At 65.5% G+C, this 57,671-nt stretch carries 46 protein-coding genes and 2 tRNA genes (1 of these 48 running past the window's edge); 18 read left to right on the top strand and 30 right to left on the bottom strand.

Annotated features, from left to right (window positions below; genetic code table 11):
- A protein-coding gene (locus MJ602_RS04490) for a molybdopterin-containing oxidoreductase family protein (protein WP_243019603.1) crosses the window boundary here: on the top strand, nt 1-1,112 show its 3' portion. Its footprint begins 961 nt before the window's first position; only the last 1,112 of its 2,073 coding nucleotides appear in the window; its start codon lies beyond the left edge, outside the window; it ends in the stop codon at nt 1,110-1,112.
- Nucleotides 1,113-1,153: 41 nt separating this feature from the next.
- On the opposite strand, the gene ggpS is transcribed toward MJ602_RS04490, so the two are convergent.
- The 3 genes from ggpS to MJ602_RS04475 form a co-directional block, all read right to left on the bottom strand.
- On the bottom strand, nt 1,154-3,424 hold the full coding sequence (gene ggpS, locus MJ602_RS04485; protein WP_243019600.1) for a glucosylglycerol-phosphate synthase: 2,271 nt from the start codon (nt 3,422-3,424) through the stop codon (nt 1,154-1,156).
- A gap of 114 nt (nt 3,425-3,538) precedes the next feature.
- Nucleotides 3,539-4,630, bottom strand: a complete 1,092-nt coding sequence (locus MJ602_RS04480; protein WP_243019599.1) for a mechanosensitive ion channel family protein — start codon at nt 4,628-4,630, stop codon at nt 3,539-3,541.
- A 238-nt stretch (nt 4,631-4,868) separates the two neighbouring features.
- Entirely contained in the window at nt 4,869-5,882 is a 1,014-nt protein-coding gene (locus tag MJ602_RS04475) for a fumarylacetoacetate hydrolase family protein (RefSeq protein ID WP_243019598.1), read from the bottom strand.
- Nucleotides 5,883-5,966: 84 nt separating this feature from the next.
- Between MJ602_RS04475 and MJ602_RS04470 the strand changes: the two genes are divergently transcribed.
- Both MJ602_RS04470 and MJ602_RS04465 read left to right on the top strand, forming a co-directional pair.
- Nucleotides 5,967-7,121, top strand: coding sequence for a DUF3108 domain-containing protein (locus MJ602_RS04470; RefSeq protein ID WP_279235787.1), 1,155 nt, complete (start codon nt 5,967-5,969; stop codon nt 7,119-7,121).
- Between the two features lie 121 nt (nt 7,122-7,242).
- Nucleotides 7,243-7,536 carry a BTH_I0359 family protein gene (locus tag MJ602_RS04465; RefSeq protein WP_243019597.1) on the top strand — a complete coding sequence of 98 codons (294 nt, stop codon included), beginning with the start codon at nt 7,243-7,245 and terminating at the stop codon, nt 7,534-7,536.
- A 122-nt stretch (nt 7,537-7,658) separates the two neighbouring features.
- Here the strand turns inward: MJ602_RS04465 and MJ602_RS04460 are convergent, their stop codons facing one another.
- The 3 genes from MJ602_RS04460 to MJ602_RS04450 are packed head-to-tail and all read right to left on the bottom strand — an operon-like array spanning nt 7,659 to nt 12,037.
- Nucleotides 7,659-8,282: a nitroreductase family protein gene (locus tag MJ602_RS04460; RefSeq protein ID WP_243019595.1), complete on the bottom strand. Its 624-nt coding sequence runs from the start codon at nt 8,280-8,282 to the stop codon at nt 7,659-7,661.
- A 10-nt stretch (nt 8,283-8,292) separates the two neighbouring features.
- The gene (locus tag MJ602_RS04455; RefSeq protein ID WP_243019593.1) at nt 8,293-9,597 is read right to left on the bottom strand and encodes an NnrS family protein; all 1,305 of its coding nucleotides are present in this window, start codon (nt 9,595-9,597) and stop codon (nt 8,293-8,295) included.
- Nucleotides 9,590-12,037 (bottom strand): adenosylcobalamin-dependent ribonucleoside-diphosphate reductase, encoded by a 2,448-nt coding sequence (locus MJ602_RS04450; protein ID WP_243019591.1) that lies wholly within the window; start codon nt 12,035-12,037, stop codon nt 9,590-9,592. The genes MJ602_RS04455 and MJ602_RS04450 overlap by 8 nt, the downstream gene beginning before the upstream one ends.
- A 312-nt stretch (nt 12,038-12,349) precedes the next feature.
- On the opposite strand from MJ602_RS04450, the gene MJ602_RS04445 reads away from it, so the two are divergent.
- The 4 genes from MJ602_RS04445 (at nt 12,350) to MJ602_RS04430 (ending at nt 16,690) form a co-directional block, all read left to right on the top strand.
- The gene (locus tag MJ602_RS04445) at nt 12,350-13,189 is read left to right on the top strand and encodes a ChaN family lipoprotein (protein WP_243019589.1); all 840 of its coding nucleotides are present in this window, start codon (nt 12,350-12,352) and stop codon (nt 13,187-13,189) included.
- An 81-nt stretch (nt 13,190-13,270) separates the two neighbouring features.
- Nucleotides 13,271-14,122 carry a formyltetrahydrofolate deformylase gene (purU, locus tag MJ602_RS04440; protein ID WP_162017599.1) on the top strand — a complete coding sequence of 284 codons (852 nt, stop codon included), beginning with the start codon at nt 13,271-13,273 and terminating at the stop codon, nt 14,120-14,122.
- A gap of 23 nt (nt 14,123-14,145) precedes the next feature.
- On the top strand, nt 14,146-15,060 hold the full coding sequence (locus MJ602_RS04435; RefSeq protein WP_162017600.1) for a LysR substrate-binding domain-containing protein: 915 nt from the start codon (nt 14,146-14,148) through the stop codon (nt 15,058-15,060).
- A gap of 142 nt (nt 15,061-15,202) precedes the next feature.
- Entirely contained in the window at nt 15,203-16,690 is a 1,488-nt protein-coding gene (locus tag MJ602_RS04430; protein WP_243019587.1) for an FAD-linked oxidase C-terminal domain-containing protein, read from the top strand.
- Here MJ602_RS04430 and MJ602_RS04425 read toward each other — a convergent pair.
- Nucleotides 16,666-17,568: a LysR family transcriptional regulator gene (locus tag MJ602_RS04425; protein ID WP_243019586.1), complete on the bottom strand. Its 903-nt coding sequence runs from the start codon at nt 17,566-17,568 to the stop codon at nt 16,666-16,668. The two genes, MJ602_RS04430 and MJ602_RS04425, sit on opposite strands and share 25 nt — an antisense overlap.
- 155 nt (nt 17,569-17,723) lie before the next feature.
- On the opposite strand from MJ602_RS04425, the gene amaB reads away from it, so the two are divergent.
- The 3 genes from amaB to MJ602_RS04410 all read left to right on the top strand — a co-directional run bounded on the left by amaB (nt 17,724) and on the right by MJ602_RS04410 (nt 22,288).
- Entirely contained in the window at nt 17,724-19,256 is a 1,533-nt protein-coding gene (gene amaB, locus MJ602_RS04420) for an L-piperidine-6-carboxylate dehydrogenase (protein WP_243019584.1), read from the top strand.
- A gap of 175 nt (nt 19,257-19,431) precedes the next feature.
- Entirely contained in the window at nt 19,432-20,607 is a 1,176-nt protein-coding gene (locus MJ602_RS04415) for an NAD(P)/FAD-dependent oxidoreductase (protein ID WP_243019582.1), read from the top strand.
- Nucleotides 20,597-22,288: a thiamine pyrophosphate-binding protein gene (locus tag MJ602_RS04410; RefSeq protein ID WP_243019580.1), complete on the top strand. Its 1,692-nt coding sequence runs from the start codon at nt 20,597-20,599 to the stop codon at nt 22,286-22,288. The genes MJ602_RS04415 and MJ602_RS04410 overlap by 11 nt, the downstream gene beginning before the upstream one ends.
- Before the next feature lie 72 nt (nt 22,289-22,360).
- Here MJ602_RS04410 and MJ602_RS04405 read toward each other — a convergent pair whose 3' ends face one another.
- From MJ602_RS04405 to MJ602_RS04390, 4 genes are all read right to left on the bottom strand, one after another.
- Nucleotides 22,361-22,897 carry a methylated-DNA--[protein]-cysteine S-methyltransferase gene (locus tag MJ602_RS04405; protein WP_243019578.1) on the bottom strand — a complete coding sequence of 179 codons (537 nt, stop codon included), beginning with the start codon at nt 22,895-22,897 and terminating at the stop codon, nt 22,361-22,363.
- Between the two features lie 11 nt (nt 22,898-22,908).
- Nucleotides 22,909-24,039 (bottom strand): aminotransferase class V-fold PLP-dependent enzyme, encoded by a 1,131-nt coding sequence (locus MJ602_RS04400; protein WP_243019576.1) that lies wholly within the window; start codon nt 24,037-24,039, stop codon nt 22,909-22,911.
- 129 nt (nt 24,040-24,168) lie between these two features.
- Nucleotides 24,169-27,474: a carboxyl transferase domain-containing protein gene (locus MJ602_RS04395; RefSeq protein ID WP_243019574.1), complete on the bottom strand. Its 3,306-nt coding sequence runs from the start codon at nt 27,472-27,474 to the stop codon at nt 24,169-24,171.
- Nucleotides 27,475-27,718: 244 nt separating this feature from the next.
- Entirely contained in the window at nt 27,719-29,326 is a 1,608-nt protein-coding gene (locus tag MJ602_RS04390) for an AMP-binding protein (protein ID WP_243019572.1), read from the bottom strand.
- Nucleotides 29,327-29,445: 119 nt separating this feature from the next.
- Between MJ602_RS04390 and MJ602_RS04385 the strand changes: the two genes are divergently transcribed.
- The 3 genes from MJ602_RS04385 to ltaE are packed head-to-tail and all read left to right on the top strand — an operon-like array spanning nt 29,446 to nt 32,539.
- Nucleotides 29,446-30,174 (top strand): TetR/AcrR family transcriptional regulator, encoded by a 729-nt coding sequence (locus MJ602_RS04385; RefSeq protein ID WP_243019570.1) that lies wholly within the window; start codon nt 29,446-29,448, stop codon nt 30,172-30,174.
- Complete coding sequence (locus tag MJ602_RS04380; RefSeq protein ID WP_243019568.1) at nt 30,171-31,412, top strand: branched-chain amino acid ABC transporter substrate-binding protein; 1,242 nt, start codon at nt 30,171-30,173, stop codon at nt 31,410-31,412. Before MJ602_RS04385 ends, MJ602_RS04380 begins: the two co-directional genes overlap by 4 nt.
- A gap of 59 nt (nt 31,413-31,471) precedes the next feature.
- Nucleotides 31,472-32,539, top strand: a complete 1,068-nt coding sequence (ltaE, locus tag MJ602_RS04375) for a low-specificity L-threonine aldolase (RefSeq protein WP_243019567.1) — start codon at nt 31,472-31,474, stop codon at nt 32,537-32,539.
- Nucleotides 32,540-32,598: 59 nt separating this feature from the next.
- Here ltaE and MJ602_RS04370 read toward each other — a convergent pair whose 3' ends face one another.
- Entirely contained in the window at nt 32,599-33,330 is a 732-nt protein-coding gene (locus tag MJ602_RS04370; protein WP_243019566.1) for a YggS family pyridoxal phosphate-dependent enzyme, read from the bottom strand.
- 36 nt (nt 33,331-33,366) lie between these two features.
- On the opposite strand from MJ602_RS04370, the gene MJ602_RS04365 reads away from it, so the two are divergent.
- The 4 genes from MJ602_RS04365 to MJ602_RS04350 all read left to right on the top strand — a co-directional run bounded on the left by MJ602_RS04365 (nt 33,367) and on the right by MJ602_RS04350 (nt 37,351).
- Nucleotides 33,367-34,410 carry a PilT/PilU family type 4a pilus ATPase gene (locus MJ602_RS04365; RefSeq protein ID WP_162017611.1) on the top strand — a complete coding sequence of 348 codons (1,044 nt, stop codon included), beginning with the start codon at nt 33,367-33,369 and terminating at the stop codon, nt 34,408-34,410.
- Nucleotides 34,411-34,470: 60 nt separating this feature from the next.
- The gene (locus MJ602_RS04360; RefSeq protein WP_162017612.1) at nt 34,471-35,106 is read left to right on the top strand and encodes a cyclic nucleotide-binding domain-containing protein; all 636 of its coding nucleotides are present in this window, start codon (nt 34,471-34,473) and stop codon (nt 35,104-35,106) included.
- A 39-nt stretch (nt 35,107-35,145) separates the two neighbouring features.
- Nucleotides 35,146-36,282, top strand: coding sequence for a PilT/PilU family type 4a pilus ATPase (locus tag MJ602_RS04355; RefSeq protein WP_162017613.1), 1,137 nt, complete (start codon nt 35,146-35,148; stop codon nt 36,280-36,282).
- A gap of 154 nt (nt 36,283-36,436) precedes the next feature.
- Entirely contained in the window at nt 36,437-37,351 is a 915-nt protein-coding gene (locus MJ602_RS04350) for an NAD(P)-dependent oxidoreductase (RefSeq protein ID WP_243019564.1), read from the top strand.
- A gap of 36 nt (nt 37,352-37,387) precedes the next feature.
- On the opposite strand, the gene MJ602_RS04345 is transcribed toward MJ602_RS04350, so the two are convergent.
- The 3 genes from MJ602_RS04345 to MJ602_RS04335 all read right to left on the bottom strand — a co-directional run bounded on the left by MJ602_RS04345 (nt 37,388) and on the right by MJ602_RS04335 (nt 39,146).
- Nucleotides 37,388-38,062: a BON domain-containing protein gene (locus MJ602_RS04345; RefSeq protein ID WP_162017615.1), complete on the bottom strand. Its 675-nt coding sequence runs from the start codon at nt 38,060-38,062 to the stop codon at nt 37,388-37,390.
- Entirely contained in the window at nt 38,059-38,652 is a 594-nt protein-coding gene (locus MJ602_RS04340) for an SIS domain-containing protein (RefSeq protein ID WP_243019562.1), read from the bottom strand. The genes MJ602_RS04345 and MJ602_RS04340 overlap by 4 nt, the downstream gene beginning before the upstream one ends.
- Before the next feature lie 98 nt (nt 38,653-38,750).
- Nucleotides 38,751-39,146 carry a YraN family protein gene (locus MJ602_RS04335; RefSeq protein WP_243019560.1) on the bottom strand — a complete coding sequence of 132 codons (396 nt, stop codon included), beginning with the start codon at nt 39,144-39,146 and terminating at the stop codon, nt 38,751-38,753.
- Between MJ602_RS04335 and rsmI the strand changes: the two genes are divergently transcribed.
- Nucleotides 39,146-40,072: a 16S rRNA (cytidine(1402)-2'-O)-methyltransferase gene (gene rsmI, locus MJ602_RS04330; protein ID WP_243019558.1), complete on the top strand. Its 927-nt coding sequence runs from the start codon at nt 39,146-39,148 to the stop codon at nt 40,070-40,072. The genes MJ602_RS04335 and rsmI overlap by 1 nt on opposite strands.
- Nucleotides 40,073-40,124: 52 nt before the next feature.
- On the opposite strand, the gene MJ602_RS04325 is transcribed toward rsmI, so the two are convergent.
- The 15 genes from MJ602_RS04325 to MJ602_RS04255 all read right to left on the bottom strand — a co-directional run.
- Nucleotides 40,125-40,200, bottom strand: a tRNA-Phe gene (locus MJ602_RS04325).
- A 52-nt stretch (nt 40,201-40,252) separates the two neighbouring features.
- Entirely contained in the window at nt 40,253-40,924 is a 672-nt protein-coding gene (locus tag MJ602_RS04320) for a response regulator (protein ID WP_243019557.1), read from the bottom strand.
- 35 nt (nt 40,925-40,959) lie between these two features.
- Nucleotides 40,960-43,245 carry a sensor histidine kinase gene (locus MJ602_RS04315; protein ID WP_243019555.1) on the bottom strand — a complete coding sequence of 762 codons (2,286 nt, stop codon included), beginning with the start codon at nt 43,243-43,245 and terminating at the stop codon, nt 40,960-40,962.
- Nucleotides 43,242-43,916 carry a DUF4390 domain-containing protein gene (locus tag MJ602_RS04310; RefSeq protein WP_279235785.1) on the bottom strand — a complete coding sequence of 225 codons (675 nt, stop codon included), beginning with the start codon at nt 43,914-43,916 and terminating at the stop codon, nt 43,242-43,244. Before MJ602_RS04310 ends, MJ602_RS04315 begins: the two co-directional genes overlap by 4 nt.
- On the bottom strand, nt 43,873-45,282 hold the full coding sequence (gene rsmB, locus MJ602_RS04305) for a 16S rRNA (cytosine(967)-C(5))-methyltransferase RsmB (protein WP_243019553.1): 1,410 nt from the start codon (nt 45,280-45,282) through the stop codon (nt 43,873-43,875). Before rsmB ends, MJ602_RS04310 begins: the two co-directional genes overlap by 44 nt.
- 91 nt (nt 45,283-45,373) lie before the next feature.
- Nucleotides 45,374-49,618 (bottom strand): DNA-directed RNA polymerase subunit beta', encoded by a 4,245-nt coding sequence (gene rpoC / locus MJ602_RS04300; RefSeq protein ID WP_243019551.1) that lies wholly within the window; start codon nt 49,616-49,618, stop codon nt 45,374-45,376.
- 21 nt (nt 49,619-49,639) lie between these two features.
- Nucleotides 49,640-53,752, bottom strand: a complete 4,113-nt coding sequence (gene rpoB, locus MJ602_RS04295) for a DNA-directed RNA polymerase subunit beta (RefSeq protein ID WP_243019549.1) — start codon at nt 53,750-53,752, stop codon at nt 49,640-49,642.
- A 276-nt stretch (nt 53,753-54,028) separates the two neighbouring features.
- Nucleotides 54,029-54,406 (bottom strand): 50S ribosomal protein L7/L12, encoded by a 378-nt coding sequence (gene rplL / locus MJ602_RS04290; protein ID WP_005797571.1) that lies wholly within the window; start codon nt 54,404-54,406, stop codon nt 54,029-54,031.
- Between the two features lie 44 nt (nt 54,407-54,450).
- The gene (rplJ, locus tag MJ602_RS04285; protein WP_162017629.1) at nt 54,451-54,957 is read right to left on the bottom strand and encodes a 50S ribosomal protein L10; all 507 of its coding nucleotides are present in this window, start codon (nt 54,955-54,957) and stop codon (nt 54,451-54,453) included.
- A gap of 223 nt (nt 54,958-55,180) precedes the next feature.
- Entirely contained in the window at nt 55,181-55,876 is a 696-nt protein-coding gene (rplA, locus tag MJ602_RS04280; protein WP_162017630.1) for a 50S ribosomal protein L1, read from the bottom strand.
- Nucleotides 55,877-56,308, bottom strand: coding sequence for a 50S ribosomal protein L11 (gene rplK, locus MJ602_RS04275; RefSeq protein WP_162017631.1), 432 nt, complete (start codon nt 56,306-56,308; stop codon nt 55,877-55,879).
- Nucleotides 56,309-56,429: 121 nt separating this feature from the next.
- Nucleotides 56,430-57,017, bottom strand: a complete 588-nt coding sequence (gene nusG / locus MJ602_RS04270; RefSeq protein WP_162017632.1) for a transcription termination/antitermination protein NusG — start codon at nt 57,015-57,017, stop codon at nt 56,430-56,432.
- A complete protein-coding gene (gene secE, locus MJ602_RS04265) occupies nt 57,018-57,401 on the bottom strand; it encodes a preprotein translocase subunit SecE (protein ID WP_162017633.1) in 384 nt (127 codons plus the stop codon).
- Between the two features lie 83 nt (nt 57,402-57,484).
- Nucleotides 57,485-57,560, bottom strand: a tRNA-Trp gene (locus MJ602_RS04260).
- Between the two features lie 8 nt (nt 57,561-57,568).
- Nucleotides 57,569-57,671, bottom strand: a 103-nt coding sequence (locus MJ602_RS04255; RefSeq protein WP_479725626.1) for an EF-Tu C-terminal domain-related protein, incomplete at its 5' end; no start/stop codon positions are given.

The following is a 57,671-nucleotide window of genomic DNA, read 5'->3' as shown; positions in this document are numbered from 1 at the left end:
CCTGCCTGCCGGCGCTCACGGGCGCCTGGCGGCACCGCGCGGGTGGCGTGCTGCTGTCGAGCTCCGGCAGCTTCCCGGTGGACCGCGTCGCGCTACAGCGCCCCGACCTGCTCGCCGGCCGCAGCCCGCGCACCATCAACATGGTGACCATCGGCAACGACCTGCTGCGCGAGGCCTCACCCGCCTTCGGCCCCAAGATCGAGGCCCTGGTGGTTTACAACAGCAACCCCGTGGCCGTGGCGCCCGATTCAAGCAAGGTGGTGCAGGGCTTTGCGCGCGAGGACCTGTTCACTGTGGTGCTGGAGCACTTCCAGACCGACACCGCCGACTACGCCGACTACATCCTGCCCGCCACCACGCAGCTCGAGCACTGGGACGTGCATGTGGCCTACGGCCACACCGACGTGCTGCTGAACCAGCCCGCCATTGCGCCGCTGGGCCAGGCGCGCAGCAACACGCAAATCTTCCGCGAGCTGGCGGCGCGCATGGGCTTCACCGAGTCCTGCTTCCAGGACAGCGACGAGCAGCTCTGCCGCCAGGCCTATGGCGCCAAGGTGGATTTCAACCTCTTGCTGGAACAGGGCTTCGCCCCGCTGGGCGGGCCGGACGCGCCATTTGCCGAAGGGGGCTTTCCCACGCCTTCAGGGAAGTGCGAATTCTTCAGCGAGCGCCTGGCCGCGCAGGGCCTGGACGGCCTGCCCGACCATGTGCCCAACCACGAGGCGGCGGGCAGTTCGGCGCAGTACCCGCTGGCCATGATCTCGCCGCCGGCGCGCCACTTCCTCAACTCGACCTTCGTCAACGTCAAAAGCCTGCGCGACATCGAGGGCCGCCCGCTGCTGGAGATCCACCCGCAGGACGCGGCCGCGCGCAGCATCGAGGACGGCAGCGTGGTGCGCGTGTTCAACGACCGGGGCAGCTACCGCTGCCACGCCCATGTGAGCGAGCGCGCCAGGCCCGGCGTGGTCAACGGCCTGGGCATCTGGTGGCGCAAGCTCGGGCTAGACGGCAGCAACGTCAACCAGCTCACCAGCCAGGCGCTGACCGACCTGGGGCAAGGGCCGACGTTCTATGACTGCGCGGTGCAGGTTTCCTTGTGCCCCTCTCCGTAAAGGTAAAGGCGAAAAGCACATCTGCCAGAAATCACCCTTGCTCAACCATCCGGATGCCGGAGGTTCAGGAAATCGGCACCCCACACATTCACGTCATAGTCCAAGACGCGTTGTGCCAGCGCCTGCATTCGAAAAGCGGCCTCCTGCCCGTCCAGACTCAGTGCGTTGTGCAGGCTTTGAATCATGCTTGCCTCATCGTAGGGGTTCGTCAACACCGCGCCCTTGAGTTCCACGGCTGCACCCGCAAACTCGGACAACACCAGAACCCCCAGCGTATCTGAGGCTGATTTTGCCGAAATGTATTCTTTGCACACCAGGTTCAGTCCGTCGCGCAGGGGAGTGATCCAGGCGACATCTGCGGCCACATAGAACGAGACCAGTTCCTCAAAGGGGAAGGAGCGGTAGAAATACCGCACTGGCGTCCAGTCCATGCTGGAAAAGCGGCCATTGATTCTTCCTACCACTTGGTCCAGTTGCTCTCTGGTCTTTTCATAGATTTCCATGCCTGGCGCTGCCGGTGTAACGATATTGAGCATCACGACCTTGCCATGCCATTGAGGGTGCATGTCCAGCAATTTCTCGAAAGCCACCATTTTTTCAATAGGTCCCTTGACGTAGTCAAGGCGCTCTACCGAAAGAATCACCCGCCTGCCCTTTGTTTCGGCAAGCAAGTTGCCCACCAAGGCCTGACTCTCCGGTGATTTGACAATTTTCCTGACTTTCTCATTGTCGATACCTACCGGATGCGCCCCAACCCGCAGGATACCCTGTGGAGTTTGAATGGCGCGTGTGATTTCCTCGACCCCCAGCGCACATCCGTAGGAAAGATAGGTCGGTGCACAACACTCCCGCTCCAGTATCTGCGTAGGAACATTGGAGCGGACAACGTCGATGAAATTCTCCACATAGCGCGGTATATGGAAACCCACATAGTCACACTTCAGCAGGCTCGATACGATCTGCCCCTTCCATGGAAGAATATTAAAAATATCGGCACTGGGAAATGCCGTATGGTGGAAGAATGCAATTTTCAGATCCGGTCGGAGTTCCCTCAGATACGCAGGCATCATCCACAAGTTGTAATCGTGTACCCAGACCGTGGCGCCTTCGGCCGCAACCGCTGCCGTTCGTTCCGCAAAAAGCCTGTTTACCTCGCAAAACCGCACCCAGTGGGCTTCGATAAATGAGGCTCTCTCCGGAAAGGAAAATATGATCGGCCAGAAAGCTTCCTTGGAAAACTGCTTGTAAAAAATATTGATATCTTCCTCGGTAAGCGCAACCCGTGACGCCACCAAGTGGGGATATTTGAGCACGTCAACATAGACATCCAACTCAAAATTCTCAGGGGTTCTGCTGTCCTGCTGAGACCATGCGACCCACGCCCCTTTTTTACCCTCGGCAAAAAACCCCAACAACGTGGGCAGGATTCCATTCGGGCTGCGGGGAAGTCGGCGCAGGACATGCCCACCGTCTTGCCGGACTTCATCGAAGGGTTGGCGGTGGTAAACAATCACCAATTCCGCAGTACCCTCGGCCCTTGGGTTGCCTTCGAGAGGAGGGGCGGTTTCCAGTTTGAATCCATGGTGTCGAATGGCCTCCAGGATGCCACCCGGACCCGGCTGGCTGGCACGGAAAACCGGCAACGATGCATGGTGCGAAACCACAGCCTGGGTGAGCCCGGTTTCGGCATTACTCACAATCACGCCTTTGTAGCCCGTCTTCATGAGAGACAGGTCGTTGAGTGTGTCGCCCGCCACCAACACATTGTCCGGCGACAGGCCTTCGACCTCCAGCAATCGCCGCAGGCTGTCGCCTTTAGACACTCCTGGCGGCAGAAAATCGAGGTATTTTCCCGCCGACGTGAGTACATCCAGACCGATCGAGCGTCCAACTTCATGCACGGCAGGAAGAATCGAGGGGTCCTCATAGTAGAAAGAGCAGCGCCGCTCTTGCGGGACTTCCTGCCGCTGCAATCCCCCGATAGAAGCGACTCGACTCCAGATGACGTCATGGCCTGGCCACTTTTCAGCAATTTCCTGCTGCAGCGGCATCACTGGAGCATAAGTATCTCCCTGTCGCTTCAATATGGTGCCTCCCACATCCGCAATGATGTAATCCGGCACAGGAATCAGAGGATCGTCCAACAGGGACAAAATACTTTCATAGGCCCGTCCGGTCACAAAAATCAACAGTATCTTTTCGAAATTGTTGCGGATCAATTTGTAAAGTTCTGAAGCACCTCCACCACCTTCTGGCGGCAAAAAAGTGCCATCCAGATCCGTCGCCAATATCAATTCATGGGTAGAGCACATGTGATTCATCCTGACCTCCGCAAGAAATTCCAAAAAACGAGACACACTAGGCGATGTATTTCACACTCATGGATGGCACTGGTGGGCCCGCCTCCATGCCTTCGACGGTTGATTTCAGCCAACACTCGGAACGGTTTTTTGCAGCAAAGAAGGCACTGCTGTTGCCAGATGCAGTGTGTGTGTAGGAAATGCAAATTCGACGCCAGACTCCCGGAAGGAGCGCACCAGGGACAGATTGATTGCCTGCTGGATATCCATGTAAAGATTGAAGTCCGGATCCAGCACGTAGTAAACCGCTTCGTAATCCAGGGACGATGGCCCAAATCCCTTGAGATGCGCACGATCAAAACGGGTGGAACCCTGCGATCCGATGGCCTCTGCAATCATCCCGGGTATTTTTTCCAGACGGTCGTGGGGGGTGTCATACGTGACACCCACGGAAAACACAACACGCCGCTCCTGCATTCGCTTGTAGTTTCTGATTCGGCTTTTCAGCAGGTCATTGTTGGAAAAGATGATCTGCTCACCGCCCAGACTGCGCACACGGGTGGTTTTGAGCCCCACATGCTCAATCGTGCCCATCAAGTCGTCAACAATGACAAAATCACCAACCACAAATGGCTGATCGATAGCGATGGAGAGTGACGCAAACAGATCGCCAAGGATGTTCTGAACCGCCAAAGCCACCGCAATGCCACCAATACCCATGCTGGCCACCAATGCAGTGACGTTGAGCCCCATGTTGTCGAGCAGCAGCAGCCCGATCAATGCCCACAGAACCACTCGTCCAATGAATGCCACTATGGGGCGGGTGGTGGCTCTTGCAGCCCTGCTCGATACCTCATCGGTGGCAAGTCGCTGGCGCAAAAAGAAGTCCAGACCCCGGTTTGCCCAGAATCCAGACTGCAGGATCAACAACCCAATAAAGGCGCGATCGGCCAGTTCCTTGACGCTTTGAGGCAGCACCAAAAAGTGCACCGCGACGTAGATGGCAACACCCAGTGCCAGAAAAATCCGCGTGGAACGCAAGACCTCGACCAGAAAATCATCAATCTGGTTGTCTGTGGCCTTTGCAGCATGTTCGAGGCGATTCAAGGCAATGCTGCGAACCAGCATGACGGTTAACATGGCTGCGGTGGCAGCCAACAGGGCGAACACCACAACCTGCATGTTGTTGTCTGCAATAACCAGCTGAAGTGTGTTCATGGGATCCTCGTGTCGAGCAGACCCGCCGACAGTGGAAGTCGGTCGTTGCGCGATCCGGGATTCAGTCCGCATCAACGCATGCGATTGCTGCGACGCTCAGGTCGGCAGAGCCTGCGATGGGGAAATAGAAGAGACGCTGTCAGCATCTGCGGAAACCTCCGCGCAAGTACAGCTGACAGGCCTTGCGATGTGCAGAAAAGTGTACCGCAACAGACCGGCAGTCCCGTAGCGGCCTTGGCTACAACCCGTCAGGCACCACCGTTTGCTCGATCGCGCCGCACAGGCTCAGCCCGTCGCGGCCCTTCATGTCGATGCGCAGGGTGTCGCCCGATTGCAGCCAGGGGCTCAGGGTCTTGGCGCCCTGCAGGGTTTCGATCCAGCGCTTTTCTGCCAGACAGCCCACGCCGCGGGGCCAGTCGCGGCGGCCCTGGGCATCCTGCACGGGCGGGTTGCTGACAGGGCCTGCCAGCACGATGCTGCCCGCACGCAGTGCGCGTGTGCGGCAGGCCTGGGCGATGAGCTGGCCGAAGTGAAAGCCCATGTCCGGCCCGGCCTCGCACAGGCCCAGCTTGCGGCCATTGAGGGCGGTTTGCACCGTCAGGTGCACGCGGCCCTGCGCCCAGGCGGGGCCCAGCTCGTCCGGCGTCACGGCCACCGGGCTGAAGGCGGTGGTCGGGCGGCTGAGCAGCGGCCCCTGGCCGCGCTCGCGCTCCAGCGCCTGCGGGCCGCGCAGCACCACGGCGCTGGCCAGCATCAGCAGGCGCACGCCCTCCAGCGCCTGCTCGGCCGTGCTGGCGCGCGCCACGTCTCCAGTCACCACGGCCAGTGCGGCGGCGGCGTCGATGTCCATGGCGGCACTCTCGGCCACGATGTCCTCGCAAGGCCCTTGCAGCGCATCGCTGGCCAGTTGCTCCAGCAGCGGCTCTTGCGTGCTGGCGCCATGCACGCTGGCAGCGCCCGCCTCCTGCGCCAGCTGGGCATGGTGCGGGTAGGCCGATGCCTGCAGGCACTGGTAGGCGCGCGGCAGCGGGGCCAGGCAGTGCTGAGGGTCGAAAGGAAAGGCGTGGCGCGCCCGACCGGCGTTGAGGCTGTCGTACAGGTCCTGCAACTGGGGCGAGAGGTAGCCCCAGTCGTCCAGCACCTGCTGCAGGCGGTGGGCAATGCCGGTGGCGTAGTGGGCACTGGCCAGGTCGCGCGAAACAACCACCAACTGGCCGTCGCGGGAGCCGTCCTTGAGGGTGGCGAGTTTCATGGTGCGGTGTAGAGGGTGAAGCGCGGGCGATTCTATTGCAGCCGCACCGGGGAGATGGCCGCGTGAGGTACGCTTGGGGGTTCCATGATTCCGCGCCGTGCCCTGCTTTTGCTGACCGCTGCCGTACTGGGCCTGCACGCGCTGGTGCTGGGGCTCGCGGCGCATTCGGGGCTGCCTGCGGCGGTCAGTCCCGCGCCGGTGGTGTTCCATACGCGCACGGTGGTGCCTGCCGCGCCTGCGGCGGTGGCAGCCACGGCCGCCCCCCCTGCCGCCCCAGCCCCCGCCCAACCACGCCCTGCGGCGCAGCGCAAGCCACGCCCCAGCAAGACGGCACCCCCACCGACGGAAACAGGTCTGTCCGATCCTCCACCCGCGGTGGATGTGGCGACGGCACCCGCCCCCACGGCCAGTGCGCCGGACGACACCGCATCGAAGCCCTTGCCCCAGGCGGTGGAAACTGTGGCTTCTGCCCCCGAAGTGCCGCCTGCGCCCACCCCGCTGGCCGCGGCATCGGACAGCCACACACCCGCACCCCCACCCGGCATTGCCGTGTTGGCCCCTGGGGGAGCGCCCGACGGTGCAGGCGCGCCGCAGGTGCCGGTGCGCCTCCCGCCCCCGGCGCGGCTGGACTTTGAGGTGCGGGGCCAGGCCAAGCGCCTGCAGTACAGCGCCAGCGCCGAGCTGGTCTGGCAGCACGACGGCCAGCAGTACCAGGCGCGGCAGGAAATCCGCGTGCTGTTCCTGGGTTCGCGCGCGCAGACCAGTGTGGGTGAGATCACCCCGCTGGGCCTGCAGCCCCGGCGCTTTGGCGACCGCTCGCGCAGCGAAAAGGCGGCGCATTTCGACTTTGCCCAGGGCCAGGTAACCTTCAGCGCCAACAACCCGGCGGCACGCATTGCGCCGGGCGCGCAGGACCGGCTCAGCGTCTTCCTGCAACTCAGCGCCATGCTGGCCGCCGCGCCACAGGCCTACCCTGCGGGCACGCGCATCCAGGTGCCCACGGTGAGCTCGCGTGCCGCCGATCTGTGGACCTTCACCATTGGGGATACGGAAACGCTGGACCTGCCGCTGGGCCCGGTGCGTGCCGTGGCGCTGGAGCGCCTGCCGGTGCGCGACTACGACCAGAAGGCGCAAGTCTGGCTGGCCCCGGAGCTGGACTACCTGCCCGTGCGCATCCGCATCACCCAGACCAACGGCGACTTTGCCGAACTCAACCTGCGGGCGCGCCAGGCGCCATAGCCCCACCGGTGCCGGTGGCGTGCACGGGGACGCAGTTCGTGGAATACTGGCAGCGCAGCCTCTTGAACTTTGGGGGCTGCACAGCCATCTCATCCGGGAACGCCAATCAGGGAGAAATTACATGCACATGCTCTACGATTCGGATTCCTTCGTGGTGGTCCACATGCTGGCCGACGCGGGCCTGTCCGCCCCGGCGAGCGACGACACCACGCCCCCCGAGCCCCAGCTCGTGCGCCACGGCTTCGAGATCGTGGACAAGCGCAGCGGCAAGGAGGTTTATCTCGATGGGTCCTGGGCCGAGATGTTCCAGCAACAGATCCAGGCCTGGCAGCGCGAGGCGCCGACCCAGGAAGAGGTCGAAGACATCCTCGACCGCTACACCGGGCTGGCGCAGAACCCGGTGGTGGTGCATTGAGCTTTTTGAAGCCTCAGCGCCCATTCCACGGGCGCTGGCAGCTACTAATTTGATAGCAAAAAGCCTATCCATCCGCCTCCCCGCAAAGGATGCGCTGTGCGGCCATTGCGGGGTTCTTTCGGTCAGGTGTCGTGGCGCGGGCCGGGCTGGGGTGCCAGGTCTTGCCAATAGTCTGGGGGCTGCGGGCGCACCCGCGCGCCTTTGCGTGCCAGCACCGTGCCCAGGCTCACACAGCACAGCGCATGCTCTTGCGGCCCCAGGCCCAGCAGGGCGCGCAGGGCGGCCGATTGCAGTGCCTTGCCGCTGGTAAGCGCCGAGCCAAAACCCAGCGCCGTGGCCATGAGCAGCACATTCTGCACAGCGCAACCCGCGCTGAGGATGCGCTCGTGCAGGCCGATATCGGCATCGCCCTTGGCGCCATCGACCACCAGCACCCACAGCTCGGGCGCCCGGTAGGCCTTCTCGCGCGCCTGCTCCAGCAACTCGGCACCCGCCTGCGGGTCGCGCTCGTGCAGTGCGGCGGCAAAGGCATCGGCCAGCAGCGGGCGCTGCGCAGGCAGCACGCGCACCAGGCGCCAGGGCAGCAGTTGCCCGTGGTCCGGCGCATGCGCGGCCGCGCCCACGATGGCCAGCAACTGCGCTTCGTCCGGCCCCGGCGCACCCAGGCGCTTGGGCAACACCGTCTGGCGCGCCTGCATCAACGTTGCGGCCGCTGCGGCCATGTCGCAAGGGGAAGTGGAGTTCATGGGTGAATTGTCAGCCCGGTCGCCCATCGGGCCGCAAGCGCCCATACCAGGAACCCAGGCGCACGCCCCACACGGCCACCACCGCAGCCCACAGCAGCGCGGCGCCCAGCAGCAGCGCCGTGGACAGGCGCCCTGGCACGCTGGCCGCAATGCGCAGCAGCGTCGCCAGTTGCAGCAGCCAGAACAGCGACCAGGCCACGCTATCGGCCACTTGGGCGCGGCCGCTGTGCCCGCAGGACACGCGCGTGACCATGGCCAGCATCAACGAGCCCAGGCAACCCATGGTGAGCGCATGCAGCGCGCCCAGGCCCAGTGCGGGCATGCCTTCGATCAAAGCCAGGCCGCGTGCCAGTCCGGCCAGCACCAGGGCCACGCCCAGCCACAAAAAACCGATGTGCAGCATGGCCATCATGCGGTTGCGCAGGCTCTGGGTCAGGCTCCAGAGGCGCGCAATCCACAGCAGCGCGCCGCCTGCCCCGAGTTGCCACGCGGCGTGCCCCCAGGCGCCGAGCCCTTGCGGTGCCCACCACAGGGCCAGCACCTCGCACACGGCAGCGCCCCACATCAGCCACAGCAACCAGAAGGCGTAGCGGCCTTGGATGAAAGGCATGGCGTGCGAGGTGAAAAACGGAACCATGCGGTGCGCCGCCGTGACGAATACCACCACCATGCAGCCCCACAGCGCGGACAGCACGCAGGTGCGCGCCACATCCCAGGCCTGCCCCGTAGCCGCCGCCAGCAGCCCCAGCAGGCACAGCACGCCCCAGATCAGCGCCAAGCCCACGGCGCGTGGGTGCAGTTGGTCCGGCTCACGGCTGCACCGCACCATGCGCCAGAACCGAGCCGTCATCCAGGCCAAGCCCGCGGCCGCCAGCAGCACGCCACTCAGGGCCAGGGCAGAGCTGGCCAAGGCACCAGCGAGCCACAACAGCCAGCCCAGGGCCTGCCACAGCAGTGCGGGGCGCAACGCGGCCAGGGGCGGCGGCTCCACGCGCAGCCATTTGGGCGCGGCGGTGAACAGGAAGCCCGCAAAAAACAGGGGCATGAAGCCGTACACCATGACAGCCGCATGCACCAGCGAGGGCGGCAGCGCCGCAGGCAGGGGCGGCACCAGACCGGTCTGCGCGGCCTGCACCAGCGCCCACCAGGCGCTAGAGGCGATGAGCAACACCATGGCCAGGAAGAATCCCAGCCGGTGCGGTGCCAACATCAGGTAACGCGGGCGCCAGCGGCGGTCTTGCCGCGCCAGCGCCTCGGGGGTCGGTTTGCCGCCTACCGGCCGCAGGGGCTGGAGGAGGCGCTCCTTGTCACCCACAGCTTCCCATGTGCCCGCACTGGGTGCAGAGGTCGCAGCCGTCCTTGCGGATCATGGCGTGCGCACCGCACTCGGGGCATTTTTTGCCGGCGAGCACCGGCATCTGGCTGCCCTGGGCTGCCGTGGCGTTACCGCTGTCCTGCTCGATGGCACTGTGCTGCTGGCGCGCGCGGCGGGCCAGGATGTTCTGGATGGCGTAGGCGATGGCTGCGACTTCGGAGTCGTGCCACTTGGGCACATGGGTGCCGTCGCTCTTCTGGTAGGTACCCAGGCGCACCGGGCCACGGTCCCAGGCGACCTTGCGCATGTCCGACAGGGCGCGCTCCAGGAAGCCGCCACGTGCCGCCAGTGACAGCAGACGCATGCTGGAGGTGACCCACTGCTGCGACTCGCCGCTCTGGCCCACGGGCATGAAGAACTCGATGGCGCGGTCCACCGTGCCCGTGCCCTCGGCATTGGGCACCGGCAGGAAGGAGACGATGAGGTACAGGCGCTTCTGGCCTTCCTGCGTCCAGTACTCGACCTTCTCGGCCACAGCCGACAGGGCACCGCTGGGGCGGCTTTCGATCACGGTGCGCATGGGGTCCACCGGGGCGGACTCCGGCGCTGCCGCTTCGCTTTGGGCGGGCGCAGGCGCGGAGGCGTGGGTCTCCAGCACGGCGCCCAGGATGTTGTTGGGCCGGTAGGTGGCCAGGCCCTTGAGGCGCGCGCGCCAGGCCTGCAGGTACAGGCCCTTGAAGTCGTCGTAGGGGTAGTCGGCTGGGATGTTCACGGTCTTGGAGATGGCCGTGTCCACATAGGGTTGCACCACCTCCATCATGGCGATGTGGTCCTGGGCAGTCATTTCGAGCGCCGAGACAAAGTACTCGGGCAGCTTGTCCACGTCGCCGCCCAGCTCGCGGTACAGGCGCCAGGAATGGTCTTCCACGGCGTACTCGGCCATGCTGCCGTCGGCCTCGCGCTTGCGGCGCTTGTACATCCAGGAGAACGGCGGCTCGATGCCGTTGGAGGCGTTGTCGGCAAAGGCCAGGCTGACCGTGCCCGTGGGCGCGATGGACAGCAGGTGGCTGTTGCGGATGCCATGCGCGCGGATCTTCTTCTTGATGTCGGCAGGCAGTCGGCTGGCGAAAGTGCCTTCCTTGAGGTAGCCGTCGGCGTCGAACTTGGGGAACGGCCCCTTCTCGCGCGCCAGCTCGACCGATGCGGAGTACGCCGCATCGCGCATGCTCTCGGCAATCCGCTTGGCCATGGCGCGGCCGTCGGCGCTGTCGTAGCGCAGGCACATCATGGCCAGGGTGTTGCCCATGCCGGTGAAGCCCACACCGATGCGGCGCTTGGCCTTGGCCTCGGCGTCCTGCTGGGCCAGGGGCCAGAAGGTGACGTCGAGCACGTTGTCCAGTGCGCGCACCTGGATGGCCACCGACTTGGCGAAGGCCTCGAAATCAAACACCGGCACGCCATCAAAACCAAAGGGGTTGCGCACGAAACGCGTGAGGATGATGGGCCCCAGGTCGCAGCAGCCGTAGGACGGCAGCGGTTGCTCGCCACACGGGTTGGTGGCCGAAATGGTTTCGCAGTAGTTGAGGTTGTTGTCGCGGTTGATGTGGTCCAGGAACAGGATGCCCGGCTCGGCGAAGTCGTAGGTGGACTTCATGATGGTGTCCCACAGCTCGCGCGCGGGCAGGCACTGGTACACCCACAGGCCGTCGTCGCGCTGGTAGGCGCCCTGCTCCATCACGGTGGCACCCGGCTTGGCGCGGTGCACCAGTTCCCAGGGCTGGTCGTCCAGCACGGCCTGGATGAAGGCGTCGCTCACGCCCACCGACACGTTGAAGTTGTTCCAGCGGCCGGGCGTGCGCTTGGCGGTGATGAAGTCGTGCACGTCCGGGTGATCGATGCGCAGCACGCCCATCTGCGCACCCCGGCGGGCGCCGGCGCTCTCGACGGTGGAGCAGGATTGGTCAAACACGTTGATGTAGCTGCACGGGCCCGAGGCCATGGAGTGCGTGCCCTTGACCTCGGCGCCGCGCGGGCGGATGCGCGAGAAGTCATAGCCCACGCCACCGCCGCGGCGCATGGTTTCGGCGGCCTCGCGCAGGGCTTCGTAGATACCGGGGAAGCCCTCGTCGTCCACGCCCTGGATGCAGTCGCCCACGGGCTGGACGAAGCAGTTGATCAGCGTGGCCTGGATGTCGGTGCCTGCGGCACTCATGATGCGGCCCGCGCCGATGGCGCCAGCGTGCAGGTTGGCCAGGAACAGGGCTTCGTATTTCTCCTGGTCGGCCGGTTTTTCGACCGATGCCAGGGCGCGCGCCACGCGCCTGAACAGATCCTCGGCACTGGTTTCACCCGCCTTGAGGTATTTTTCCTTCAGCACATCAAGGCTGATGGGCTGCGTGGCCGTCACATCCTGTGCGCGGCCCAGGTTTTCTCGCTTCATGGTGTGGGTTCCGTTGGTGGTGCTTAGGAAGGGCATTCCCTGCGGCCACGCGGCCCGGGAAAGCGATGCCGCCCACAGATGCGGGCGGCGGCAGGGTGGCAGTTTAGCGAGTTGCGCTCGCCCCGTTTTGCGGGTTTTTCCGGCGCTGGCCCGGCAAGCCGCACCATGTCTGGATTTGGCCAATTGTAATATTTTGTTTCATTGGCATCGGCACGTGCGCGCGCCCTGGGACAAGCCCGTGCAGCCCTCCGGGCGGACCAGGAATGGGGACATTGCCGCTCGCCCGCCATGCGGCCGTCGTAGCATCACGGCATGTCGAAAGCATCTGGACTTCCACGGGCAGCGGCGCTGCTGACCACCCTGATGATCCTGGGCGGCTGCGCACTGACCCCACACCGCAGCGAGGTGCCGACCTGGCCCCAGGCCCTGGAGCGCCTGCTGCCCACCGAAATACTGCTGCTGGGCGAACGCCACGACGCCCCCCAGCACCAGGACATGCAGCGCCAGACGGTGCAATGGCTGGCCCAGCGCGGGCTGCTGGCGGCGCTGGTGATGGAGATGGCCGAAGCAGGCCGCAGCACCCAGGGCCTGGCGCCGCAGGCCAGCGAGGCCGAGGTGCAGACCGCACTGGGCTGGAGCGAGGCGCTCTGGCCGTGGCAAAACTACGGCCCCGTGGCCATGGCGGCGGTGCGCGCGGGCGTACCAGTGCTGGGCGGCAACCTGCCCCGGCCCCAGCTGCGCACCGCGCAGACCGACACCAGCCTCGAAGCGCTGCTGGGCCCCGCCGCCCTGGAGCGCCAGCGCCAGGCCGTGCGCGACGGGCACTGCGGCCTGCTGCCCGAGTCCCGCGTGCCCGGCATGGCCCGCATCCAGGTGGCACGCGACCAGTCCATGGCCCAGACCGCCAGCGCCGCACGGCGCACCGGCCAGGTGGTGCTGCTCGTGGCAGGGGCAGCGCATGTCAAACGCAGCCTGGGCGTGCCCGCACACCTGCCCCAAAGCCTCAACGTCAAAGTGGCCATAGCGCACTCCGGAAAAGCGGATTCAGCGATCAAATCAGAAGCAGACTGGTGGCATGCCACCCCGGCGCTCCCTCCCGATGACGCCTGCGACAAGCTGCGCCAGCGCTGGCAGGACAAGCCCGCCCGCTGAAGGAGTGCGAGCACACCTGTCGGCCGTGCCTGGACGGCCGGATTCCGGCATACCCGCCGGGCCTGCGAAAATGCACCCCCTATGAATGCTCCCGCCTACATCCTGACCCTCTCCTGCCCCGACCGCCTGGGGCTGGTGCACGCCGTTTCCGGTTTCTTGCTGGAGCATGGCGGCAACATCGAAGAAGCCGCACAGTTCAACGACCACGACACGGGTCTGTTCTTCATGCGCGTGCAGTTTGCCTGCAGCCAGCACGACCACGCCACGCTGCGCGAGCGGCTGGCGACATTCGCCGAGCCCTTCCAGATGCACTGGCGCCTGCACGCCACGGCAGAGCCCATGAAGACCGTCATCCTGGTCAGCAAGGAGGGCCACTGCCTCAACGACCTGCTGTTCCGCTGGAAGTCGGGCCTGCTGCCGGTGGACATCCGCGCCATCGTGAGCAACCACCGCGACTTCTACCAGCTGGCGGCCAGCTACAACGTGCCCTTCCACCATATCCCGGTCACGGCGGCCACCAAGGCCCAGGCCGAGGCGCGGCAGTTCGACATCATCCAGCAGGAGGGCGCCGAGCTAGTGGTGCTGGCGCGCTACATGCAGATCCTGTCGGACGACCTGTGCCGCAAGCTCTCCGGGCGCGCCATCAACATCCACCACAGCTTCCTGCCCAGCTTCAAGGGCGCCAAGCCCTACTACCAGGCGCACGATCGGGGCGTGAAGCTCATCGGCGCCACGGCGCACTACGTGACGGCGGACCTGGACGAAGGCCCCATCATCGAGCAGGACGTGGCCCGCGCCGACCACACCGACACGGTGGAAGACCTCACCGCCCGTGGCCGCGACACCGAGAGCCTGGTGCTGGCCCGCGCCGTCAAGTGGCACAGCGAGCACCGCGTGCTGCTCAACGGCCACCGCACGGTGGTGTTCCGCTGAGCAACCCCCGCCAAGGCACGCCCATGGCCACCGCAGCGCCCCCGCCCTCCCCGGCCCTTGGCAGCACGCTGGCGCGGCGCATCCCGCCCATCCAGTGCCTGCTGACCTTCGAGGCGCTGGCGCGGCTGCGCAGCGTGACGCTCACGGCCGATGAGCTGTGCGTCACGCCCAGCGCCGTGAGCCACCGCGTCAAGCAGCTGGAGCAGATGCTGGGCACGCAGCTCTTTGGCCGCGCCGACTTTTCGCTCACCACCGACGGCATCGCCTACCTGGCCCATGTGCGCGAAGGTTTGAGCGCGCTGCAGCGCTTTCCAGGCGTCTCCAGCACACCGGGCAAGCGGCGCCTGCGCATTGCCGTCACGCCCACCTTTGCGCGCGTGGTGCTCATTCCGCGCCTGCGCCAGTTCACCGAGGTGTACCCCGAGATCGACCTGACGCTGCAGATCTCCATCCCGCTGCTGGACGTGGTGGCCGAGGACGCCGACCTGATGGTGCGCTTTGGCACCGGGCGCTACGCCGATGTGGAGCACACCGAAATTGCGCGCGACGTGGTCACCCCCCTGGCCTCACCCGCCTGGCTGCGCGAGCACGGCCCTTTCGAGCGCCCCGAGGACCTGGACCCCGCCACCCTGCTGCGCAGCCCGCTGGAACCCTGGCGCACCTGGTTTGCCGCCGCCGGGCTGGACTGGCCCGAACCCAGCACCGGCTCGCAGTTCAACGACGTGGGCCTGATGTGCGACGCCGCCGCCGCCAGCATGGGCGTGGCGCTGGTGCGCCTGAAGCTGGGCGCCCCCTGGATCGAGAACGGCACCTTGGTGCGCCTGTACGACCTGGACGCCCCCAGCCCGCACGCCCACTACCTGTGCTGGCGCACCGGTGCCATGGACCGCTGGGAATGCGCCGCCTTTGCCGAATGGCTGCACAAGACGATTTTCTAAGCAAAATAAGCCTTCAGCGCTTATCCAGCAAGCGCTGACAGCTATTATTTTGATAGCAAACTACCGCTGCTTGCAGGCGTTTCACGGCGCCCTGCAAAAAGCATCCATGCAGCGGGATGCCGATGGGACTACAGTGGCGCCCATGAACGCCCCCCTTCCCACCGCTGCCCCCAGCCCCCAGGAGCGCGCCGCCCGCCAGGACCAGGTGGTGCAGGCCTTGCTGCAGGTGCTGCCCGCGCAGGCCCTGTTGTGGCACACCGAGGACACCACCCCCTACGAATGCGACGGCCTCACGGCCTACCGCCAGCGCCCATTGGCGGTGTGCCTGCCCGAGACCGAGGCCCAGGTGCAGGCCGTCTTGCGCACCTGCCACCGCCTGGGCGTGCCCGTGGTGGCACGCGGCACCGGCACAGGCCTGTCGGGTGGGGCCATGCCGCATGCCATGGGGGTGATCCTGTCGCTGGCGCGCTTCAACCGCATCCTGGCGATCGACCCCGCCAGCCGCACCGCGCGGGTGCAGTGCGGCGTGCGCAACCTGGCCATCAGCGAGGCCGCCGCGCCCTACGGCCTGTATTACGCGCCCGACCCCAGCAGCCAGATCGCCTGCACCATCGGCGGCAACATTGCCGAAAACTCGGGCGGCGTGCACTGCCTGAAATACGGCCTGACGGTGCACAACGTGATGCGCGTGCGTGGCTTCACCGCCGAGGGCGAGGAAGTCACCTTTGGCAGCGAAGCGCTCGACGCGCCCGGCTACGACCTGCTGGCCGCCGTGATCGGCAGCGAGGGCATGCTGGCCGTGGCCATCGAGGTCACCGTCAAGCTCGTGCCCAAGCCCCAACTGGCGCGCTGCATCATGGCCAGCTTCGACAGCGTGCGCAAGGCGGGCGACGCCGTGGCTGCGGTGATTGCCGCGGGCATCATCCCCGCCGGGCTGGAGATGATGGACAAGCCCATGACCGCCGCCGTGGAAGACTATGTGCACGCGGGCTACGACCTCACGGCCGAGGCCATCCTGCTGTGCGAAAGCGACGGCACACCCGAAGAGGTGGAAGAGGAAATCGGCCGCATGAGCGCCGTGCTGCAGAGCGCCGGCGCCACCGCCCTGGCCGTGAGCCAGAGCGAGGCCGAGCGCATGCGCTTCTGGAGCGGGCGCAAGAACGCTTTCCCCGCCAGCGGCCGCATCAGCCCTGACTACATGTGCATGGACTCGACCATCCCGCGCAAGCGCCTGGCCGACATCCTGCTGGCCATCCAGGACATGGAGAAGAACTACGGCCTGCGCTGCTGCAACGTGTTCCATGCGGGCGACGGCAACCTGCACCCGCTGATTTTGTTCGATGCCAACGACGCCGACCAGCTGCACCGCGCCGAGCAGTTCGGCGCCGACATCATGAAGACCAGCGTGGCCTTCGGCGGTGCCATCACCGGCGAGCACGGCGTGGGCGTGGAAAAGCTCGCCAGCATGCGCGAACAGTTCACCGACGCGGAGCTGGAGCAGATGGAGCGCCTCAAGCACGCCTTCGACCCCCAAGCCCTGCTCAACCCCGGCAAGGTCATCCCCGCGCCCAACCGCTGCGGCGACATGGGCATGATGAAGGCAGTTCAGGGCGCGCTCAGCCGGGCCTGAGTCTCCAGCCAGTCGCGCAACGCCTGCAGTGCATCCGACCCCGGCCGGTGCTGCGGCTGCACAAACCAGTAGCCCTGCGTGCCCGCAAGCTCCTGCGGGTGCGCCTGCACCAGCCGCCCGCCATCGATGACCTCCTGCGCCAGCAACAGCGGCACCAGGCCCACGCCCAGACCGGCGACTGCCGCTGCCATGACCATGGAAAACAGCTCGTGGCGCGGCCCGCGCGAGGCGTGCAGCGTGTAGTGCCAGCCGCGTGCGGCGTACCAGTCGCGCCAGGCGTTGGCGCGCGAGGCCAGGGTGAGGTGCGGGCAGTGCAGCCAGGCGGCTTCGTCGTGCAGCGCGTGGGCGGCGGCGTACTGCGGGCTGCACACGGGCACGCAAGGCCCCTCGGGCACCACCATGCAGCCCTGGGTATCGGGCCAGAGCCGGTCACCGTAGTAAATGGCGGCGTCGAAGCCGCTCTCGTCAAAGGCGAAAACCTCCGAGCGCACCGACAGGTTGAGCGTGATGCGGGGGTGCAGCGCCGCAAACTGCGGCAGGCGCGGAATGAGCCACTGCGTACAGAAGGTGGACACCACCGCCAGGTGCAGCACATAGCCTTCTTCGCGGCCCACGCGGATTTCCTGCGTGTCGCGCTCGATCTGCTCCAGGTGCAGGCGGATGCGCGCAGCGTAGCTGCGGCCGGTGTCGGTCAGCAGCAGGCGGCGGCGCGTGCGCAGGAACAGCGTCACGCCCAGGCGCGCTTCGAGCGCCGCCACATGGCGGCTCACCGCGCTGGGCGTGAGCGCCAGCTCCTCGGCCGCACGCGAAAAGCTCTGCAGCCGCGCCGATGCCTCGAAGGCCTGCAGCACCCCGAGGCTGGGGATGTCCTTGCGCATGGCTTTTTTAATATTCGTAAAACTCAACAACCCTGGAGGATAAAGCAGTTGTTGCGTGCACTGAACGCAATTACCATGAACGCCATGCCCTGCCTGCTCCCCCCTGCATGGGGTACCGCCGGGGCTCTTTCTTTGTTTCATCTTTCTGGCCGTCCATGACCGTTTCCTCCCGCACCCTTTTCGACACCGTTTTGCAGCAACTGGGCCTGGACCTGGCCCCCTGGCAAGGCCAGGGCCTGAGCGTGCGCGCACCGCGCGACGGCGCCGTGTACGCCCAGCTCGCCAGCCACACCAGCGCGCAGGCCCAGGCGCTCATCGAGGGCGCGCACGCCGCCTTCCTGCAGTGGCGCGCCGTGCCCGCCCCAGTGCGCGGCGAACTGGTGCGCCGCCTGGGCCAGAAGCTGCGCCAGCACAAGGAGGCCTTGGGCCTGCTGGTGTCGCTGGAGGCCGGCAAGGTGCGCTCCGAAGGGCTGGGCGAGGTGCAGGAGATGATCGACATCTGCGACTTCGCCGTGGGCCTGTCGCGCCAACTGCACGGCCTGACCATCGCCAGCGAGCGCCCCGGCCACCGCATGATGGAAACCTGGCACCCGATGGGCGTGGTGGGTGTGATCTCGGCCTTCAACTTCCCGGTGGCCGTGTGGGCCTGGAACACCGCGCTGGCCTTGGTGTGCGGCAACGCCGTGGCGTGGAAGCCATCCGAAAAAACCCCGCTGTGCGCCATTGCCTGCCACCACCTGCTGCAGCAGACGCTGGATGAGTTTGCCGCCGAACAAGGCGTGGCCGCCCCCGACGGCCTGGCCACGCTGCTGCTGGGCGGGCGCGAGATGGGCGAGCTGCTGGCACGCTCGCCGCGCGTGCCCGTGGTGAGCGCCACCGGCAGCACGCGCATGGGCCGCGCCGTGGCGGTGGACGTGGCACAGCGCTTTGGCCGCAGCATTCTGGAACTGGGCGGCAACAACGCCATGGTGGTGATGCCCAGCGCCGACCTGGAGCTGGCCGCGCGCGCCATCACCTTCGCCGCCGTGGGCACGGCGGGCCAGCGCTGCACCACGCTGCGCCGCCTCATCGTGCACCGCGACGTGGCCGCGCCGCTGCTGGCACGGCTGGAAAAAATCTACGCCAGCGTGCGCGTGGGCGACCCGCTGGAGGACGGCGTGCTCGTCGGCCCGCTGGTGGACCGCGCGTCTTTTGAGCAAATGCAGAGTGCCCTCGCCCAGGCGCGCGAACAGGGCGGCACCGTGCACGGCGGCGAGCGCGAATGCGCCGCGCTGGGCGAGGACGCCTGGTACGCCCGCCCGGCCCTGGTGCGCATACCCGCGCAAAGCGCCGTGGTGCAGCACGAGACCTTCGCGCCCATCCTCTATGTGCTGACCTGCACCAGCCTGGAAGAAGCCATCGCCTTGCAGAACGGCGTGCCGCAGGGCCTGTCGTCGGCCATCTTCACCACCGACCTGCGCGAGGCCGAGCGCTTCCTCTCCAGCACGGGCAGCGACTGCGGCATTGCCAACGTGAACATCGGCACCTCGGGCGCCGAGATCGGCGGGGCCTTCGGTGGCGAGAAGGAAACCGGTGGCGGCCGCGAATCGGGCTCCGACGCCTGGAAGGGCTACATGCGCCGCGCCACCAACACCATCAACTACAGCGATGCGCTGCCGCTCGCACAAGGCGTGCGCTTCGACGTCTAGGATGAAGTACATCCCCCTGAGTGGCTTCGCCACTTCCCCCTTCTCTCGCAGTGCTTCGCCCTGCGGGAAGGGGGACGCCGCCAGCGCGGCGGGACGGCCCTTGCGCGGCGGCCACTAGCCTGGGCCATGCGAGCAGCAAGGCCGCGCACAGTAAGCACACAAGGAAAACTCGAAGATGCACATCGCCATCATCGGCGGCGGCGCCATTGGCAGCGCTATTGCCTTTTTCCTGACGCAACAGCGCCCGGACTGCCAGGTCATCGTGGTCGAGCGCGACCCCAGCTACGCACGCGCCTCGTCGGCGTTGTCGGCCAGCTCGATCCGGCAGCAGTTCTCCAGCCCGATCAACATTGCCATCTCGCAGTTCGGCATCGAATTCCTGCGCGACATCGGCGCGCGTTTGCAGGTGCATGGGGAACAGCCCGACATCGGCCTGGTCGAAGCGGGCTACCTGTACCTGGCCAGCACCGCGGGCGAGGCCGTGCTGCGCGACAACCATGCGGTGCAGCGCGGCATGGGCGCCGACGTGGCCTTGCTCACACCCGGGCAGCTCCGCGAGCGCTTCCCCTGGCTCTCCACGGACGGCGTCTCGCTCGGTTCGCTGGGCCTGTCAGCCGAGGGCTGGTTCGACGGCTACTGCCTGCTGCAGGCCCTGCGGCGCAAGGCCCAGGCCCAGGGCGTGCGCTACGTGCAGGCCGAGGCGGTGGGCGTGGATACGCAGACCAGCGGCGGCGTGCAGCACATCCGTGCGCTGCGCCTGGCGGATGGCCAGCGGCTGGAATGCTGCGCCGTGGTCAACGCCGCAGGCGCCTGGGCGCGCCCGGTGGCGCAGTGGCTGGGCATTGACCTGCCGGTGTTTGGCAAACGGCGCACGGTGTTCCACTTCACCTGCCCCGAGGCGCTGCCCGGCTGCCCGCTGCTCATCGACCCCTCGGGCATCTGGCTGCGGCCCGAGGGCACCGGCTTCATCGCGGGCTACGCCCCACCCGAAGACGAAGACCCCGACGATGCACCGTTGGACCCGGACCACGCCGCTTTCGAGGACCATGTCTGGCCCACCTTGGCCGAGCGCATCCCAGCCTTCGAGGCGCTGCGCCTGCACAGCAGTTGGGCGGGCTACTACGAGATGAATGCGTTCGACCACAACGCCATCGTCGGCTGGCATCCGGCCTGCGACAACCTCTACTTTGCCAACGGCTTCTCGGGCCACGGCCTGCAGCAGTGCCCAGCCGTCGGGCGCGGGCTGGCCGAACTCATCCTCACCGGCCGCTGGCAAACGCTGGACCTGGAACCCCTGGCCTTCCAGCGCCTTCTCGACAACCGCCCCCTGCTCGAACGCAATGTCATCTGAACCCACCCCCACCCTGCTCCGCACCGGCGGCCAGATCCTGGTCGATCAGCTTGTGCTGCACGGCTTGCAGCACATCTTCTGCGTGCCCGGCGAAAGCTACCTGGCCGTGCTCGACGCGCTGCACGACGCGCCCATCACACTGACCGTCTGCCGCCAGGAAGGCGGCGCGGCCATGATGGCCGAGGCGCATGGCAAGCTCACCGGGCGGCCCGGCGTGTGCTTCGTCACGCGCGGCCCCGGCGCCACCAACGCGGCGGCGGGCGTGCACATCGCCATGCAGGACTCCACGCCCCTGGTGCTGTTCGTCGGCCAGATCGAGCGCGGCGCGCGCGGGCGCGAGGCTTTCCAGGAAGTGGACTACCGCGCCGCCTTCGGCCCGCTGGCCAAGTGGGCCACCGAGGTGGACGACGCACGCCGCCTGCCCGAGATCGTGGCGCGCGCCTTCAGCGTGGCCTGCAGCGGGCGCCCCGGCCCGGTGGTCGTGGCCCTGCCCGAGGACATGCTGGTCGAGCGCGCCGAGGTTTCCGACGCGCGCGCGCTCCAGCCCATAGCGACCGCGCCCGCACCGGCGCAAATGGAGCGCGTGCTGGAACTGCTGCAACAGGCACGCAACCCGGTCGCCATCGTCGGCGGCAGCCGCTGGGATGCCGAGGCCGTGGCGCGCTTCCAGGACTTCGCCGCCGCCCACGCCCTGCCCGTGGCCTGCTCTTTCCGGCGGCAGATGCTGTTCAACCACCAACACCCCTGCTACGCGGGCGACCTGGGCCTGGGCGTGAACCCCGCGCTGCTGGCGCGCATCCGCGCGGCCGACCTGCTGCTGCTCGTGGGCGGGCGCCTGTCGGAAGTGCCCTCGCAGGGCTACACCCTGCTCGACATCCCCACGCCGCAGATCCCGCTGGTGCACGTGCACCCCGACCCCGATGAACTCGGCCGTGTGTACCAGGCGCAGCTACCCATCAACGCTACGCCCACGGCCTTCTGCGCCGCGCTGCCCGCGCAACCCACGCAAGCGCCCAGCGCCGAGCGCCAGCAGGCCGTGCAGGCAGCGCACGCTGCCTACCAGGCCTGGAGCGATCCGGCCCCCATCCGCATCCCGGGCGACCTGCAAATGGGCGCGGTGATGCAGCACCTGCGCGCGGTGCTGCCGCAAGACACCATCTTCTGCAACGGCGCGGGTAACTTCGCCACCTGGGTGCACCGCTTCTGGCCGTTCCGCCAGTTCGGCACGCAGCTCGCGCCCACCAGCGGCAGCATGGGCTACGGCCTGCCGGCCGGCGTGGGCGCGCAGCGCCTGTGGCCCGAGCGCACGGTGGTGGTGTTCGCGGGGGACGGCGACTTCCTCATGCACGGCCAGGAATTCGCCACTGCCGTGCAGTACCGGTTACCGGTCATCGTGGTGCTGCTGGACAACGGCATGTACGGCACCATCCGCATGCACCAGGAGCGCGAGTACCCGCACCGCGTCAGCGGCACGGCCTTGCAGAACCCCGATTTCGCGGCCTACGCCCGCGCCTTCGGCGGCCACGGCGCGCGCGTGGAACGCACCGAGGACTTCGCCCCGGCGCTGGAGCGCCTGCGCGCACAGGCCCAGGCCACGCGCCTGCCGGTGTTGCTGCACTGCCTGATCGACCCCGAGGCGATCACGCCCACCAGGTCGTTGAGCCAGATACGGGGAAGCTGAAACCCAGCAAGCACAGATTGCTATTTATTTAATAGCTACTTGCGCTTATCAATTGAGCGCTGGAGGCCCATTTCATTCAAAACCCTCGGCCACCCAATCCCGCTGGGCCGCACCACCCTCCAGCGCCAGCAGCGCCCGCTTGCGCGGCAGGCCGCCGCCAAAGCCGGTGAGGCTGCCGTCGCTGCCGATCACACGATGGCAGGGCACGATGATGGAGACCTTGTTCTGCCCATTGGCCGCCGCCACGGCGCGCGCGGCGCTGGGGCGGCCGATGGCGCGGGCCTGTTCGGCGTAGCTGCGCGTCTGCCCGCAGGGGATAGCCAGCAGGGCCTGCCAGGCGCTGAGTTGGAAGGGCGTGCCCACCAGGTCCAGCGGCACGCCAAAGCACTGGCGCTGTCCGGCGAAATATTCGGCGAGTTCGAGGGCCGCCTGCGCCAGCACCGCGTTGCCGCCCGGTTGCACCGGGCCGCCGCGCGCGGCCTCGACCTGGGCCAGCTCGCGCTGCACGCCGCCCTGGCCCACGAATTCGAGCAAGCACAGGCCCTGGGGCGAGGCCACGGCCAGCATCTCACCCAAGGGGGTGGAGAGCTGGCGCGAGAGCAAGGCCATGGGCCGGGGGGTCAGGCGATACGGTCGAGCGCGGTGCGCAAATGCCCCACCGTGCGCTCCACGTTGTGCCACTTCTCCAGGCCGAACAGGCCGATGCGGAAGCTCTTGAAGTCCGGCCCCTCGTCGCACTGCAGCGGCACGCCCGAGGCCGTCTGCAGGCCCACGGCGGCGAACTTGCTGGCGTTCTGGATGCCGGGGTCCGTGGTGTAGCTGACCACCACGCCGGGCGCCTTCCAGCCCTCGGCCGCCACGCTGGGGAAGCCCTTGCTTTCCAGCAGCGCGCGCACCTGGGCGCCCAGTTCGATCTGCTCCTGGCGTACTTTCTCGAAGCCGTACTCCCGGGTCTCCAGCATCACGTCGCGCAGACGCACCAACGCGTCGGTGGGCATGGTGGTGTGGTAGGCGTGCTGGCCTTTTTCGTAGCCCTCGGCGATCTGCATCCACTTCTTCAGATCGCACGAGAAGCTGCTGCTCGTCGTGCCCTCGATGGCCTGGCGCGCGCGCTCGGACAGCATCACCATGGCGCAGCAGGGCGAGCCGCTCCAGCCCTTTTGCGGCGCACTGATGAGCACGTCCACGCCGGTGGCCTGCATGTCCACCCACATGGCACCGGAGGCGATGCAGTCGAGCACGAACAGCGCGCCCACGTCGTGCGCGGCGGCGCTCACGGTACGGATGTAGTCGTCGGAGAGGATGATGCCGCTGGCCGTCTCCACATGCGGCGCGAACACCACCTTGGGCCGCTCGGCGCGGATGGTAGCGGCCACTTCCTCGGCCGGGCACGGTGCCCAGGGCGCCTGCGGGCCTTCGCCCTGCTTGCGAGCCTTGCAGACCACGGCGCCGCCGCCCAGGCCGATGTCGGCATCAAAAATCTGGCTCCAGCGGAAGCTGAACCAGCCGTTGCGCACGATCAGCACTTTTTGCTTGTTGGCGAACTGGCGCGCCACGGCCTCCATGCCGAAGGTGCCGCTGCCCGGCACGAGCACGGCGGTGTGGGCGTGGTAGACCTCCTTGAGCGTGGCCAGGATGTCCTGCATGACGCCGGTGAAGCGCTTGGACATGTGGTTGAGCGCGCGGTCGGTGTAGACCACCGAGAATTCGAGCAAGCCGTCAGGATCGATGTCGGGCAGAAGGCCGGGCATGGGGGTACTCCGTTCTTGGGAAAGCGAAAGGCCGCGCCCGGCGGATGGCCCGGCGCGGCATCAAAGCATTTCAGCTTAGCACGGGCCACCGGCCCTGAAGGGCACCGCCCCACGGGCGGGCGGGCCTTCTCACCAGGTGTCGATGAAGCGCGGCCCCAATGCTCCCACGCGCGCCGAGGCCAGGCCGCGCGCCAGCCAGGCGCGCGTTTCCGCCGGGTCGATGACGGCGTCGATCTCCAGCGTGGCGGCCATGTGCATGGCCTCGCCATTGGAATACTGCTTGGCCACGAGCTTCTGGAACAGCGCGTCGCGCTCGGGGCCCTCGGGCAGGGCTTCGAGCTCCTTGCGGAAACCCAGGCGCACCGCCCCCTCCAGCCCCATGGCGCCGAACTCGCCCGTGGGCCAGGCGATGGTGAACACCGGCGCATGGAAGCCCCCGGCCGCCATGCCCATGGCGCCCAGGCCGTAGCCCTTGCGCAGCACCACGCTGAAGAACGGCACGCGCAGGTGCGCGGCGGTGACGAACAGGCGGCTCACATGGCGCACCTGGGCCGTCTGCTCGACCTCGGGGCCGACCATGAAGCCGGGCGTGTCCACCAGACTCACGAGCGGCAGGCCGTGCGCGTTGCACAACTGCATGAAGCGCGCGGCCTTGTCGGCGGCCGGCGCGTCGATGGCGCCGCCCAGGTGCAACGGGTTGTTGGCGATCAGGCCCACGGGGCGGCCCTCGATGCGCCCAAAAGCCGTGTGGATGCCGGCGCCAAAACCCGTGCGCAGCATCAGCAGGCTGCCCTCGTCCACCAGGCCTGCCATGGCGGCGCGCGTGTCGTACACGCGCAGGCGGTTCTCGGGCACCACTGTACGCAAGGCGCGCTGATCGGGAGCGGTCCATTGCGAGAAGCGCCCCTGGAAGAACGACAGGTAGTGGCGCGCGGCAGCCACGGCTTCCCGTTCGTCCTCGACCAGCACGTCGATCACGCCGTTGGCGTGCTGCACGTGGCTGGGACCGATCTGCTCGGGCTTGAACACGCCCAGGCCGCCGCCCTCGATCATGGCCGGGCCGCCCATGCCGATGTTGCTGGCGCGCGTGGCGATGATGGCGTCGCAGCAGCCCAGCAGCGCGGCGTTGCCGGCGAAGCAGCGCCCCGCCGCGATGCCGACCACGGGCACCTGGCCCGACAGCGCGGCGTGGCTGGCGAAGGTGTGCACATGCAGGCCCGCGACCACGGGGATGTCGGTGTCGCCCGGGCGCCCGCCGCCGCCCTCGGCGAACAGCACCACGGGCAGTTGCTGGTCGAGCGCAATGCCCAGCATGCGGTCGGTCTTGGCGTGGTTGCGCGCGCCCTGGGTGCCGGCGAGCACGGTGGCGTCGTAGGCCATGACCACGGTGCGCGCTTTCTCCTCGCCGCACTGCGCGCCGTTGACCGCGCCGATGCCCGTCACCATGCCATCGGCCGGGGTGTTGGCGATCAGGTCCTCCATGCTGCGGCGGCGCGCCTGCGCGGCCACGGCAAGCTGGCCGTATTCGATGAAGCTGCCCGCGTCGCACAGGTCGGCGATGTTCTCGCGCGCCGTGCGCTGGCCCTGCGCGTGGCGCTTGGCCACGGCGGCCGGGCGGTTCGCGTCGAGCGTGAAGGCGTGGCGGTCGATCACGCGCTGCAGGTCGGCGCGGATGTGGCTGGGGTCCTGCGTCGCCTCCGGCCCGGCGGCATCCAGCGCGGCATCGTGCACGGGTTCGAGCGCCAGCAGTTTGTGGCCCTGCGCCACGTAGGCACCGGGCGCGGCGGCGAGGTCCAGCACGCGGCCCGCGTGCGGCGCGAGCAGCACATGCTCCATCTTCATGGCTTCGAGCACGGCCAGCTCGGCGCCCGCCGCCACCACGTCGCCCTCGGCCACGGCGTACTGCACCAGGCGCGCGGGCATGGGGGCGCGCACGGCATGCGGGTCGGCGTCCTCGGAGGGCACTTCTAGTTTTGAATGATTTTGGCCTGCAGCGCTTATCTGTAAAGCGCCAGCAGCTATGGTTTTGGAAGCATCGAGCAACGCGGGCAGCACCTCTTCCACCCAGCGCGTATGCACCTGCTGGCGTTCCATCTCGGGCCTCTGGGCCAGGGCCTGGAGCAGCGCGACGTTGGTCGCCAGGCCGTCGATGCGGCACTCGGCCAGCGCGCGCTGCGAGCGGCGCAGCACGTCGGCAAAACTGCCGCTGCGCGTGGAGACGATGAGCTTGGCCAGCAGCGTGTCGTAGTGCGGCGAGGGCGCCCGGCCCGCCACTGCGTGCGTGTCCACGCGCACGCCCGGCCCCGTGGGCAGCGCCAGCCGCGCGATGGTGCCGCTACCCGGCTGGGCCTGGCCCTGGGCATCCAGCGTTTCGGCATTGATGCGCCACTGGATGGCATGGCCCTGCGCGCGCGGCGGCTGCGCCGGGTCCAGGCCCAGGCCCTGCAGGTGGCGGCCGGCCGCCAATGCAATCTGCGCCTGCACCAGGTCCACGCCCGTCACCTCCTCGGTGATGGTGTGCTCGACCTGCAGGCGCGGGTTGCATTCGATGAAGACGTAGGGCAGGTCGCTGGACGCCAGGTCCACCAGGAACTCGAAAGTGCCCAGACCCTCGTAGCGCACTTCGCGCGCCATGGCCAGGGCGTCCTGGATGATGCGTTGGCGCAAGGCCTCGGGCAGCGACGGGCTGGGCGCGATCTCCACCAGCTTCTGGAAGCGCCGCTGCAGCGTGCATTCGCGCTCGCCCAGCGCGACCACGTCCACGCCGTCGCCCAGCACCTGCACCTCGATATGGCGCGCGTTCACCATCAGGCGCTCGACGTACACGCCCGCCACGCCGAAGGCGGCCTGCGCCTCGCGGCGGCAGGTCTCATAGGCGGCGGGCAATTCGGCCGCCGACTGCAGGGCACGCATGCCGCGCCCGCCACCGCCGCCAATGGCCTTGATGACGATGCCTGCGCCCTGCCCATCCCCCTGCTGCGCGCGCCAGAAGGCCTGGGCCTCTTCGAGCGTGACCTCGTGCTGCGTGCCCGGCATCAGCGGCACGCCGCAGCGCGCCGCCAGCGCGCGCGCCTGGGCCTTGTCGCCGAACAGCGTGAGCTGCACCGGCGTGGGGCCGATGAAGCGCAGGCCCGCCGCCTGGCAGGCCTGGGCGAAGTCGGCGCGCTCGCTCAGGAAGCCGTAGCCAGGGTGCACGGCGTCCACGCCGCGCTCGCGCGCCAGGGCGATGAGCCGCGCACCGTCGAGGTAGGCCGCCGGGCCCGTGGCGCCGAGCGCAACGGCCTCGGTGGCCGCCTGCACATGCGGCGCACCGGCATCGTCGTCGGCGTACACCGCGACACTGGGAATGCCCAGGTCGTGCAGGGCGCGCGCGATGCGCAGCGCCACCTCGCCACGGTTGGCGATCAGGACTTTGGAAAAGACCGGCGTGTTCATGGTTCTGCTTCTGTTCTGATAGCTGCCAGCGCTTGATGCATAAGCGCTAGAAGCCGATTTCGCTTGTAGCTCATTGGTTCATGGCGCTGCGCATGAAGCAGGCGCTGCCCAGGCCAGGGCAGCCGCGCAAGGGCCGCCAAGCGGCCCAGGCGGCGCTTCGCTTGCGTGCGCCGGGAGCGCCCCCCTGCCCGCAGCGCGCAGCGCTGCGAGAGCGGGGGGAAGGCGCGCAGCGCCACAGGGGGTGTCACTCATCCTTCAACATGCGCCGCAGCACCTTGCCCGCCCCCGTGGCGGGGAGCTGGGCGATGAAGCGCACCTCGCGCGGTGCCTTGTAGGACGCCATGTTCTCGCGGCACCAGGCGACGAGCGCGGCGGCCTCCACCTCCTGCCCCGGCTTCTTCACGATGAAGGCGCGCACCACCTCGCCCTTCTCGGCGTCGGGCACGCCGATCACTGCGGCCTGGGCCACGGCGGGGTGCTTGATGAGGATGGTTTCGACCTCTTCGGGGAATACGCTGTAGCCCGAGACCTTGATCATTTCCTTGAAGCGGCCGATGAAGGTGAGGTAGCCGTCCGCATCGATCTGGCCCATGTCGCCCGTGTGCACCCAGCCATTGCGCAAGGTGGCCGCGGCGGCCTCGGGCTTGTTCCAGTAGCCCTTGAAGTTGCCGGGGCCCTGGATGGTGATCTCGCCCACGGTGCCGACCGGCAGCGGCGCGCCGGTGTCGGGGTCGACGATGCGGATCTGGTTGCCCGGCACGGGCTTGCCCTGCGTGCCCCAGCGGATGGCGTCCACCGGCATGGCGGTGTCCACCGTGTGCGTCTCGCTCAGGCCGTAGGCCGCCTCGTGCGAGACGCAGTTGGGCGCGAACTGGCGCCACTGCTGCGCCAACTGCTCGGTGAAGGTGATGCCGAAACTCGTCACCGGGTTGCGGCGCAGCGCGCTCCAGTCCATGTCGCGCGCGCCGGGCACCTGCATGAGCGCGCCGTTCATCGGCGCAATGCTGTACCACCAGGTGATGCGGTGGCGCTCCAGCGCCTGGGCCACGCCCAGGGGGTCGAAGCGATACAGCAGCACGCAGGTGGAGCCGGTGTAGACCGGCAGGTTCACGCCCATCACCATGCCGGCGATGTGGTACAGCGGCGCCACGGCCAGCAGCACCTCGCCGGCCGACATGCCGTTGCAGTCGGCCGAGGCCGCCGTCTTGTAGCGCGCGTTCTCGTAGCTCAGCATGGCGCCCTTGGGCAGCCCGGTGGTGCCCGAGGTGTAGGTCATGAGCGCCACGTCGTCCATGGACAGCTCCACGGGCGCCGGCTGGCCGCCCGCGCGCACGGTGGCGAGGAAGTCCTCGCAGCCCGCGGGCATCGGTGCCGCGCTGGCGCGCATGGCCAGCAGTTCGGCCGGCACGGTGATGCTGGGCTCGCCGCCCGGCAGCAGGTCGGCGTAGCGCACCACGAACACATGCTGCAGAGCCGTCTGCGCGCGCACCTGCTCCACCACGGGCAGCAGCACGTCGGCGGCGACGATCACGCGCGCCTTCAGGTCGTCGAGCTGGTACTGCAGCTCGTGCTCCTTGTTCAGCGGCCCGCAGGGGCAGACGATGGCGCCGATCTTCTGGATGCCGTAGTGCGCCATGAGGTACTGCGGGCAGTTGTTCATGAACAGCGCCACGGGCTCGCCCTTTTGCACGCCCAGCGCCTGCAGGCGCGCGGCGAAGGCGTCGCTGGCGGCGTCCAGCTCCGCCCAGGTGATGGCGCGGCCGTACCAGAGGTAGGCGGCGCGGTCCGGGGTGGCGCGCGCGTGGCGACGCAGGTGTTCGTGCAGGGGCAGCAGGGCGGCGTTGGGGGCCATGGGGTGTCTCCAGAGTGTCAAAAACCGCCGGTTCTCGGTGCCACGTCAGGGTTTGCCATAAGGCCAAGCACCGGCCAGCGTCTTGCCAATATATACCGCTCGGTAGAACAATGCTACCCATGGGTATAACCAAAGCGACACCAAGCACCGCGCCCGGCGCGCTGGGCACGCCGCCCGTGAAGGCGCGCGGCCGCCAGAAGGCGAGCACGCCCAGCACGGACGAGAAGCGCGAGCGCATCCTCCAGGCCGCCGAGGCGCTGTTTGACCGGCAGGGCTACGCCCACACCACGATGGAGCAGATCGTGCAGCAGCTCGGCGTGACCAAGCCCTACGTCTACTACTACTTCCACAACAAGCAGGAAATCTTCGAGACGCTGTGCTGGCGCCCCTCCGTGGCCTGCTTCACGGCCATGGATTTCCCCGAGGACGACCGCCGCCCCGCGCATGTCAAGGTCACCGAGGGCATGGAGCGGCTGATCCGCGCCACCATCGAGCACCACCCGGCGGCCTTCTTCCCGTACCGCGAGCCGCAGGTGTTCCGCCCCGAATACCTGGCCATGCAGAAGAAACTGGCCAACCACTTCTATGAACGCCTCTGCGCGCTGATGGAAGAGGCCCGCGCGGACGGCATGCTCGACTTCAAGGAAACGCGCCTGACCGCGCAAGCCGCCTGCAGCCTGCCGGGCTTCCTGTACCACTGGTACCGGCCCGACGGGCGCCTGTCGCCGGCCGAAGTGGTGCGCGAACTCTCGCAACTGGCCTGGCGCGTGCTGGGCCTGCGCACGGCGCGTCGGCGGCCCGCGCGCCCCGCCACCCACACCCAACCACCCACGGAGACAAACCCATGAAAGCCTTGTTCACCCCGCTCGCCGCCGCAGCCCTGCTGTGCGCCGGCGCCGCATCGGCCCAGGACACCTTCAAGATCGCCTACATCGATCCGCTCTCGGGCCCGTTCGCCAACGTGGGTGAGCTGATGCTCACGCACACACAGTACGCGGTGGAGGACATCAACGCCAAGGGCGGCGTGCTCAAGGGCACCAAGCTGCAGTTGCTGCAGTTCGACAGCAAGCTCTCGGCACAGGAAAGCCAGAGCGCGCTGCAGGCCGCCATCGACCAGGGCGCGCGCGCCATCGTCACGGGCGGCTCGGGCTCGTCGGTGGTCACGGCGCTGGTGCAGGCGGCCGCACGCCACAACCAGCGCAACCCGGGCAAGGAGATCCTGGTGCTCAACCACTCCTCCATCGACCCCGAGCTGACCGGCAAGGCCTGCAGCTTCTGGCACTTCCAGTTCGAGGCCAACACGGCCATGAAGATGAAGGCCATCGCCAACTACATCAAGAAGCAGCCGGACATCAAGAAGGTCTACCTGCTGAACCAGGACTACGCGCACGGCAAGCAGTGGGCGCACTACGGCCGCGAGCTGGTGGGCCTGGCGCGGCCCGACATCCAGTTCACCGGCGAGGCCCTGCACCCCATCGGCCGCGTGAAGGACTTTGCGCCCTATGTGGCCAAGATCAAGAGCACCGAGGCCGACTCGGTCATCACCGGCAACTGGGGCCAGGACATGGTGCTGCTGCTCAAGGCAGCGGGCGACGCAGGCTACAACCTGCGCTACTTCAACCACAGCGCGGGCTCGGTGCCCGGCACGGTGCTGGCAGTGTCGCAGGCCAAGCTGGGGCAACTCACCTGGGTGGCCGAGTGGCACCCCGGCCAGGCCGAAACGCCCAAGGTGGATGCGCTGGCCAAGGCCTACAAGGCCAAGACGGGCAAGGACTTCCTGGCGCCGCGCATCGAAATGACGCCGCGCTTCCTGGCCGCCGCGATCAACAAGGCCCAGTCCACCGACCCGGTGAAGATCGCGCGCGCCCTGGAAGACCTCACGCTCGACTCCGTGGTCGGCCCGGTGCGCATGCGCGGCGACGACCACCAGCTACTGCTGCCCCAGGTGGTCAACACCATCGCCCCGGTGGACGGCAAGGCGGTGAAAGTGGGCTGGGAAGGCACGAACTACGGCTTCCGCACCGACGCCGCCTACACCGGCAACGAACTGGCGCAGGGCACGGACTGCAAGATGGCAAGGCCCTGATCCTGCACTCCGGCACGCCGGCCGATACCATGGGCGGCTTCTTCACGAGAGAACCACCCATGCCCGACTTCCGCAGCGACACCGTCACCCAGCCCACACCCGCCATACGCGCGGCCATGCAGGCCGCGCCACTGGGCGACGACGTGTTCGGCGACGACCCCTCCGTCAACGCACTGCAGGAGCATGCGGCGCAACTGCTGGGCTTCGAGGCCGCGCTGTTCGCGCCCTCGGGCACGCAGACCAACCTGATCGCCCTCATGGGCCACTGCCAGCGCGGCGACGAGGCCATCGTGGGCCAGAGCTGGCACACCTACCGCTGGGAGGGTGGCGGCATGGCGGTGCTGGGCTCCATCCAGCCCCAGCCGGTGGAAACACAAGCCGACGGCACGCTGCGCCTGGCCGACATCGCCGCCGCCATCAAGCCCGACGACCCGCATTTCGCGCGCACCCGCCTGGTGGTGCTGGAGAACACCACCGGCGGTCAGGTGCTGCCCACGCCCTACATCGCCGAGGTGGCGCAACTGGCGCGCTCGCGCGGCCTGGCCCTGCACCTGGACGGCGCGCGCCTGTTCAACGCCGCCACGGCCAACGCCGAGGCGCATGGCACCGACGTGTACGACGAGGCACGTGCCATCTGCCAGCACTTCGACACGGTATCGCTGTGCCTGAGCAAGGGCCTGGGCGCGCCCGTGGGCTCGCTGCTGCTGGGCCGTGCCGATTTCATCCACCAGGCCAGGCGCACGCGCAAGATCCTGGGCGGCGCCATGCGCCAGTGCGGCCTGCTGGCCTCCGCCGGGCAGCATGCGCTGCAGCACCATGTGCGCCGCCTCGCCGACGACCACGCCCTGCTACGGCAGCTGGCCGCCGGCCTGGCCGAGGCCGGGCGCGGCCACCCGGTGCTGCAAGGGCGCCTGGCCGTGGCCTCGGCGCACACCAACATCCTGTTCACCGACGTGCACGCCGACGTGGCGCCTGCATTCACGGCCTGGCTGGCCCAGCATGGTGTGCGCGTGACCAGCAGCCTCTATGGCGGGCAGACGCGGCTGCGCTGGGTCACGCACCTGGATGTGGGGCCGCAGGATGTGGCGCAGACGCTGGAGTGCGTTCAGCGCTTTGGCACAGCCTGATTCTTGCGATGGATTCCGCTCGCATCACCTGCCGTGCGGACAGGCTCTGTGGCGCGGCCTCAAATAGGCGTGTCTGAGGCCTCCGGCCGCGCCCTGCGACCAAAGATGCCGGTGCCCACCCGCACCATAGTGCTGCCGGCCGCGATGGCGGCGTCCAGGTCGTCCGTCATGCCCATGGACAGGGTGTCAAAACCCGCCAGGCCCGGCAGACCGCTGGCGCGGATGGTGTCGAACACCTCGCGCGCGCGCAGATGCAGGGCGTATTGCGCATCAAAACCCGTGGCCGGTTCCGGGATGCTCATCAGCCCGCGCAGGCACAACTGTGGCAAGACCGCCACGCTTTGCGCCAAGGCCAGGGCCTCCTGCGGGGCCACGCCCGACTTGTTGGCGCCCCCGTCCACATTGATCTGGATGCAGACCTGCAGTGGCGGCAGATGGGCCGGACGCTGGTCCGACAGGCGCTGGGCGACCTTGAGCCGGTCCACGGTATGCATCCAATCAAAGTGCTCGGCCACCAGCCGGGTCTTGTTGCTTTGCACCGGCCCAATGCAGTGCCATTGCAGGGTGGGCGCGCCCATCTGGCGCAGTGCCGCCATTTTTTCTACGGCTTCCTGCAGGTAGTTTTCGCCAAAGGCGTGTTGCCCGGCGCGGGCGGCTTCGAGCACGGCATCGGGCCCGAAGGTTTTGGATACAGCCAGTAACAGAACGCTGGCCGGGTCGCGCCCGGCACGCTCGCAGGCCTGTGCCACCCGGTGCTGTACCTGTTGGAGCTTGTCGGCAATCGTGGTCATAATGGCTGTCGAGCGTACCAAACGTCAGAGGGAACCGTGGACATTACCCAACTGCTGGCCTTCAGCGTCAAGAACAAAGCATCGGACCTGCACCTCTCTGCGGGATTGCCACCCATGATCCGTGTGCACGGCGACGTGCGGCGCATCAATGTCGAAGCGCTGGACCACAAGACAGTGCACGCCATGGTGTACGACATCATGAGCGACTCGCAGCGCAAGACCTACGAAGAATTCCTGGAGGTGGACTTCTCGTTCGAGATCGAGGGCCTGGCGCGTTTCCGCGTGAACGCATTCAACCAGAACCGCGGCGCGGCTGCCGTGTTCCGGACGATTCCGAGCAAGATCCTCACGCTGGAGCAGCTCAACGCGCCCAAGATCTTCGCCGACCTGGCGCTCAAGCCGCGCGGGCTGGTGCTGGTGACCGGCCCCACGGGTTCGGGCAAGTCCACCACGCTGGCGGGCATGGTCAACCACCTCAACGAAACCGAGTACGGCCACATCCTCACCATCGAGGATCCGATCGAGTTCGTGCACGAGTCCAAGAAGTGCCTGGTCAACCAGCGCGAGGTGGGGCCGATGACGCTGTCGTTCGCCGCTGCCCTGCGCTCTGCGCTGCGCGAGGACCCGGACGCCATTCTGGTGGGCGAAATGCGCGACCTGGAAACCATCCGCCTGGCCATGACGGCCGCTGAAACGGGCCACTTGGTTTTCGGCACGCTGCACACGTCCAGCGCCGCCAAGACCATCGACCGGATCATCGACGTGTTCCCCGCCGAAGAAAAGGAAATGGTCCGGGCCATGTTGTCCGAATCGCTGCAGGCCGTGATCTCGCAAACGCTGTGCAAGCTCAAGGACGGCTCGGGCCGCGTGGCCGCGCACGAAATCATGCTGGGCACCAGCGCCATCCGCAACCTGATCCGTGAGGCCAAGGTGGCGCAGATGTACTCGACCATCCAGACCAGCAACAGCGTGGGTATGCAGACGCTGGACCAGAACCTCACCGATCTGGTGCGCCGCAACATCATCAGCCCGGCCGAAGCCCGCGCCAAGGCAAAGATGCCGGAAAACTTCCCTGGCTAAACGTCCCCCAGCCGTTCCGATCCACAGACACCGGCCGCGCGCGGCCCACTGGAGCACCCCATGAAAGGCATTCTTGGTCTGTTGCGCATGTCTTCGCGCAACAACAAGCCACAGCAAGACCACAGCGATTCCGTTTTCTTTTCCACGGCCTTTGCCAACCAGGGTGTCGATCCGGCGATGCTGGTGCCCTGGGAGGCTCGCGCCGTGGAGGTGGGCGCCAAGCGCCTGCCCGCCAGCAAGGGCGGCAAGCTGCTGCAGGCACTGTGGTCCAAGGACAAGTACATGGCGCACCTGGACCAGGACGCTGTGCGGCGCATGGAGAACTTCTTCGAGTTTGCCCAGGTGCCGCCCAACCGCGATCTGATCCGTCAGGACGAGTACGGCAATTTCATGATCGTGCTGCTGTCGGGCACCATCGCGGTGGATCGACTGCAGCCCTGGGGTGAGCAGTTGCGTCTGGCAGAAACCCGCCCTGGCGACATCCTCGGAGAGATGTCCTTGCTGGACAGCGGCATCCGCTTCTCTGCCTGCACCACGCTGACCGATTGCGAAGTCGCCGTGCTCAGTGCCGAGGGCATGGACGACATGATGGTCAAGGACCCGCAACTGGCCGCCAGTCTGGTGGCGCTGCTGGCACGCAAGCTGTCGCTGCGGCTGCGTGCCGTGAGCGCGCGGCTGAGCGAGAACCAAAAGTAAACCCCTGACCCGTTAGCACCCTCGGAGGGAGACACACAGATGGAACGCGATCAGGCGAGTAAGTTCATCAACGATCTGCTGAAGCTGCTGGTGAGCCGCAACGGCAGCGACCTGTTCATCACGGCTGAGTTTCCGCCTGCCATCAAGGTGGACGGAGCGATCACCAAGGTATCACCCCAGGCGCTCACGCCCAACCACACGCTGACGCTGGCCCGCTCCATCATGAGCGACAAGCAGGCAGCCGAGTTTGAGCGCACCAAGGAATGCAATTTCGCCATTTCGCCCTCGGGCATCGGTCGCTTCCGTGTCAATGCATTCATCCAGCAAGGGCGCGTGGGCATGGTGCTGCGGGTGATTCCGCTGACGCTGCCCACCATTGACGGTCTGGGTCTGCCCCAGGTGCTCAAGGAAGTGGCCATGACCAAGCGTGGGCTGTGCATCTTTGTGGGTGCCACGGGCTCGGGCAAATCGACCTCGCTGGCCGCCATGGTGGATTGGCGCAACGAAAACTCCTTCGGCCACATCATCACGGTGGAAGACCCGGTCGAATTTGTGCATCCACACAAAAACTGCGTGGTCACACAGCGCGAAGTGGGCCTGGACACCGACAGCTGGGAAGCCGCACTCAAGAACACGCTGCGCCAAGCACCCGACGTGATTCTGATGGGCGAAATCCGCGACCGCGAGACCATGGAACATGCCGTGGCCTTTGCCGAAACCGGCCACCTGTGCCTGGCCACCCTGCACGCCAACAGTGCCAACCAGGCCCTGGACCGGATCATCAACTTCTTCCCGGAAGAGCGCCGCGCGCAGTTGCTGATGGACCTGTCGCTCAACCTGCGCGGCATGATCTCCCAGCGCTTGATCCCCAAGCAGGATGGCAAGGGGCGCGCGGCTGCGGTGGAAGTGATGCTCAACACCCCGCTCATTGCCGACCTGATCTTCAAGGGCGAAGTGGCCGAGATCAAGGAAATCATGAAGAAGAGCCGCAACCTGGGCATGCAGACCTTCGACCAGTCGCTGTTCGATTTGTTCGAGTCCAACGTCATCAGCTACGAAGACGCGCTGCGCAACGCCGACTCCCTCAACGACCTGCGTCTGCAGATCAAGCTCTCCAGCCAGCGCGCCAAGAGTGCGGACCTGGCTTCGGGCACCGAACATTTCGCGATTGTCTGACACCCCCTGGGCGCTACGCGCCCTCCCCCCTTCCCTCGGCGATGGCCGGGAAAGGGGTTCCCGCCAGTAGCCTGGGGATGCCAGCTCCACAGTGTCCGCGGGCCTGGGCCACGCGCCTTTCTCCCGGTACCGTCTTTCTTGCAAGAGCCATCACATGCCAAGCACCAATCCTCGCAACTACGACGCCACCCCTTCGCGCAAGGTCGCCTTTGTGGGACTGGGCGTGATGGGCTACCCCATGGCCGGCCATTTGGCAATGGCCGGGCATTCGGTCACCGTGTTCAACCGCACCGCTTCCAAGGCCCAGGCCTGGTGCGTGGAGTTTGGCCAAACGGCGAACCCGCAACAGGCGGACACCCCCCGGCTGGCGGCGCAAGGGGCGGACATTGTGTTTTGCTGCGTGGGCAACGACGAGGACTTGCGCTCCGTGACGCTGGGGGCAGACGGAGCCTTTGCCGGCATGGCGCCGGGCAGTATTTTTGTGGACCACACCACGGCATCGGCCGAAGTGGCACGTGAGCTGTATGGTGCAGCCCGTGCCCTGGGTCTGCAGTTCATCGACGCACCAGTGTCCGGTGGTCAGGCAGGAGCACAGAATGGGCTGTTGACCGTGATGTGCGGTGGCGACCCCGAGGCCTTTGATTCCGTGCAACCCGTGGCCATGGCATTTTCGCGCGCCTTCACGCGCATGGGCACCTCGGGCGCCGGCCAACTCACCAAGATGGTCAACCAGATCTGCATTGCCGGGTTGGTGCAGGGCCTTTCAGAGGCCATTGCCTTTGGTCAGCGCGCTGGCCTGGACATGCCCCTGGTGCTGGACGTGATTGGCAAGGGTGCCGCCCAAAGCTGGCAGATGGACAACCGCGGAAATACCATGGTGGCCGACCAATTTGACTTTGGCTTTGCTGTGGACTGGATGCGCAAGGATCTGGGCCTGGTGCTGGCCGAAGCACAACGCAATGGTGCTCGGCTGCCCGTGACCGCGCTGGTGGACCAGTTCTATGGCGACGTGCAGCAAATGGGCGGCAAGCGCTGGGACACGTCCAGCCTGATCAAACGACTGCGCTAGGGAGTGGGATGCGCCGCCAGCGTCGGCGGCACGCTTTCACTGGGCCGGACGCGTTTCCGGCACCTCGCCATTCACCGCATTGGCCGGTTTTGCTTGCTTGCCGGCGTTCAGACTTGCGGCTTCTTCCTCGGTGAGGTACTCAAACACCCGCACCACCTTGCTGACGCCGGTGATGCCTCGGGCAATGGCCGTCGCACGTCCGGCTTCGCGCTGCGACACGCGGCCCATCAGGTACACCACGTTGCGTTCGGTCACCACCTTGAAGCTGTTGGCCGACAGGTCTTTGGCATCCACCAGACTGGCACGCACCTTGCCCGTGATGAAGGTATCGTTGGAGCGCTGTCCGATCGTGCTGTTGGGCATCACGGCCAGATCATTGACCACGCTGCGCACGTTCTGCTCGGCGGCAACGGTTTTTTCGACGGCATCCCGAACCTCGGCGCTGGGCACTTCGCCGGTCAGCAATACTTGGCGGTTGTAGCTGGTGACGTTGACATGGACCTTGTCGCCATAGATACCGTGGATACGGTTGCCAGCGCGCAACTCAATGCCTTCGTCCTCCACCTGCGTGCCTACGGTGCGGCGGTCCAGCGCCATCATGCCGCCCACAGCCGCCCCCCCGACCACCGCCGCAGCACATCCAGACAGACTGACGACCAACACGGCAGACGCCAGCGCGGCACAAGCCGCTCGATAGTTCTTGAACATCATGACAAAACCTCCTGTTCACCAAACAACTGTGCATCCATGCCATCAGACAGGCAATTGAGCACCAGGGTATGCACCTCGCGCACCCGTGCAGCACGGTCATGGGGCACAGAGATACAGACATCTGTTTCGCGCAAAAGGTTCGCCAAGCCTCCGCCCAGCCGCCCCGTCAAGGCCACCACCGACATGTCGCGTTCATGGGCTGCCTGTACTGCCCCCCGCACACTGGGGTCGTTGCCACTGGTGCTCAACACCACCAGCAGGTCCCCGGTTTGCCCCAGCGCACGCACCTGCCGGGCAAACTGCTGGGTGGCATCACCACCGCCGATCGTGAGCAGGGCACCGTCGGTGCACAAAGCCATGGCTGCCAGTTCCGGGCGCTCGCGCTCGAAGCCTGCGACACAGCACGCGGCAAACTGCTGCGCATCGGTGGCCGAAACGCCGCTGCCGCACACCAGGACCTTGCCACCACTCGTCACACAGGCGAGCAGCGCCTGGACCGCGTCGGCAATGGGCCGAGCCAAGGTCTGGGCGGCCTGGTATTTCAGGTCAGCGCTGTCGATGAATTGCTGCTGGATGCGTTGCTCGATCATGGGTTCTACGATGCATAAACCTTGCGCAAGGCAGTGATGATAACCGCTGCGTGTTATCAATTTTGTAGCATTCTGTGGCCGCCGCCTAAGCTGGCGCCTCACTGTGCGTCGAAGGCCCCCCGAATCCACGAGATATCGGGCTCCAACAACACGGCGTCAAACCGACACGGCGGCTGCGCCCCCAGTCGCAGCAAAAAATGCTGCGCAGCAAACACAATACGCCGCTGCTTGGTCGCGCCAATGCTTGCCCCTGCGCCGCCCCAGGCTTGACTGGAGCGGCTGCGCACCTCAACGAACACCACCGTGCCATCGGGCTCGCGCATCACCAGATCGATCTCGCCCCCACCGCGCCCTGGCGTCCGATAATTGCGTGCCAGCAAACGCAGGCCTGCAGACTGCAAATGGGCCAGCGCACGGTCTTCCGCCCACTGGCCCTGAGTCCGCGTGTTTGCCGCCGCTACCGTACCCGGTTTGTTCTTGCCAAGGAAACCCATTGAGCGCCTCTTTTGCCCCCGTTCTGGACGCTGCACGCCATGCAGCCGGTTCGCAGCATTATCCCCAGGGCGCCCTGTACGTGGTGGCCACCCCCATCGGCAACCTGGCAGACATCACGCTGCGCGCCCTGCATGTATTGCAGCTGGCCGACACCTTGGCCTGCGAGGACACGCGCCACAGCCACAGCCTGCTGCGCGCCTACGGCATCGACAAACCCCCCAGCCAGTGGCTCGCCGTGCACCAGCACAACGAGGCCCAGGCCGCGCAGGAGGTCCTGGCCCGTTTGCAGGCAGGTCAGCGCGTGGTGTACATGAGCGACGCAGGGACCCCCGGCATCAGCGATCCAGGCGCACGGCTTGCCGCCGCTGTGGCGGCAGCGGGTTTGCGTGTGCTGCCTTTGCCGGGTGCCAGCAGCATCACCACCGCGTTGAGCGTTGCGGGCGCTGTGGCGCAGGGTGGAGGTGACCAGGGTTTTGTGTTTGCTGGGTTTCTTCCCACCCGCAGTGCAGAACGCAAGGCCTCCGTGGAGATGCTGCGCACCGAACCCCGCTGCATCGTTGTGCTGGAGGCACCGCACCGCATTGCCGATCTGGCACAGGCCCTGGCCGTACTGGAGGAGCGCCCGGTCACCCTGGCGCGGGAATTGACCAAGCAGTTCGAACAAATCACCACCCTACCCGCCCACCAGGCTGCGGCTTGGCTGCAGGAAGACCTCCAGCGCTGCCGGGGTGAATTCGTGGTGGTGCTGCATCCGGTGGCCAGTTCCAACGATGCCGAGGCCGGACTGCGCGTGCTCGATCGCCTGCTTCAGGAGTTGCCGCTGAAGTCGGCAGTGCGCCTCGCGGCCGACATCACCGGCGTACCGCGCAACCAGCTGTACGAAGCTGCATTGCAGCGAAAGAACGCGCCAGAACAAGAAGGCTGAGACGCCCAAAGCAAAACGCCCAACCGAGAACGGTTGGGCGTTATTTTTTTGGTGGTGGCCTGGGACGGAATCGAACCGCCGACACAAGGATTTTCAATCCTCTGCTCTACCGACTGAGCTACCGGGCCAGAGACATAAATTATAACCTGAAAAAAGCACCTGTCGCAAAAGCTGCGCAAATCACGCGCGTTTGCCGCGCCCCAGGTCTACGCCCAGCTGACGCAACTTGCGGTAGAGGTGGGTACGCTCGAGGCCGGTCTTCTCGGCGACGCGCGTCATCGATCCGCCTTCACGCGCCAGATGGAATTCAAAGTAGGCCTTCTCGAAGCCATCACGGGCCTCGCGCAAAGGGCGGTCCAGATCAAAACCCTGGTGCGCCAAGGGACCGGGGTCTGCCTCCATGGTGACGGGCATGCTGCCCACACCTTGCGGCGTCATGTCTGACGATGACGACGTTGCGGTCGCCGACAGCGCCGCAGGGCGTGCAGCATTGCGCGCAAGTCCCTGCTCCACTGCCTTGAGCAGCTTCTGCATGGTGATGGGCTTTTCCAGAAACGCAAACGCACCGATGCGCGTGGCATCCACCGCCGTGTCGATGGTGGCGTGGCCGCTCATCATGATGACGGGCATGGTCAGGAGGCCGCTTCCGGCCCACTCCTTGAGCAACGTGACACCGTCGGTGTCCGGCATCCAGATGTCCAGCAGCACCAGATCGTACACATTGGCAACGCGCGCGCTGCGGGCCTGGGTCGCGTTTTCTGCGAGGTCCACGCTGTGCCCCTCGTCGTTCAGGATCTCCGACAGAAGGTCTCGAATGCCGAGCTCATCGTCGACCACAAGAATATTTGCCATGAATGATTGCCTTGCGTCTGCAGTGCTGGGTGTTGTCAGGAAGCAACTATTTGCTCAGGGGCGAATGATAGCGACACTTGCGCGCCCTGCACTACCCCTTCTTCCTGTCGATTGACAAGTTCTATGCGCGCGCCGTGTTCGTCCGCGATCTTCTTGACCACCGCCAGACCCAATCCGGTGCCACGCGCCTTGGTGGTCACATAGGGCTCGAATGCACGTTGCAGAATGTGCGCGGGGAATCCGCCCCCCTGGTCGCTGATGCGCAGGCGCACGCGCTTGGAGGCCTCGTTCCAGTGCGTGCTGATGCAAACCGGGGGGGGCCGGCTGTCTCCGCGCGCAGCACTCGCCTGCTCTGTGGCGTCCTGTGCGTTCTGCAGCAGGTTGTGCACGATCTGGCGCAGTTGCTGCGCGTCACCCATGATGCGTGGGCAGGCAGAATCAAGCTGCGCCTGCACTGCTACGGTGGCGCGCTCGGATTCATAGAGGTGCAGGATGTCCGCGATGAGCGCATTGAGGTCCACAGGCTTGAGCTCTGCAGCGGGCAGTCGCGCATAGTCGCGAAACTCGTTGACCAGACGCTTCATCGCATCGACCTGGTCCACGATGGTCTTGACCGACTTGGCAAGCACCGCCTGCTCAGGCGCCGGCAACTTGGCATGGAGTTTCATTTCCAGCCGTTCCGCAGACAGTTGGATGGGTGTGAGCGGGTTCTTGATCTCGTGCGCCAATCGCCGCGCCACCTCACCCCAGGCCTGGGCGCGCTGTGCGGAAACAATTTCGGTAATGTCGTCAAATACCAACAGACGGGCTGCGTCGGGCAGCTCTGCACCGCGGGCAACGATGCTGGTGGCATGTTGCGCCACCGCGCCTTCGGCGGAACCCGAGCCATGCAGATCAAAAGACTGCTGCCAATGGTCGAGTCCGTGCTGGTCGCGGTTGCTCAGGAAGGTTTCGAACTGCTGCTGCACCGATTGTGCAAAGGCCTGCAAGCCAGGCACATCGGCCAGGGGCTGCCCCTGGAATGCGGCCAAAGGTTCACGCAGGATGCGTGTGGCACCAGGGTTGGACGAACGGATGGTGCCCTGGGCATCAAGCACGATGACCCCGGCCGTGAGGTTGTCCAGAATGGTCTGCAGGCGCGCGCGGGCGCTGTCCACGGCCTCCATGCTGCGCTCCACCTGGCTGCGTGCATCGGCGAGTTGCTGGGTCATGGAAGCAAAGGAACGCGTCAACCCACCCAGCTCGTCCTTGCCTTGCAGCACGGCCTTGGGACTGAGGTTGCCCTGCGCCACCTCGCGCACCCCTTCGGCCAGGACCAACAATGGCCGCGCCAACTGATTGCCCAACAGCACCGCCAGGAGCACAGCGCCAAACACCGCGAGAAACAAGCTCAGCGTCAAGGTGCCGATGTACATGCGCCGCAAGCCACCGCGCGCCAGGGCACGCTCCTGGTATTCGCGGTGGGCTTCCTGCACGGCGACGGCGTTGTCCACGAGCACCGGCGGCAAGGGCACGACAGCTTGGAGATAGCGCGGCTCTGCCACCAGGCCCATGCCGGGGTTGGGCACCAACACCAAGGCGGAAACGCGCACATTGCGCAAGGCCTCCGGGCGGGTGACATCGGGAAGTTCGTCCAAACCCTCGAGTTGCCCTATCGCACGCTGCTGACGTACGGTGCGCAATTGCTGGGCGGTGGGGCGCTCCTGGTCAAGCCGGTAGCGCGATTGGCCCACACTCGCGACCAATTGACCCGCAGCGTTCCACAACAGCAGATCGCTGGCTCCGAGCTGGTCCCGAATGCGCTCCAACACCAGGCCCGCAGTGGCATCGGAAGTTTGCGACAGCTGCGCACTAAGGCTGCGCGCCCGCGCCGCCGTCTCGCTGACCTGCATCTCCAGCGTGGCACTGGCCAAACTGACCCCTGCGGCCAGCGCACCCTCGACCTTGACGTCGAACCAGCTTTCAATGGAGCGCGAGACAAACTGGTACGACACGTAATAGATCAGCAGGCCCGGCATCAGCCCCACCAGGGCAAAGATGGCCGCCAGCTTGACCAGCAAGCGGCTACCGAAACGCCCCCGCCGCAAGCGCAGCAGCAGACGCACAGCTACCCACAGCAACACGGCCAGCAAGAGCAGCGCCACCACCACGTTGACGCCAAACAGCCACCCGTAGTTGCGCTCGTACAGGACCCGGTTGTTGGTGGTGAGGGTCAGGAGAAAAAAGAGCACCAGGGCGATGGCCGCCATGATGGCCGCCCCCACCCCCAAGGCCCAGCGCACCGCCCGCGAGGGGCGTAGCGCGTTCTGCGTCTCGCTCATTGCGTGGGCTCCGGACTCCAGCGCAGGCTGCGCGCCAGAGAGAGATTCCAGCCCGAGCGTCCCAGCGCGCCGATCTGCAAGGGGCGTGGGAGCTGCGACAGATCCAGTCTGAAGCGCAGTTGCACCTGGTACTGTTCCTGGGGATCTATGGCGGCCGCAGGCGCAATCTTCCAGCGCACAATGCGCTGCATGGCGGCCCGCACGTCGGCCAGGTCGTCGAAGTTCTGCCCCAGGGCAACGCCCAGCCCGCTCGAGTCAAAAGGCTCGGAGGACACATTGAGGCGCCATCGGCGCGTCAATGGCTGGTAGCTCAGGCGCAGGTAGCGCACCTCGGTGGCAATGTGCTGGTCGTACCAGTACCAGCGCCGCCGGGTCAGTTCCGCCTCCGTGACGAAGTACATCGGGATGCCCTTGCGCAGCGCATCTTCGGCGAGCGTGGGCAGTTCGAACTCCAGCGCGGCCGTCAGGAAGAGGCCTTCGTCGGTCTGCTCCAGGCGCATGTCCGGTATGGCTGCCGGGTTCGCCGCCTGCGCTTGGCCGCACAGGGCCAGCAGGGCGAAGAGCACCCAGCGCAGCCCCCACAGGACCCAGCGTCGCCACAGCACCTCGGCCGCGCGGGAAACCGCATCAGCCGGGCTGTTTCTCGAGCAGCGCGTAGAAGAAGCCGTCATGTTCACCCGACAGATTGTCCGGGACACCCTCGGCCTTGTGGGGCACACCTGGCAACAAATGGCCCGGTGACGGCAGCAAGCGTGCGTCAGTGTTGTGTGCAAGAAACGCCTGGATCTGATCGCTCCCCTCGGCCCGGAACACCGAACAGGTGCAATACAGCAAGCGCGCCCCGGGTCGCACCAGGGGCCACAGTGCGCGCAGCAATTGCGCCTGGATGGCGGCCAGCTGCGCCACGTCGCTCTCGCGGCGCAACCAGGCCACGTCCGGGTGGCGGCGCACGATGCCCGATGCGGTGCAGGGGGCGTCCAGCAGGATGGCATCAAACAGCTCGCCGCCACAATGCGCCCGCCACCAGTCCTCGGGGCGTCCGGCATCGGCGACCAACACCTGGGCCTTCAACTGGCAGCGTTCCAGCGTAGCGCGGATGCGTTCGCAGCGCTGCGCATCCACATCCAGCGCCGTGAGCCGCAGGTCGGCCTGGGGCCCGGCGCATTCGAGCAAGTGCGCCGTCTTGCCACCGGGCGCAGCACAGGCATCCAGCACGCGCAAAGGCCGGCCCAGATCCAGTCCCTGGAGCAGCAGGGGCGCGGCCAGTTGCGCGCCCGCATCCTGCACCGACACGTCGCCCTGCGCAAACCCCGGCAAGGACTGCACGGCCACGGCCCGCTGCAACACCAGTCCGTCGGCCCCGATGTCAATTGCTCCTAAATTGATAGCTGCTAACGCTTTCTGGTATTGCCCTGGGGTCGTTTTTTGCTTGTTAACCCGCAACACCATGGGTGCCTGGTTGCGGGGGGCTTGCAGTACGGCCTGCCAATGCTGGGGGTGGTCCTTGCGCAGCCTTTGCACCCACCAGGCCGGGTGGTTCCAGCGCGCCAGATCGTCCCGTGCGGCGGCATCACACAGCGCCTGGCGCTCGCGCAGATAACGGCGCAGGCAGGCGTTGACAAACCCCGCCTGGGGCCGCGTACTGCGCTGGGCCTTGGCCGCTTCCACCGCCTGGTTGACCAGCGTGTGGGGCTCGTAGGCGGCACTGGCGCCCGGCGCCATCAGTGCCAGCGCGGTGCACAACAACGCATCGATAGCAGCAGCAGGCTTGCGCGGTGCCAATTGGCTGCGCAGGGCCTGCGCCATGCCCAGATGGCGCAGCGTCTCGAAAAACAAGGCCTGCACAGCGGGCCGCAGCGCGGCAGGGACCGTCTCCAGCGCTGCAGTCCCCGAGCGGCCGGCACGCACGGCCTGCAGGCAGGCGGCCACCGATTGGAGCACCACCGACAGCGCAGGCGCAGCACCCGCGCCGGGACTGGCCACGGGGGCCTGCGCATCGGCACCAGGCCGCTGAGGGATGCGGGTGTTTCCGGTCATGGATTCAAAGAGGTGAGAGACCCATAAAAAAACTCCCGGTCTGCCTGGAACCAGACAGGCCGGGAGCGCGCTAGGTCATGCTGCCTGCGGATCAGTCCGCAGAGGGCACTTCGGTACCGGTGGCGGCATTGGCCGCAGCATCGGCCTCGCCGTCCTGCGCCAGACCCGCCATTTCAGCGGCTTCGGCTTCGGCGATGGCGCGGCGCTCGGCGTCGTCCATGGCGTCCTTGGCCTTGCGTGCCTGGTGGTAGGCCAGACCCGTACCGGCAGGAATCAGACGACCGACGATGACGTTTTCCTTCAGGCCACGCAGCTCGTCGCGCTTGCCCATGATGGCAGCCTCGGTGAGCACGCGGGTGGTTTCCTGGAAGGAAGCGGCCGAGATGAACGAGTCGGTGGACAGCGACGCCTTGGTGATACCCAGCAACAGGTTGCTGTAGGTCGCGGGAATCTTGCCCTCGGCCTGCAGTGCCTCGTTGGTGTTGAGGATCTCGGAGCGCTCGACCTGCTCGCCAGCGATGTAGGCGGAATCGCCCGAGTTTTCGACCACGACGCGACGCAGCATCTGGCGCACGATCACTTCGATGTGCTTGTCGTTGATCTTCACACCCTGCAGACGGTACACGTCCTGCACTTCATCAACGATGTAACGCGAGAGTTCCTCGATACCCAGCAGGCGCAGGATGTCTTGCGGATCGGCCGGGCCGTCCACAACCAGCTCGCCCTTGTTGACCACCTGGCCTTCGTGCACCAGGATGTTCTTTTCCTTGGGGATGAGGTCTTCCCAGACCTTGCCATCGGGGTCGGTGATCTGCAGGCGGATCTTGCCCTTGGTCTCCTTGCCGAAGGACACGGTACCGGTGACTTCAGCCAGCGTGCCCTTGTCCTTGGGCGTACGCGCCTCGAACAGCTCGGCCACGCGCGGCAGACCGCCGGTAATGTCGCGGGTCTTCTGACCTTCGATCGGGATACGGGCCAGCACTTCACCGGGACCCACGCCCTGGTCGTCGCGCACCTGGATCAGAGCACCGACTTGGAAGCCGATGGTCACCGAATGGTCGGTGCCAGGGATCTTGACTTCGTGGCCGTTGGCATCGATCAGCTTGACCTGGGGTTTGACCACCTTGGCCGAACCACGGCGCTTGGGGTCGATCACCACCAGCGTGGACAGGCCGGTGACCTCGTCCACCTGCTTGGCCACGGTGAGGCCTTCTTCCACGTTCTCGAATTTCACCGTACCTGCGTACTCGGTGATGATCGGACGGGTCAGCGGGTCCCAGTTGGCCAGGATGGTGCCAGCCTTGATCTGCTGGTCTGCCTTCACGGTCAGCGTGGCGCCGTAGGGCACCTTGTGGCGCTCGCGCTCGCGGCCGTGCTCGTCCTGGATGACGATCTCGCCAGAGCGCGAGATGACCACCAACTCGCCCTTGGAGTTGGTCACATAGCGCATCGTGGCGTTGAAGCCGATGAAACCGTTGGACTTGGCTTCCACGCTGGAAGCAATGGCTGCACGCGACGCTGCACCACCAATGTGGAAGGTACGCATGGTCAGCTGGGTGCCGGGCTCGCCAATGGACTGGGCGGCGATCACACCCACGGCCTCGCCGAGGTTGATCAGGCCGCCACGACCCAGGTCGCGCCCGTAGCACTTGGCGCACAGGCCGAAGCGGGTTTCGCAGGTCAGCGCGGTGCGCACCTTCACTTCGTCCACACCAGCGGCTTCCAGCTCTTCGATCAGGTCTTCGTCGAGCATCTGGCCCGGCTGGGCCATGACCGCACGGGTTTCGGGGTGCAGCACTTCTTCAGCCGCGGTGCGGCCGAGGATACGGTCGCGCAGCGACTCGATCACCTCACCGCCCTCAACGATGGCGCGCATCAGCGTACCGTTGGACGTGCCGCAGTCCTCTTCGGTCACCACCAGATCCTGCGTTACATCGACCAGACGGCGGGTCAGGTAACCCGAGTTGGCCGTCTTCAGCGCCGTGTCCGCCAGACCCTTACGGGCACCGTGGGTGGAGATGAAGTACTGCAACACGTTCAGACCTTCACGGAAGTTGGCCGTGATGGGGGTCTCGATGATGGAGCCGTCGGGCTTGGCCATCAGGCCGCGCATACCGGCAAGCTGACGGATCTGGGCGGCAGAACCGCGGGCACCGGAGTCGGCCATCATGTAGATGGAGTTGAACGACTCCTGGTCCACTTCCTTGCCGTGGCGGTCGACGGTCTTTTCCTTCTTCAGGTGGTCCATCATGACCTTGGAGATGTCGTCACCGGCCTTGCCCCAGATGTCCACCACCTTGTTGTAGCGCTCGCCAGCGGTCACCAGACCGGAGGAATACTGCTGCGCGATTTCCTTCACCTCGGTTTCGGCGCGCTCGATGATGGTGTGCTTTTCGGCAGGCACCAGCATGTCGTCCACCGCGATGGAAATACCCGCGCGGGTGGCCAGACGGAAACCGTTCTGCAGCAACTTGTCGGCGAACACCACCGTTTCCTTCAGACCGCACTTGCGGAAGGACACGTTGATGAGCTTGGAGATTTCCTTCTTCTTGAGCGCCTTGTTGATGTTGGCAAAAGGCAGGCCCTTGGGCAGGATTTCCGACAGCAGCGCACGGCCCACGGTGGTGTCCACGAGCTTGGTCTCGGGCACGAACTCGCCCGTGGCCTTGTCCTTGGTCCACTCGGTCAGACGGACGCTGATCTTGGCGGTCAGTTCGACCACACCGGCATCCAGCGCACGCTGTACCTCGCAGGTATCGGCAAACACCAGGCCTTCGCCCTTGCCGTTGATGCGCTCGCGGGTGGCGTAGTACAGACCCAGCACCACGTCCTGCGAAGGAACGATGGAGGGTTCGCCGGAAGCGGGGAACAGCACGTTGTTGGAGGCCAGCATCAGCGTGCGGGCTTCCATCTGCGCTTCCACCGACAGCGGCACGTGAACGGCCATCTGGTCACCGTCGAAGTCGGCGTTGAAGGCCGCGCAGACGAGGGGGTGCAGCTGGATGGCCTTGCCTTCGATCAGGATGGGCTCAAAGGCCTGGATACCCAGACGGTGCAGCGTGGGCGCACGGTTCAGCAGAACCGGGTGCTCCTTGATGACCTCTTCCAGGATGTCCCACACCACCGGCGTGCCGGATTCGACTTCCTTCTTCGCCGCCTTGATGGTGGTGGCGATGCCCATGGCTTCCAGGCGCGAGAAGATGAAGGGCTTGAACAGCTCCAGGGCCATCAGCTTGGGCAGACCGCACTGGTGCAGCTTGAGCGTTGGGCCCACGGTAATCACGGAACGACCGGAGTAGTCCACGCGCTTGCCCAGCAAGTTCTGGCGGAAACGACCGGACTTGCCCTTGATCATGTCGGCCAGGGACTTCAGAGCACGCTTGTTGGCGCCCGTCATGGCCTTGCCGCGGCGGCCGTTGTCCAGCAAGCTGTCCACGGCTTCCTGCAGCATCCGCTTTTCGTTGCGCGCAATGATCTCGGGAGCCTTGAGCTCCAGCAGGCGACGCAGACGGCTGTTGCGGTTGATGACGCGGCGGTACAGGTCGTTCAGGTCCGACGTGGCGAAGCGGCCGCCGTCCAGCGGCACCAGCGGACGCAGGTCCGGCGGCAGCACGGGCAGCACTTCGAGCACCATCCACTCGGGCTTGATGCCGGACTTCTTGAAGGCTTCCAGCACCTTCAGGCGCTTGGCGTTCTTCTTGACCTTGACTTCGGAGCCCGTCAGGTCGCCACGCAGGCGCTCGATCTCGGTATCGATATCTATCGACTCCAGCAACTCGCGAATGCCTTCAGCGCCCATCTTGGCCTGGAACTCGTCGCCGTATTCCTTGAACTTCGCGTCGTAGTCATCCTCGGACATGATGCTGTACTTTTTCAGCGGGGTCATGCCGGGGTCGGTCACCACATAGGCTTCAAAGTACAGCACGCGCTCGATGTCGCGCAGCGTCATGTCCAGCACCAGGCCCAGGCGCGAAGGCAGGGACTTGAGGAACCAGATGTGGGCGCAAGGCGCAGCCAGATCGATGTGGCCCATGCGCTCGCGGCGCACCTTGGTCTGCGTGACTTCCACGCCGCACTTTTCGCAGATCACGCCACGGTGCTTGAGGCGCTTGTACTTGCCGCACAGGCACTCGTAGTCCTTGATCGGGCCAAAAATCTTGGCGCAGAACAGGCCATCGCGCTCGGGCTTGAACGTGCGGTAGTTGATGGTTTCGGGCTTCTTCACCTCACCGAAAGACCAGGAACGGATCTTCTCGGGCGACGCCAAGCCTATGCGGATGGCATCGAAATGCTCGTCGGGGGTGAACTGCTTGAACAGGTCGAGTAGCGATTTCATAAGACTCTTTCCCTTTCCGAATTAGGAGCGCTCAAGCTCGATGTCCAGGCCCAGGGAACGGATTTCCTTGACCAGAACGTTGAACGACTCGGGCATGCCTGCCTCGATGGTGTGCTCACCCTTGACGATGTTCTCGTACACCTTGGTACGGCCTTGCACGTCGTCGGATTTGACAGTGAGCATTTCCTGCAGCACGTAGGACGCGCCATAGGCCTCCAGCGCCCACACTTCCATCTCACCGAAGCGCTGGCCACCGAACTGTGCCTTGCCGCCCAGCGGCTGCTGCGTGACGAGCGAGTATGGGCCGGTCGAGCGGGCGTGCATCTTGTCGTCTACCAAGTGGTGCAGCTTGAGGTAGTGCATGTAGCCCACCGTGGTGGTGCGCTCGAAGGCGTCGCCGGTACGGCCGTCGTACAGCTGAGCCTGGGTGCGCGTTGGCGTCAGACCCTTGGCCTTGGCGATATCGTCCGGATAGGCCAGCTTGAGCATGTCGCGGATTTCCTGCTCCGTGGCTCCGTCGAACACGGGGGACGCAAAGGGCACACCCGTGGTCAACTCTTGCGCCATGGCGCGCAGCTCGCCGTCCGACAGCTTGGCAAGGTCTTCCTTGCGGCCAGCGGTGTTGTAGATCTGCTCCATGAAGGTGCGGATCTCGGCGGCGGCGGCCTCGCGCTGAAGCATGTCGCCTATGCGCTGGCCCAGGCCCTTGCCGGCCCAGCCCAGGTGGACTTCCAGCACCTGCCCGATGTTCATGCGCGAAGGCACGCCCAGCGGGTTGAGCACGATGTCCACAGGCGTACCGTCGGCCATGTAGGGCATGTCTTCCACCGGCGTGATCTTGGAGACCACGCCCTTGTTGCCGTGGCGGCCGGCCATCTTGTCGCCAGGCTGCAGGCGGCGCTTGACGGCCAGGTACACCTTGACCATCTTCAGCACGCCTGCGGGCAGCTCGTCGCCTTGCGTCAGCTTCTTGCGTTTTTCTTCGAAGGCCAGGTCGAAGCTGTGGCGGGTCTGCTCCAGCGAATTCTTGATCGACTCCAGTTGCGCGGCGACTTCGTCTTCGGCGGGGCGGATGTCGAACCAATGGAACTTGTCCACGCCGTCGAGGTAGGCCTTGTCGAGCTTGGTGCCCTTGGCCAGCTTCTGCGGACCACCATTGGCCACACGGCCGATCAGCAGCTTCTCGATACGGTCGAAGGCGTCGGCCTCGACGATGCGCAGCTGGTCGTTCAGGTCCAGGCGGAAGCGCTTGAGTTCATCGTCGATGATCTGCTGGGCGCGCTTGTCGCGCTGGATGCCTTCGCGGGTGAAGACTTGCACGTCGATCACCACACCCTGCGAGCCCTGGTCCACGCGCAGCGAGGTGTCCTTCACGTCAGACGCCTTCTCGCCGAAGATGGCGCGCAGCAGCTTTTCTTCGGGCGTGAGCGTGGTTTCGCCCTTGGGCGTGACCTTGCCGACCAGCACATCGCCGGGCTGCACTTCGGCACCCACGTAGATGATGCCGGACTCGTCCAGGCGGTTGAGCTGCTGCTCCGACAGGTTGGGGATGTCGCGCGTGATTTCCTCTGGCCCCAGCTTGGTGTCGCGGGCCATCACCACCAGCTCTTCGATGTGGATGCTGGTGTAGCGGTCATCGGCCACCACACGTTCGCTGATCAGGATCGAGTCTTCGAAGTTGTAGCCGTTCCAGGGCATGAAGGCGATCAGCATGTTCTGACCAATGGCGATCTCACCCAGGTCGGTGGAGGCACCGTCGGCAATCACATCACCCTTGGCCAGCTTGTCGCCCTTCTTGACGATGGGACGCTGGTGGATATTGGTGTTCTGGTTGGAGCGCTGGTATTTGATGAGGTTGTAGATGTCCACACCCACTTCACCGGCCACGGCTTCGTCGTCGTTCACCCGGATCACGATACGGGTGGCATCGACGTAGTCCACCACGCCGCCGCGCGTGGCCGTGACCACGGTGCCGGAGTCGACGGCGGCAACGCGCTCGATGCCCGTACCCACCATCGGTTTTTCCGGGCGCAGCACAGGCACGGCCTGGCGCGACATGTTGGCGCCCATCAGTGCGCGGTTGGCGTCGTCGTGCTCCAGGAAGGGCACCAGCGAAGCAGCCACCGACACGATCTGCGCAGGCGACACGTCCATGTACTGGATCTGGTCGGCGCTGACCAGCACCGATTCACCCTTTTCGCGCGCAGACACCAGTTCGTCGACGAGACGCCCTTCAGCGTCGAGACCGGCGTTGGCCTGGGCAATGACGTACTTGCCTTCTTCAATGGCCGAGAGGTAATCAATCTCGTTGGTCACCTTGCCATTCGCCACTCGGCGGTAGGGCGTTTCGATGAAGCCGTACTCGTTCAGGCGTGCGTACAGCGCCAGCGAGTTGATCAGGCCGATGTTCGGGCCTTCCGGCGTTTCGATAGGACAGACGCGGCCGTAGTGGGTCACGTGCACGTCGCGCACTTCAAAGCCTGCGCGCTCGCGGGTCAGACCGCCCGGGCCCAGGGCCGAGACGCGGCGCTTGTGCGTGATCTCGGCTAGCGGGTTGGTCTGGTCCATGAACTGCGACAGCTGCGAGGCACCGAAGAACTCCTTGAGCGCCGCGGAAATCGGCTTGGAGTTGATGAGGTCGTGGGGCATCAGCGGCTCTTGCTCGGCCTGGCCCAGACGCTCCTTCACAGCCTTTTCGATACGCGCCAGACCCGTGCGGTACTGGTTTTCCGCCAGTTCACCCACGCAGCGCACACGGCGATTACCCAGGTGGTCGATGTCATCGACTTCGCCGCGGCCATTGCGCAGATCGACCAGGATCTTGACCACAGAGAGGATGTCCTCGTTGGTCAACACCATGGGGCCTTCGGCGCTATCGCGGCCCACGCGGGCGTTGAACTTCATGCGCCCGACGCGCGACAGGTCGTAGGTGTCTGCGCTGTAGAAGAGACGCTGGAACAGCGCCTGCACGGCGTCCTCGGTGGGAGGTTCGCCAGGGCGCATCATGCGGTAGATGGCAACACGCGCGGCGAATTCGTCCGTGGTTTCGTCGATGCGCAGGGTCTGGGAAATGTAGGGACCCTGATCCAGTTCGTTGGTGTAGATGCACTGCAGCTCTTGCACCGACGCCGAACGCAGCTTCTTCAGCAGTGCCTCGGTCAGTTCTTCGTTGGCCTTGGCGAGGATTTCGCCGGTGTCGCCGTCAACGATGTTGCGCGCCACCACGCGGCCAATCAGGAAGTCTTCAGGGACGCTGATGTGCGTGGTGCCGGATTGTTCCAGCTCGCGGGTATGGCGCGCGGTGATGCGCTTGTCCTTGGCCACCACCACCTTGCCCGACTTGTCGGTGATGTCGAAACGGGCCACCTCGCCACGCAAGCGCTCGGGCACGAATTCCAACAGGGCGCCGCTGTCCATCAGGCGGAAGTTGTCATTGACGAAGAAGTTCGCCAGGATGGACTCGGGGTTCAGGCCGATGGCCTTGAGCAGGATGGAGACCGGCATCTTGCGACGGCGGTCCACGCGGAAATACAGAATGTCCTTGGGGTCGAATTCGAAGTCGAGCCAGGAGCCACGGTAGGGGATGATGCGCGCCGAGAACAACAGCTTGCCAGAGCTGTGCGTCTTGCCCTTGTCATGCTCGAAGAACACGCCTGGCGAACGGTGCAACTGCGAAACAATGACGCGCTCTGTGCCGTTGATGATGAAGGAGCCCTTGTCGGTCATCAGGGGCACTTCACCCATGTAGACCTCTTGCTCCTTCACTTCCTTGACCACCTTGGACTGCGCCGTGGACGATTCGCGGTCATAGATAATCAGCTGAACCTTGGCACGCACGGCCGACGCGAAGGTGAGTCCACGGGTCTGGCATTCGCGCACATCGAAGGCGGGCTTGGCCAGGTTGTACTCCAGGAATTTCATCTCGACAAAACCGTTGTGCGAGACGATGGGGAAAGCCGAATTGAATGCGGCCTGCAAGCCTTCAATGGTTCGTTTTTTCGGCGGTACGTTGGCCTGCAGAAACGCTGTGTAGGCGTCCTTTTGCATCTGCAGGAGGTAAGGTACCTTCAGCACGCTGTCGCGGCTGCCGAAACTTTTGCGGATACGCTTGCGTTCGGTATAAGAGTAGGCCATGAGATCTCCGGGCTAAGACTGGGGTCCTGGGTCTTCGACGACGGAACTGCGGAAGGAAATGCCGCAGGCTTGGCGGTTGGCCACTACCAACCATGGCGGACGGCGATGCCTTGCACATCGCCCGGACCAAGGCGCCTTCTGCTGTCGGGTTCGTCAGAAGACACTTGAAAACTGGTGGGAAGCATCCGTCTGCTCCAGCCAGTTTTCAAGTGCGCTCTGGAAGCGCCAAAGGCTGGAGGCCCTGTGAGGACGCTCCAGCCCTTGAAAGAGACCGAGTTACTTGAGTTCGGCCTTGGCGCCGGCTTCCACCAGCTTCTTGACGGCAGCTTCGGCGTCGGCCTTGGCAATGCCTTCCTTGACGTTCTTGGGAGCGCCGTCCACCAGATCCTTGGCTTCCTTGAGGCCCAGGCCGGTGATTTCGCGCACTGCCTTGATGACGGACACCTTGTTGGCGCCAGCGTCGGTCAGCACCACGTTGAATTCCGTCTTTTCTTCGGCAGCAGCAGCGCCAGCGCCACCGCCAGCAGCAGCGGGGGCGGCCATGGCGGCAGCGCTCACGCCAAACTTCTCTTCAATGGCCTTGACCAGGTCATTGAGTTCCAGGACCGTCATGCTGTCGAGAGCGGTCAGAAATGCGTCTTTATCGAATGCCATTTTGATTTCCTAACAATTAGTTAACAGGTCGGTCAGCACATTGCTCAGGCAGCAACGGCTTCGCCTTCGCCTTTTTTGGCCGCCAGGGCACCCAGCACCACGGCGGTGCGGGACATCGGCGACATCAGCAAGCCACACAGCTGGGCCAGCAGCACTTCCTTCGTAGGAATGTTGGCCAGTTGCTTAACGCCGTTGACGTCCAGGGCCTTGCCACCGAAAGCACCGCCACGAATCACCAGCTTGTCGTTGGTTTTCGCGAAATCGGCCACCACCTTAGCGGCGGCCACGGCGTCTTCGGAGAAGCCATAGATCAGCGGACCAGTCATCTGGTCTGCCACCACGTCAAACTGGCTGCCTGCCACAGCACGGCGTGCCAGGGTGTTCTTCAGAACACTCAGGCTCACACCCTTGCTGCGTGCATCAACGCGCAGTTTGGTCATGTCGGCGACCGTGATGCCACGGTATTCCGCAATCACAAGCGTTTGAGCTTTAGCGGCGAGGCTGGTCACTTCACTGATGACCGCTTCTTTCTCACTGCGATTAAGACTCAAGGTCTACTCCTTTAAATGCACTTCGGGACAAGTCCCTTCATGCGCTCTTGTTGCAGCGACCAACTGTGGAGGAAAAATCATTCCATCTGCAGCGGGATCGCCATCTGCGCTGGCCTTGAAGGATTAAGCGCCTGTCGGCACACCAGCGGTCTTGGATGGCCCACCACACGGGTGCGGTAGCCCACCACCGAGGCACCTTTCGGCGCCTCAAGATTTCGCGCAATTACGCTGCGATGGTTTGCGTGTCGATGCGAACACCCACACCCATGGTCGAGGACAGGGCAACCTTGCGAAGGTACAGACCCTTGCTCGTAGCAGGCTTGGCCTTGTTCAGGGCTTCGATCAGCGCAGACAGGTTGGCCTGGAGCTTGTCGTTGTCGAACGAGCGACGACCAATGGTGCTGTGCACGATACCGGCCTTGTCCACACGGAACTGGACCTGGCCAGCCTTGGCGTTCTTCACGGCAGTGGCCACATCCGGCGTCACCGTGCCGACCTTGGGGTTAGGCATCAGGCCGCGGGGGCCCAGGATCTGACCCAGGGTACCAACCACACGCATTGCGTCCGGTGCAGCAATCACGACGTCGAAAGGCATGTCACCCGCCTTGACCATGGCGGCAAGATCGTCCATACCCACGATGTCAGCGCCCGCTGCCTTGGCCTCTTCAGCCTTGGCGCCTTGCGCGAACACTGCGACACGGGTGGTCTTGCCGGTACCGGCAGGCAGCACCACGGCGCCGCGCACGACTTGATCCGACTTCTTGGCATCCACGCCCAGTTGCACGGCCACATCGATCGACTCGTCGAACTTGGCAGTGGCGGCATCCTTGACGATGGCCAATGCCTCGGTCAATGGGTACAGACGGGTGGATTCCACCTTGCCCTGCAGGGCTTTTTGCTTCTTGGTCAGCTTGGCCATTTACACACCCTCCACCGTCACGCCCATGGAGCGCGCAGAACCTGCAATGGTACGAACAGCGGCATCCAAAGATGCAGCGTTCATGTCCTTCATCTTGGTCTTGGCGATTTCTTCCAGCTGAGCGCGGGTGATCTTGCCGACCTTGGTCTTCAATGCATTGGCGGAACCCTTTTCCAGCTTGATCGCCTTCTTGATCAGCGTGGTCGCCGGAGGGGTCTTGATGATGAAAGTAAAGCTCTTGTCTGCGAATGCCGTGATCACGACGGGCAGAGGAAGGCCGGGCTCCACACCTTGGGTCTGCGCGTTGAACGCCTTGCAGAACTCCATGATGTTGAGACCGCGCTGGCCCAGAGCGGGACCAATCGGGGGAGAGGGATTGGCCTTACCAGCTGGCACTTGCAGCTTGATGAAGCCGACGATTTTCTTCGCCATTTTTAAGACTCCTTACGGGTACTAGCGCCTGCCGCAAAACTGCATACAGGCTCCCCGGGGGTTGTCGACTCGTTCATACACAGGGCGTTGAGTCGTAGAAACGCCAATGGACCTGCTGTGTTCAGGTTTTTTCTATCTGGCTGAATTCCAACTCGACTGGCGTGGAGCGTCCGAAAATCATCACGGACACGCGCACACGGCTCTTTTCGTAGTTGACATCTTCCACAGTGCCGTTGAAGTCTGTGAACGGACCTTCCTTGACGCGCACCATTTCACCCACCATGAACTCGATCTTGTGGCGCGGCTTGTCGGTGCCTTCCTGCATCTGACTGACGATCTTTTGCACTTCGTCTTCAGAAATTGGAGCGGGGCGATTTTTGGCGCCCCCCACAAATCCGGTCACCTTGCTGGTGTGCTTGATCAGATGCCAGGTGTCATCGTCCATGACCATCTCGACAAAGACGTAGCCAGGGAAGAGGCGCCGCTCGGTCGTCTTGCGCTGGCCATTCTTCATCTCGACCACCTCTTCGGTGGGCACCAGAATGCGACCGAACTTATCCTGCATTCCAGAACGTGCGATACGTTCAGCGATGTTGCGCTCTACCGCCTTCTCCATGCCGGAGTAGGCATGAACGATGTACCAGCGCAAATCGGGATTGGCAGCAGAAGCGCCCTGCGCAGCACCACCCAGTTCAACATCAGCGCTCATTTATTTTCTCCAGCCCAGGATCAGATCGTAGAGCACCCACTCGAGGGTTTTGTCCGTGAACCAAAGGAACAGAGCCATCACGACAGCAAACGCAAATACGTAGCCCGTCATCTGGACCGCTTCTTTGCGGCTGGGCCAGACCACCTTTTTGGCTTCGCGCCAGGCGTCTTTGGAGAAAGCAACAAGCTGGCGACCAGATTCCGACACCAAAAAGACTGCCGCAGCCAGAGCCAGCCCCACAATCAAAGCACCCCATTGAATCATGGGGCCCTGCTTGCTCAGCAGGTAAAAGCCAGCCACCGAGCCCAAAACCAGCAGCACTACCGCCGCCAACTTTGCTTTGTCCTGCCCTGTACTGACTGTCTCAACTTGCGAAGTGGCCATCACTGCCTATCCTCAATAATTCGGTGCCGCTCAAGACACTGAAGCCCGCCAGAGACTGGCGGGCCTTGGTTGCCACTATCAGATGGCAGGGGCAGTAGGAATCGAACCTACAACCTTCGGTTTTGGAGACCGACGCTCTGCCAATTGAGCTATACCCCTAGACCTTATTACTCGATGATCTTGGCCACGACGCCGGCGCCGACGGTGCGACCGCCTTCACGGATGGCGAAGCGCAGACCTTCTTCCATGGCGATGGGGTTGATCAGCTTG

The sequence above is a fragment of the Simplicispira sedimenti genome (assembly GCF_022760965.1).
In the GTDB taxonomy this organism is placed as follows: domain Bacteria; phylum Pseudomonadota; class Gammaproteobacteria; order Burkholderiales; family Burkholderiaceae_C; genus Simplicispira; species Simplicispira sedimenti.
Note: the sequence above shows the minus strand (reverse complement) of the source record. Positions and strands in the feature narration are given on the sequence as shown.

Bases quoted from the DNA above. Each gene is read 5' to 3' on its own strand.
- ltaE (WP_243019567.1), top strand. From the start codon at position 31,472: ATGCCCGACTTCCGCAGCGACACCGTCACCCAGCCCACACCCGCCATA.
- MJ602_RS04355 (WP_162017613.1), top strand. From the start codon at position 35,146: ATGGAACGCGATCAGGCGAGTAAGTTCATCAACGATCTGCTGAAGCTG.
- purU (WP_162017599.1), top strand. From the start codon at position 13,271: ATGAATGCTCCCGCCTACATCCTGACCCTCTCCTGCCCCGACCGCCTG.
- secE (WP_162017633.1), bottom strand. From the start codon at position 57,401: ATGGCCACTTCGCAAGTTGAGACAGTCAGTACAGGGCAGGACAAAGCA.
- MJ602_RS04435 (WP_162017600.1), top strand. From the start codon at position 14,146: ATGGCCACCGCAGCGCCCCCGCCCTCCCCGGCCCTTGGCAGCACGCTG.
- MJ602_RS04345 (WP_162017615.1), bottom strand. From the start codon at position 38,062: ATGATGTTCAAGAACTATCGAGCGGCTTGTGCCGCGCTGGCGTCTGCC.
- MJ602_RS04360 (WP_162017612.1), top strand. From the start codon at position 34,471: ATGAAAGGCATTCTTGGTCTGTTGCGCATGTCTTCGCGCAACAACAAG.
- MJ602_RS04390 (WP_243019572.1), bottom strand. From the start codon at position 29,326: ATGGCCCCCAACGCCGCCCTGCTGCCCCTGCACGAACACCTGCGTCGC.
- MJ602_RS04340 (WP_243019562.1), bottom strand. From the start codon at position 38,652: ATGATCGAGCAACGCATCCAGCAGCAATTCATCGACAGCGCTGACCTG.
- MJ602_RS04445 (WP_243019589.1), top strand. From the start codon at position 12,350: ATGTCGAAAGCATCTGGACTTCCACGGGCAGCGGCGCTGCTGACCACC.
- MJ602_RS04470 (WP_279235787.1), top strand. From the start codon at position 5,967: ATGATTCCGCGCCGTGCCCTGCTTTTGCTGACCGCTGCCGTACTGGGC.
- MJ602_RS04405 (WP_243019578.1), bottom strand. From the start codon at position 22,897: ATGGCCTTGCTCTCGCGCCAGCTCTCCACCCCCTTGGGTGAGATGCTG.
- MJ602_RS04450 (WP_243019591.1), bottom strand. From the start codon at position 12,037: ATGAAGCGAGAAAACCTGGGCCGCGCACAGGATGTGACGGCCACGCAG.
- ggpS (WP_243019600.1), bottom strand. From the start codon at position 3,424: ATGTGCTCTACCCATGAATTGATATTGGCGACGGATCTGGATGGCACT.
- MJ602_RS04315 (WP_243019555.1), bottom strand. From the start codon at position 43,245: ATGAGCGAGACGCAGAACGCGCTACGCCCCTCGCGGGCGGTGCGCTGG.
- MJ602_RS04480 (WP_243019599.1), bottom strand. From the start codon at position 4,630: ATGAACACACTTCAGCTGGTTATTGCAGACAACAACATGCAGGTTGTG.
- rpoC (WP_243019551.1), bottom strand. From the start codon at position 49,618: ATGAAATCGCTACTCGACCTGTTCAAGCAGTTCACCCCCGACGAGCAT.
- MJ602_RS04465 (WP_243019597.1), top strand. From the start codon at position 7,243: ATGCACATGCTCTACGATTCGGATTCCTTCGTGGTGGTCCACATGCTG.
- rplA (WP_162017630.1), bottom strand. From the start codon at position 55,876: ATGGCCAAGCTGACCAAGAAGCAAAAAGCCCTGCAGGGCAAGGTGGAA.
- MJ602_RS04400 (WP_243019576.1), bottom strand. From the start codon at position 24,039: ATGCCCGGCCTTCTGCCCGACATCGATCCTGACGGCTTGCTCGAATTC.
- MJ602_RS04425 (WP_243019586.1), bottom strand. From the start codon at position 17,568: ATGCGCAAGGACATCCCCAGCCTCGGGGTGCTGCAGGCCTTCGAGGCA.
- MJ602_RS04475 (WP_243019598.1), bottom strand. From the start codon at position 5,882: ATGAAACTCGCCACCCTCAAGGACGGCTCCCGCGACGGCCAGTTGGTG.
- rsmB (WP_243019553.1), bottom strand. From the start codon at position 45,282: ATGACCGGAAACACCCGCATCCCTCAGCGGCCTGGTGCCGATGCGCAG.
- MJ602_RS04415 (WP_243019582.1), top strand. From the start codon at position 19,432: ATGCACATCGCCATCATCGGCGGCGGCGCCATTGGCAGCGCTATTGCC.
- MJ602_RS04335 (WP_243019560.1), bottom strand. From the start codon at position 39,146: ATGGGTTTCCTTGGCAAGAACAAACCGGGTACGGTAGCGGCGGCAAAC.
- MJ602_RS04380 (WP_243019568.1), top strand. From the start codon at position 30,171: ATGAAAGCCTTGTTCACCCCGCTCGCCGCCGCAGCCCTGCTGTGCGCC.
- MJ602_RS04350 (WP_243019564.1), top strand. From the start codon at position 36,437: ATGCCAAGCACCAATCCTCGCAACTACGACGCCACCCCTTCGCGCAAG.
- MJ602_RS04395 (WP_243019574.1), bottom strand. From the start codon at position 27,474: ATGAACACGCCGGTCTTTTCCAAAGTCCTGATCGCCAACCGTGGCGAG.
- MJ602_RS04370 (WP_243019566.1), bottom strand. From the start codon at position 33,330: ATGACCACGATTGCCGACAAGCTCCAACAGGTACAGCACCGGGTGGCA.
- nusG (WP_162017632.1), bottom strand. From the start codon at position 57,017: ATGAGCGCTGATGTTGAACTGGGTGGTGCTGCGCAGGGCGCTTCTGCT.
- MJ602_RS04460 (WP_243019595.1), bottom strand. From the start codon at position 8,282: ATGAACTCCACTTCCCCTTGCGACATGGCCGCAGCGGCCGCAACGTTG.
- rpoB (WP_243019549.1), bottom strand. From the start codon at position 53,752: ATGGCCTACTCTTATACCGAACGCAAGCGTATCCGCAAAAGTTTCGGC.
- rplK (WP_162017631.1), bottom strand. From the start codon at position 56,308: ATGGCGAAGAAAATCGTCGGCTTCATCAAGCTGCAAGTGCCAGCTGGT.
- rplL (WP_005797571.1), bottom strand. From the start codon at position 54,406: ATGGCATTCGATAAAGACGCATTTCTGACCGCTCTCGACAGCATGACG.
- MJ602_RS04410 (WP_243019580.1), top strand. From the start codon at position 20,597: ATGTCATCTGAACCCACCCCCACCCTGCTCCGCACCGGCGGCCAGATC.
- MJ602_RS04310 (WP_279235785.1), bottom strand. From the start codon at position 43,916: ATGACGGCTTCTTCTACGCGCTGCTCGAGAAACAGCCCGGCTGATGCG.
- MJ602_RS04430 (WP_243019587.1), top strand. From the start codon at position 15,203: ATGAACGCCCCCCTTCCCACCGCTGCCCCCAGCCCCCAGGAGCGCGCC.
- MJ602_RS04385 (WP_243019570.1), top strand. From the start codon at position 29,446: ATGGGTATAACCAAAGCGACACCAAGCACCGCGCCCGGCGCGCTGGGC.
- amaB (WP_243019584.1), top strand. From the start codon at position 17,724: ATGACCGTTTCCTCCCGCACCCTTTTCGACACCGTTTTGCAGCAACTG.
- MJ602_RS04320 (WP_243019557.1), bottom strand. From the start codon at position 40,924: ATGGCAAATATTCTTGTGGTCGACGATGAGCTCGGCATTCGAGACCTT.